This is a genomic window from Tsukamurella soli (assembly GCF_039541155.1).
GTDB classification, from domain to species: Bacteria; Actinomycetota; Actinomycetes; order Mycobacteriales; family Mycobacteriaceae; genus Tsukamurella; species Tsukamurella soli.
Window position 1 is genome coordinate 1 of record NZ_BAABFR010000021.1, and the last position, 57671, is coordinate 57671.

At 68.8% G+C, this 57671-nt stretch carries 50 protein-coding genes (1 of these 50 running past the window's edge); 17 read left to right on the forward strand and 33 right to left on the reverse strand.

Annotated elements, in window-relative coordinates; genetic code table 11:
• Nucleotides 1–198 precede the first annotated feature (198 nt).
• The 5 genes from ABD908_RS08745 to ABD908_RS08765 all read right to left on the reverse strand — a co-directional run bounded on the left by ABD908_RS08745 (nt 199) and on the right by ABD908_RS08765 (nt 4847).
• Nucleotides 199–948, reverse strand: a complete 750-nt coding sequence (locus tag ABD908_RS08745) for an alpha/beta fold hydrolase (RefSeq protein WP_344993852.1) — start codon at nt 946–948, stop codon at nt 199–201.
• Nucleotides 949–1027: 79 nt separating this feature from the next.
• Nucleotides 1028–1738 carry a 2,3-bisphosphoglycerate-dependent phosphoglycerate mutase gene (locus tag ABD908_RS08750; protein ID WP_344993855.1) on the reverse strand — a complete coding sequence of 237 codons (711 nt, stop codon included), beginning with the start codon at nt 1736–1738 and terminating at the stop codon, nt 1028–1030.
• A 104-nt stretch (nt 1739–1842) separates the two neighbouring features.
• Nucleotides 1843–3180: an MFS transporter gene (locus ABD908_RS08755; RefSeq protein WP_344993858.1), complete on the reverse strand. Its 1338-nt coding sequence runs from the start codon at nt 3178–3180 to the stop codon at nt 1843–1845.
• Nucleotides 3181–3497: 317 nt separating this feature from the next.
• Nucleotides 3498–3875: a carboxymuconolactone decarboxylase family protein gene (locus ABD908_RS08760; RefSeq protein ID WP_344993861.1), complete on the reverse strand. Its 378-nt coding sequence runs from the start codon at nt 3873–3875 to the stop codon at nt 3498–3500.
• 45 nt (nt 3876–3920) lie between these two features.
• Nucleotides 3921–4847, reverse strand: a complete 927-nt coding sequence (locus ABD908_RS08765) for an NAD(P)-dependent oxidoreductase (protein ID WP_344993864.1) — start codon at nt 4845–4847, stop codon at nt 3921–3923.
• A gap of 299 nt (nt 4848–5146) precedes the next feature.
• On the opposite strand from ABD908_RS08765, the gene ABD908_RS08770 reads away from it, so the two are divergent.
• Nucleotides 5147–6634 (forward strand): aldehyde dehydrogenase family protein, encoded by a 1488-nt coding sequence (locus tag ABD908_RS08770; protein ID WP_344993867.1) that lies wholly within the window; start codon nt 5147–5149, stop codon nt 6632–6634.
• A 98-nt stretch (nt 6635–6732) separates the two neighbouring features.
• On the opposite strand, the gene ABD908_RS08775 is transcribed toward ABD908_RS08770, so the two are convergent.
• Nucleotides 6733–8025 (reverse strand): MFS transporter, encoded by a 1293-nt coding sequence (locus tag ABD908_RS08775; protein WP_344993870.1) that lies wholly within the window; start codon nt 8023–8025, stop codon nt 6733–6735.
• A 423-nt stretch (nt 8026–8448) separates the two neighbouring features.
• On the opposite strand from ABD908_RS08775, the gene ABD908_RS08780 reads away from it, so the two are divergent.
• The 9 genes from ABD908_RS08780 (at nt 8449) to ABD908_RS08820 (ending at nt 17079) form a co-directional block, all read left to right on the forward strand.
• Entirely contained in the window at nt 8449–9465 is a 1017-nt protein-coding gene (locus ABD908_RS08780) for a zinc-binding dehydrogenase (protein ID WP_344993873.1), read from the forward strand.
• A 76-nt stretch (nt 9466–9541) separates the two neighbouring features.
• Complete coding sequence (locus tag ABD908_RS08785) at nt 9542–10903, forward strand: MmgE/PrpD family protein (protein WP_344993876.1); 1362 nt, start codon at nt 9542–9544, stop codon at nt 10901–10903.
• Nucleotides 10900–11982: an alpha/beta hydrolase gene (locus ABD908_RS08790; RefSeq protein ID WP_344993879.1), complete on the forward strand. Its 1083-nt coding sequence runs from the start codon at nt 10900–10902 to the stop codon at nt 11980–11982. Before ABD908_RS08785 ends, ABD908_RS08790 begins: the two co-directional genes overlap by 4 nt.
• Before the next feature lie 115 nt (nt 11983–12097).
• A complete protein-coding gene (locus ABD908_RS08795) occupies nt 12098–12973 on the forward strand; it encodes a helix-turn-helix domain-containing protein (RefSeq protein WP_344993882.1) in 876 nt (291 codons plus the stop codon).
• A gap of 66 nt (nt 12974–13039) precedes the next feature.
• On the forward strand, nt 13040–13897 hold the full coding sequence (locus tag ABD908_RS08800; protein WP_344993885.1) for a helix-turn-helix domain-containing protein: 858 nt from the start codon (nt 13040–13042) through the stop codon (nt 13895–13897).
• Nucleotides 13898–14004: 107 nt separating this feature from the next.
• Nucleotides 14005–14886: an aldo/keto reductase gene (locus tag ABD908_RS08805; RefSeq protein WP_344993888.1), complete on the forward strand. Its 882-nt coding sequence runs from the start codon at nt 14005–14007 to the stop codon at nt 14884–14886.
• A gap of 39 nt (nt 14887–14925) precedes the next feature.
• Nucleotides 14926–15825, forward strand: a complete 900-nt coding sequence (locus ABD908_RS08810; protein WP_344993891.1) for an FAD:protein FMN transferase — start codon at nt 14926–14928, stop codon at nt 15823–15825.
• Nucleotides 15826–15845: 20 nt separating this feature from the next.
• A complete protein-coding gene (locus tag ABD908_RS08815) occupies nt 15846–16319 on the forward strand; it encodes a hypothetical protein (RefSeq protein ID WP_344993895.1) in 474 nt (157 codons plus the stop codon).
• 4 nt (nt 16320–16323) lie between these two features.
• Nucleotides 16324–17079: an SDR family oxidoreductase gene (locus tag ABD908_RS08820; protein WP_344993898.1), complete on the forward strand. Its 756-nt coding sequence runs from the start codon at nt 16324–16326 to the stop codon at nt 17077–17079.
• A 116-nt stretch (nt 17080–17195) separates the two neighbouring features.
• Here the strand turns inward: ABD908_RS08820 and ABD908_RS08825 are convergent, their stop codons facing one another.
• The 10 genes from ABD908_RS08825 to ABD908_RS08870 all read right to left on the reverse strand — a co-directional run bounded on the left by ABD908_RS08825 (nt 17196) and on the right by ABD908_RS08870 (nt 27066).
• Nucleotides 17196–17957 carry an alpha/beta hydrolase gene (locus tag ABD908_RS08825; protein ID WP_344993901.1) on the reverse strand — a complete coding sequence of 254 codons (762 nt, stop codon included), beginning with the start codon at nt 17955–17957 and terminating at the stop codon, nt 17196–17198.
• 142 nt (nt 17958–18099) lie between these two features.
• Nucleotides 18100–18852 (reverse strand): N-acyl homoserine lactonase family protein, encoded by a 753-nt coding sequence (locus ABD908_RS08830; RefSeq protein ID WP_344993904.1) that lies wholly within the window; start codon nt 18850–18852, stop codon nt 18100–18102.
• Between the two features lie 95 nt (nt 18853–18947).
• Nucleotides 18948–19799 (reverse strand): alpha/beta fold hydrolase, encoded by an 852-nt coding sequence (locus ABD908_RS08835; protein ID WP_344993907.1) that lies wholly within the window; start codon nt 19797–19799, stop codon nt 18948–18950.
• Nucleotides 19796–20248: a MaoC family dehydratase gene (locus ABD908_RS08840; protein ID WP_344993910.1), complete on the reverse strand. Its 453-nt coding sequence runs from the start codon at nt 20246–20248 to the stop codon at nt 19796–19798. The genes ABD908_RS08835 and ABD908_RS08840 overlap by 4 nt, the downstream gene beginning before the upstream one ends.
• Nucleotides 20249–20258: 10 nt before the next feature.
• Complete coding sequence (locus tag ABD908_RS08845) at nt 20259–21953, reverse strand: PHA/PHB synthase family protein (protein WP_344993913.1); 1695 nt, start codon at nt 21951–21953, stop codon at nt 20259–20261.
• A 120-nt stretch (nt 21954–22073) separates the two neighbouring features.
• Nucleotides 22074–22820: an enoyl-CoA hydratase/isomerase family protein gene (locus ABD908_RS08850; RefSeq protein WP_344993915.1), complete on the reverse strand. Its 747-nt coding sequence runs from the start codon at nt 22818–22820 to the stop codon at nt 22074–22076.
• The gene (locus ABD908_RS08855) at nt 22817–24391 is read right to left on the reverse strand and encodes a class I adenylate-forming enzyme family protein (RefSeq protein ID WP_344993917.1); all 1575 of its coding nucleotides are present in this window, start codon (nt 24389–24391) and stop codon (nt 22817–22819) included. Before ABD908_RS08855 ends, ABD908_RS08850 begins: the two co-directional genes overlap by 4 nt.
• 1 nt (nt 24392) lies before the next feature.
• The gene (locus ABD908_RS08860) at nt 24393–25559 is read right to left on the reverse strand and encodes an FAS1-like dehydratase domain-containing protein (RefSeq protein WP_344993920.1); all 1167 of its coding nucleotides are present in this window, start codon (nt 25557–25559) and stop codon (nt 24393–24395) included.
• A gap of 46 nt (nt 25560–25605) precedes the next feature.
• Nucleotides 25606–26778, reverse strand: a complete 1173-nt coding sequence (locus ABD908_RS08865; protein ID WP_344993923.1) for an iron-containing alcohol dehydrogenase family protein — start codon at nt 26776–26778, stop codon at nt 25606–25608.
• Complete coding sequence (locus ABD908_RS08870) at nt 26779–27066, reverse strand: CoA transferase (RefSeq protein ID WP_344993926.1); 288 nt, start codon at nt 27064–27066, stop codon at nt 26779–26781.
• A 590-nt stretch (nt 27067–27656) separates the two neighbouring features.
• On the opposite strand from ABD908_RS08870, the gene ABD908_RS08875 reads away from it, so the two are divergent.
• On the forward strand, nt 27657–29303 hold the full coding sequence (locus ABD908_RS08875; RefSeq protein WP_344993929.1) for a fatty acid--CoA ligase: 1647 nt from the start codon (nt 27657–27659) through the stop codon (nt 29301–29303).
• 90 nt (nt 29304–29393) lie between these two features.
• Here ABD908_RS08875 and ABD908_RS08880 read toward each other — a convergent pair whose 3' ends face one another.
• From ABD908_RS08880 to ABD908_RS08895, 4 genes are all read right to left on the reverse strand, one after another.
• Nucleotides 29394–30422 (reverse strand): alpha/beta hydrolase, encoded by a 1029-nt coding sequence (locus ABD908_RS08880; protein WP_344993932.1) that lies wholly within the window; start codon nt 30420–30422, stop codon nt 29394–29396.
• Between the two features lie 63 nt (nt 30423–30485).
• A complete protein-coding gene (locus tag ABD908_RS08885; protein ID WP_344993935.1) occupies nt 30486–31508 on the reverse strand; it encodes an alpha/beta hydrolase in 1023 nt (340 codons plus the stop codon).
• Nucleotides 31505–31939 (reverse strand): (R)-mandelonitrile lyase, encoded by a 435-nt coding sequence (locus ABD908_RS08890; protein WP_344993938.1) that lies wholly within the window; start codon nt 31937–31939, stop codon nt 31505–31507. The genes ABD908_RS08885 and ABD908_RS08890 overlap by 4 nt, the downstream gene beginning before the upstream one ends.
• A gap of 4 nt (nt 31940–31943) precedes the next feature.
• Nucleotides 31944–32264, reverse strand: coding sequence for a carboxymuconolactone decarboxylase family protein (locus ABD908_RS08895; RefSeq protein WP_344993941.1), 321 nt, complete (start codon nt 32262–32264; stop codon nt 31944–31946).
• A 395-nt stretch (nt 32265–32659) separates the two neighbouring features.
• Here ABD908_RS08895 and ABD908_RS08900 point away from each other — a divergent pair, with 395 nt between their 5' ends.
• Nucleotides 32660–33643 carry an MBL fold metallo-hydrolase gene (locus tag ABD908_RS08900; protein ID WP_344993943.1) on the forward strand — a complete coding sequence of 328 codons (984 nt, stop codon included), beginning with the start codon at nt 32660–32662 and terminating at the stop codon, nt 33641–33643.
• 105 nt (nt 33644–33748) lie between these two features.
• On the opposite strand, the gene ABD908_RS08905 is transcribed toward ABD908_RS08900, so the two are convergent.
• From ABD908_RS08905 to ABD908_RS08925, 5 genes are all read right to left on the reverse strand, one after another.
• A complete protein-coding gene (locus ABD908_RS08905) occupies nt 33749–33847 on the reverse strand; it encodes a hypothetical protein (RefSeq protein WP_344993946.1) in 99 nt (32 codons plus the stop codon).
• Nucleotides 33848–34214: 367 nt separating this feature from the next.
• A complete protein-coding gene (locus tag ABD908_RS08910; RefSeq protein ID WP_344993949.1) occupies nt 34215–34844 on the reverse strand; it encodes an SDR family oxidoreductase in 630 nt (209 codons plus the stop codon).
• Nucleotides 34820–35161: an SDR family NAD(P)-dependent oxidoreductase gene (locus tag ABD908_RS08915; protein ID WP_344993952.1), complete on the reverse strand. Its 342-nt coding sequence runs from the start codon at nt 35159–35161 to the stop codon at nt 34820–34822. The genes ABD908_RS08910 and ABD908_RS08915 overlap by 25 nt, the downstream gene beginning before the upstream one ends.
• Entirely contained in the window at nt 35154–35924 is a 771-nt protein-coding gene (locus ABD908_RS08920) for a carboxymuconolactone decarboxylase family protein (RefSeq protein ID WP_344993955.1), read from the reverse strand. Before ABD908_RS08920 ends, ABD908_RS08915 begins: the two co-directional genes overlap by 8 nt.
• A 146-nt stretch (nt 35925–36070) precedes the next feature.
• Nucleotides 36071–37546: an acyltransferase gene (locus ABD908_RS08925; RefSeq protein ID WP_344993958.1), complete on the reverse strand. Its 1476-nt coding sequence runs from the start codon at nt 37544–37546 to the stop codon at nt 36071–36073.
• 178 nt (nt 37547–37724) lie between these two features.
• Here ABD908_RS08925 and ABD908_RS08930 point away from each other — a divergent pair, with 178 nt between their 5' ends.
• Nucleotides 37725–40970, forward strand: a complete 3246-nt coding sequence (locus ABD908_RS08930; RefSeq protein WP_344993961.1) for a DEAD/DEAH box helicase — start codon at nt 37725–37727, stop codon at nt 40968–40970.
• A 31-nt stretch (nt 40971–41001) separates the two neighbouring features.
• Here the strand turns inward: ABD908_RS08930 and ABD908_RS08935 are convergent, their stop codons facing one another.
• The 3 genes from ABD908_RS08935 to ABD908_RS08945 form a co-directional block, all read right to left on the reverse strand.
• A complete protein-coding gene (locus ABD908_RS08935) occupies nt 41002–41223 on the reverse strand; it encodes a DUF6752 domain-containing protein (RefSeq protein ID WP_344993964.1) in 222 nt (73 codons plus the stop codon).
• A 47-nt stretch (nt 41224–41270) separates the two neighbouring features.
• The gene (locus ABD908_RS08940; protein WP_344993967.1) at nt 41271–42827 is read right to left on the reverse strand and encodes a class I SAM-dependent methyltransferase; all 1557 of its coding nucleotides are present in this window, start codon (nt 42825–42827) and stop codon (nt 41271–41273) included.
• 163 nt (nt 42828–42990) lie between these two features.
• Complete coding sequence (locus ABD908_RS08945) at nt 42991–43797, reverse strand: SDR family oxidoreductase (protein ID WP_344993970.1); 807 nt, start codon at nt 43795–43797, stop codon at nt 42991–42993.
• Nucleotides 43798–43940: 143 nt separating this feature from the next.
• Here ABD908_RS08945 and ABD908_RS08950 point away from each other — a divergent pair, with 143 nt between their 5' ends.
• On the forward strand, nt 43941–47348 hold the full coding sequence (locus tag ABD908_RS08950; RefSeq protein WP_344993972.1) for a pyruvate carboxylase: 3408 nt from the start codon (nt 43941–43943) through the stop codon (nt 47346–47348).
• A 110-nt stretch (nt 47349–47458) separates the two neighbouring features.
• On the opposite strand, the gene ABD908_RS08955 is transcribed toward ABD908_RS08950, so the two are convergent.
• Nucleotides 47459–48070 (reverse strand): TIGR03086 family metal-binding protein, encoded by a 612-nt coding sequence (locus ABD908_RS08955; RefSeq protein WP_344993975.1) that lies wholly within the window; start codon nt 48068–48070, stop codon nt 47459–47461.
• A 107-nt stretch (nt 48071–48177) separates the two neighbouring features.
• On the opposite strand from ABD908_RS08955, the gene ABD908_RS08960 reads away from it, so the two are divergent.
• A complete protein-coding gene (locus ABD908_RS08960) occupies nt 48178–49116 on the forward strand; it encodes a helix-turn-helix transcriptional regulator (RefSeq protein WP_344993978.1) in 939 nt (312 codons plus the stop codon).
• Here the strand turns inward: ABD908_RS08960 and ABD908_RS08965 are convergent.
• Nucleotides 49101–49529, reverse strand: coding sequence for a MarR family winged helix-turn-helix transcriptional regulator (locus ABD908_RS08965; protein ID WP_344993980.1), 429 nt, complete (start codon nt 49527–49529; stop codon nt 49101–49103). The two genes, ABD908_RS08960 and ABD908_RS08965, sit on opposite strands and share 16 nt — an antisense overlap.
• 72 nt (nt 49530–49601) lie before the next feature.
• On the opposite strand from ABD908_RS08965, the gene ABD908_RS08970 reads away from it, so the two are divergent.
• Nucleotides 49602–50387 (forward strand): alpha/beta fold hydrolase, encoded by a 786-nt coding sequence (locus ABD908_RS08970; RefSeq protein WP_344993982.1) that lies wholly within the window; start codon nt 49602–49604, stop codon nt 50385–50387.
• 26 nt (nt 50388–50413) lie between these two features.
• Nucleotides 50414–50809: a YccF domain-containing protein gene (locus tag ABD908_RS08975; protein WP_344993985.1), complete on the forward strand. Its 396-nt coding sequence runs from the start codon at nt 50414–50416 to the stop codon at nt 50807–50809.
• 12 nt (nt 50810–50821) lie between these two features.
• Here the strand turns inward: ABD908_RS08975 and ABD908_RS08980 are convergent, their stop codons facing one another.
• The 3 genes from ABD908_RS08980 to rpoB form a co-directional block, all read right to left on the reverse strand.
• Nucleotides 50822–51160, reverse strand: coding sequence for a nitroreductase/quinone reductase family protein (locus ABD908_RS08980; RefSeq protein ID WP_344993988.1), 339 nt, complete (start codon nt 51158–51160; stop codon nt 50822–50824).
• Nucleotides 51161–51269: 109 nt separating this feature from the next.
• Nucleotides 51270–55226 carry a DNA-directed RNA polymerase subunit beta' gene (locus ABD908_RS08985; RefSeq protein ID WP_344993990.1) on the reverse strand — a complete coding sequence of 1319 codons (3957 nt, stop codon included), beginning with the start codon at nt 55224–55226 and terminating at the stop codon, nt 51270–51272.
• A gap of 30 nt (nt 55227–55256) precedes the next feature.
• Nucleotides 55257–57671 carry the 3' portion of a DNA-directed RNA polymerase subunit beta gene (rpoB, locus tag ABD908_RS08990; protein WP_344993993.1) on the reverse strand. It continues 1176 nt past the right edge of the window, so the window shows 2415 of its 3591 coding nt (coding positions 1177–3591); its start codon lies beyond the right edge, outside the window; its stop codon occupies nt 55257–55259.

A 57671-nucleotide genomic window follows, 5' to 3' on the forward strand; every position in this document is an offset into this window, starting at 1 on the left:
CACATCCTTCGCGTACGGCGCGATCTCCTTCTCGGACAGACCACGGATCGCCGCCCGCAACTCCTGATGCTCCGCAGGGAGCTGGAACAGGTCGAAATCGGGATTACCCGCCATTAACGATCTCCTTCGGGTTGATTTTGTCGTCCGGTCACGCGAATCAGCGCGTCGGCCGCGCCCAGGCCGCCAGCGCGCGATATCTCAACCGATTACTTCGGGGTCCAGGAGAAGCGCGGCGAGGACGTCGGGGTGGGTGACCATCGCATTGTGCGGAGCGCCGAGGATCCGGTATCCGAACGTCGGGTCGGTGGCGCTCCGCTCGCGGGCGCGGGTGAGGATGTTCTCCTCGATGCGGGAGGGTGTGCACTCGATGAACATCCCGGGGTGGCGCCACGCCTGCTCGGTGGGTCCGGCCGCGTCGCGATAGGTCTTCACCGGTTGCGCGGTGATCCGCCGGTTGGCCCACTCGATGTCGTCCGGGTCGGTCACCCCGTACATCCGGGCGTCCGACGGGGGCACGAACCAACCGTCGCCGTCTTTCTCGACCATCGCCTCCATCACCGCGGTGCGCTCGGGCCCGACCATCCCGAACACGGATTCGCCGGTGCGCGGGATCTGGGCGTCGAGGTAGACCAGACGGCGGACGCGGGGAGCGAGTTGCTCCATCGCCCCGGTCGCGACCACTCCTCCGTAGCTGTGCGCGACGAGCACCGCATCCTCTATGTCCTCGAACTCGAACGTGGCGACCAGGTCCTGGACGTGTGTGTCCAGGCCGATGTCGCGGCTGAGGAGATGGGCGCGGTCACCGAGGCCGGTCAGGGTCGGCGTGTACACCTCGTGCCCCGCGGCGCGCAACCGGAGGGCCACGCGGCGCCAGCACCACCCGCCGTGGCGGCCGCCGTGGAGCAGCACTAAGGGCGGAAGGGCTTTCGATGTGGTCTGGTGCGTCATGCGTGAATCGTTTCCTTTCGATGGCGGCGATCGGGTGCGCGGTCGCCTTGTCGCGGTTGGGGCGCCGGGGCGGTGTCGGTCACCCTGGCTGCACCGGCCGCCCGCCGGGCACACGGGGTCGCAGGTCGGGTGTGAGGTCGTAGCGGATCGGGACACCGGTACGGATGTGCAGCCCGGACATGTCGTCACCGGTCAGGTGGTCGAGGTGGCGGATCAACGCGCGCAGGGAGTTTCCGTGGGCGACCAGCACGACCACCCGTCCGGCCAGCAGGTCGGGGGCGACGTGCGCCCACCAGTACGGCAGCACGCGCATGAGAACATCGTGGATAGATTCCGCAGCAGGGACCTCGACGCCGAGCGTGCGGTAGCGGTCGTCCCCGGCCCGGCCGAACTCGGAGCCCGGCTCGGCCGGCGGCGGGCTGCAGCGATAGGACCGACGCCAGCGGGCGAATTGGTCGTCTCCGTAGTCACGCCGGACCTGTTCGCGGCTGAGCCCCTGGAGGGCTCCGTAGTGTCGCTCGTTCAATCGCCAGGTGCGGTGTACGTCCACCCAGTCGCGGCCGCTCGCCTCGAGCACGATGTTCGCGGTAGTGATCGCGCGCCGCAGCACCGAGGTGTGGACGACGTCGGGACGCAGGTCGGCGGCGGTGAGCAGTTCGCCGGACCTGCGGGCCTCGGCACGACCCTGCTCGGTCAGCCCCACGTCGACCCACCCGGCGAAGCGATCTCCGGTGTTCCATTCGCTCTCGCCGTGCCGGAGCAGAACCAGAGTGCGCGACTCGACTGTCAACCGAATGTCCTTTCGGCGGTTCCGGCGACCGGAGTGGCATCCGCGCCGTGGTCGGGCGCGGATACCAGTCGAGCTCGCCACCGGAGGTGCGGGTCGCCGAAGACTCAGGCCGACGTGAGGGCCGTGTCGTCTTCGAGGCTCTGCTGGCGGGTCTCGCCGATGGCCAGGACGCAGACCAGGCTCAGGATGCAGACCGCGGCCATCAGGACACCGAAGGCGAACCCGCCGTACGACTGGATGATCAACGGAGCGACGAGCGGTGGGATCGCTCCACCCAGCATCGCGGCGAGACTGTAACTGAATCCTGCTGCAGTGTAACGGAATCGAGTGTGGAACAGCTCGGAGAGGAAGGCGCCCAGAGGCCCTGTGGCCACGCCCGAGATGAACATGGTCACCGGGACGCCGACAGCGAACGCCCACAGCGAGCGGTGTTCGAGGATCGGGAACAGCATCAGTGTCCAGACGATCGCGACGCAGGCGGTTCCGACGATGACCCACCGCCGGCCGATCCGGTCCGAGAGTAGGCCGCCGACCACCACACCGATCGAGATGGTGACACCTCCGAGCATGGTGCACGACAGGACACTGGTCGAGGACAGCTCGAGGGTGTGTGTGCCGTAACCGACGAGGTAGGTTCCGCCGACGTACGTCAGCACCATGCACATCATCGCGGTGCCGGTGGCGAGTAGGATCTGCCGCGGCTGACTCTTGAACGCCTCGATGAAGGGGAATCGGTAGGTACCGGCGCGCGAGACCGCGTGCTTGAAGACGGGGGTCTCCTCGGTCTTCAGCCGCACCCAGAGACCGACAGCGACCAGGATGATGCTGCCGATGAACGGTATCCGCCAGCCCCAGTCGACCAGGGCCTTGTCGCTCATCGACGCCGAAGTGAGGAAGAAGACGCCGTTCGCCAGGAGGATGGCGCCACCGCCGCCGAACGACGGGAACATCGCCCAGAATCCGCGCTTGGCCTTCGGCGCGTTCTCGGAGGCGAACAGGACGGCGCCCGCGAACTCTCCGCCGGCCGCAAGGCCCTGGAGGATCCGCAGCACCACGATCAGGAGCGGCGCCCATGCCCCGATCCGATCGGCGGTCGGCATCAGACCCACGAGTAGGGTCGCGACCCCCATCAGCAGCAGGGTGGCGATGAGCGTGCGCTTGCGACCGAGCCGGTCGCCGAAGTGGCCGAACAGCAGGCTACCGAACGGGCGTGCGCCGAACGCGACACCGAAGGTCGCGAACGACGCGACCGCACCCGCCGCGGGCCCGAGGGCGGGGAAGAACACGTGCGGGAACACCAGGGCCGCCGCGGTGCCGTAGATGCCGAAGTCGTAGAACTCGATCACCGTGCCGATGAAACTGGCGACGGCGACACGTTTCATACTCTGCGGGCTGTCGTCGGTGGCGTCGACGAGCGACGGTGCCCGTTCTGCGTTTGTCATGCTGTTTTCCAATCGAATGCTTCTGCGTAGAAGAGGGACTAGGCGATGTCGTCCCCAGGTCGGGCATGACCGGAAGACGAGATTGCGAGCCTGCGCGGGTGACGCGCTGGGAGAGGGTGGCGACCACCCGAGAGGCGGTCGGGCGACGGCGGGGCATCACCGTCCCCGCGGCGCAGCCGACGGAAGCGGCATCGGATGGTTGGAGGTCACGCGGGGAAACCTGCGTAAGAGGCCGCCGTGTGGTGCTCGACGGTCGCCGAGCACCACACGGCGGGGTCGCACCCGTCGATCCTGTGGGATCGCGGGAGCAGGTCGGTTCAGTCGAGCAGGCCCCGCTCGCGGAGCACCTCTTCGGCGATCCGGAAGGCCTCGCCAGCGGCGGGTAGTCCGCAGTAGACCGCGGTCTGGAGGAGGATCTCCTTGAGCTCGGCGACGGTGCAGCCGTTGGTCAGCGCACCCTCGATGTGGTGGCGCAGCTGGTTGGGGCGGTTGAGGGCGGTCAACATCGCGATGTTGATGATGCTGCGCTGTTTGCGGTCGATGCCGTCGCGCGCCCAGGTCCGGCCGAAGCACACCTCCTCCGAGTACTCCTGGATCGCCTCGTTGAACGAGTTCCGCTTCTTGTCCTTCGTGGCGACGTAGTCGGCGCCCATCAGTTCGGCGAGGATCCGCCGCCCGTCTTCCAAGGTCGTCACTGTCGTTTCTCCTTCGTGTGTTCGGGATCTGCGTGTCGGGCTGCGTCAGCCGCGGGCGAAGACATCCGCCACCTCTTGGGCGGTCAATTCGATCTCCACACCGGCGCGCTCGTTCTGCAGTTGCAGCGGCGACTGCGAGTCACGCCCGCCCCATCCGCGGTCGAGCGCCTCGAGGAAGTCCTCCTGGGCGACCCGGGCGCATCTCATCGGCACGTCGAACTGATCCGCCAGCTCGAGCGCCAGTCGCAGGTCCTTGTTGGCCAGGACCAGCGCGAACGACGGCGGCTCGTATGCAGACTGCAGATAGCGGTCGCCGACGCGATCGAAGGTGCGGGAGCGGCCGATCGCGCCCTGCCGGATGGCGTGATAAAGCGCGGCGGGCTCGACGCCGGCCTTCACACCCATGGTGAACACCTCTGCGATCGCGAGCCGAATGGTGATGCTGGCACAGTTGTGCACCAGCTTCGCGGTGTTGCCCGCCCCGATCTCGCCGACGTACAGCACCTGGTCGCCGATCGCGTCCAGCACCGCGCCGTGGCGGTCGAAGGCGGCGCGGTCACCGCCCACGTAGATCGCGAGCTTGCCGCTGCGCGCCCCCTTGGGACCGCCACTGACCGGGGCGTCGAAGAGGTCGATATTCCGCTCCTGCGCGGTCGCGTACACCTCGCGGACCACCGTCGGCGAGTTGGTCGTCAGATCGAACCAGGCCGTGCCCGGCCGCATCACGCTCAGCAACCCGCCGTCGTCCAGAGCTACCGCCTGCATCTCGACGGGCCCGGGCAGGGAGGTGAACACGACGTCCGCAGCGGCCCCGAGCTCGGCGATCGAGGCCGCCCACGTGGCGCCGGCCTCCTCCAGCGGAGCGGCACTCTCCCGGCGGAGGTCGTGGACGAGCAGGTCGTAGCCCGCCTTACGGAGATTGAGGGCCATACCCGAGCCCATGCCACCGAGTCCGATGAACCCGACCTTCATTAGCGTCTCTTCCTTTTCGTAGCAACGACCACCGTCGATGCGGAGTCGCGACTCTCATTTTATCCGTATATCCGAACTAGTGACCGTAGTCACGTACTCAAGGTAGCGTCGTCCACGCCACCGTGTCAACGCTCGCCGCCACATCCGGCAGTGGCCGCCTGCAGTGGAGGCTCGCACTTACTTCTCTTGGCCGGCCTACATCGAAAGCGCCGAAACCATTGGAATGTTCTTAATTGCGCGCTACAGTACGGAATTACGCACCGTTGGCGAAGGCCGACCCGATCGATCGAAGGACCCGCATGACCTCGCGATACGCCGCCTGGAACTTTCCCAGTAGCCTGCCCGACGCGCCGGCACCCGTCCTGATCGACGGGGACTGGTCGGCGGCGTCTACCGGGGAGAGCTTCCCGACTTACGACCCCGGGACCGGCGAGGTGATAGCCGAGGTGAGCCTTGCGGGTGCGGTCGACGCCGATCGCGCCGTCGCGGCTGCTCGTCGCGCGCACGACGAGCAGCGCTGGATGCGGCTGCCGTCCGCGCAGCGGGGCGCGATCCTGTGGCGGGTCGCAGACGCGATGAAGCAACAGGCGGACGATCTCGCCGTCTGGGAGAGCCGGAACATGGGCATCCCGGTTCCGCAGGCACGGACCATGGTGCTCGAGGCTGCGAACCAGTTCCAGTACTACGCCGGGTGGGCCGACAAGATCCACGGCCACACCATCGATCTCGGTCCGGCAGAGCGCCGGATCCAGGGCTACACCCTGCGCGAACCGGTCGGCGTGGTCGCCATGATCGTGCCGTGGAACGCCCCCGTCATATCGGCGTCGAAGAAGCTCGCTCCCGCCCTCGCTGCCGGATGCTCCTGTGTCCTCAAGCCGGCCGATGAGACGCCACTGACCGCGCTGTGGCTCGGTCAGATCCTCCGTGACGCCGGCGTCCCGCCCGGAGTCGTCAACATCATCACCGGTCCGGGCGAGACCGTCGGTGCGGCGCTCGCGGAGCACCCCGACGTGGACCTGGTGGCATTCACCGGGTCGACCGATGTGGGGCGGTCCATCATCCGTGCAGCGACCGGGAATCTCAAGAAGCTCCAGCTCGAACTCGGCGGGAAGTCTCCGGTGATCGTGTTGCCGGACGCCGATCTGTCGAGCGCGATCCCGGGCGTGGCCGGGGCGGTCTTCTGGAACACCGGACAGGTGTGCGCCGCCGGCACACGCCTGTTCGTCCACGAGTCCGTGCACGACGAGGTCGTCGCCGGCGTCGCCGCCGAGGGTCGTCGACTGCGGGTCGGCTACGGCGCTGACCCGGGAGTCGATCTCGGACCGCTGATCTCGCGCAAGCAGCTCGAACGCGTCACCGCCTACGTTGACGGGGGCCGCGCCGACGGCGCCCAGATCGTCTCCGGGGGAAGCCGGATCGGTGACAACGGATACTTCTTCGAACCCACCGTCATCACCGGCGTCGACCAGACGATGCCCGTGATGCGCGAGGAGATCTTCGGCCCCGTGCTCGGGGTCATGCCGTTCTCGGACGTCGACGAGGCGATCGCGCTCGCCAACGACACCTCGTACGGCCTCGCCTCGAGCGTCTGGACCGCCGACGGTGCCGTCGGTCATTCGATCGCGCGGCGCCTGCGCGCCGGCAGAGTCGGCATCAACGTGCACCGAGCAGGCGGCGCGTACATGCCAGCCGGTGGTTACCGACAGTCCGGGTGGGGCCGGGAGAACGGCGAGGAGGGCCTTGCGAGCTACCTCGAGGTCAAGTCCGTGGTCTCCACGTTGGCATGACGGCCGATCCCGCAGGCGCCCGCAGGGTGCGGTCGTCGTAACGACCGCACCCTGCGCTTCGCATCGGTGAGAGCGTGAGAGTAGTCGACCGGCCCTGGTCACACTCGCCATCGAACCGTCGCCACCGCGGTGATGACGAGCAGGGCGGCGGTGGCCAGGAGGTCGACCCGGAGGCCGTGTTGGAACACCGGGGCGGTCGCGAGGACGGCGCCGAATACCGCGACCCCGAGGGATCCACCCATCTGACGCGCGGTGTTCAACACACCGCTGGCGGTACCAGCGGCAGCCGACGGCACCGCGTCCAGAAGCAGGGACGTCACCGGGGGCACCGTGAACGATCCTCCGACGCCGACCGGCACCATGAACACCGCGACCAACCACACGGGGGCATGCGGCGGCAGTGACGCGAGTACCACCAGGCCGACCGCCATCACCACTTGGCCACCGATGATCGGGACCATCCGACCGTATCGCTCGGCGATCCGGGCTACCAGCGGATTGAGAGCGGCGACCAGCGCGGTCATCGGCAGGAACAGCAGCCCCGTTGCGAGCGACGAGGCGCCCCGCTGCTCCTGAAAGTACAGGCTCTGCAGGAACACCACTCCGTAGAAGGCCGCCATCGACACGAACGCGACCACCAGGGCCACGATCACGACGGGCGCCGCGAACAGCGACGGCGGAACCATCGGATGGGACCCGCGGCGCTGCGCCTGGACGAATCCGAGCACCGCCACGAGCGCGAGTGCGATCGCACCGAGGATGAGCGGGTCGCCGTATCCACGATCGGCTCCCTCGATCACGGCGAACGTCGTCGATCCCAGCGCGACGACGGCGGCGATCTGGCCGCCCCAGTCGAAGGCGTGGGGCCGGCGCGGAGACCTGGCGACCCGCGCCAGCAGCAGCAGCGCGACCGCGCCGACCGGCAGGTTGACGAAGAAGATGACGCGCCAGTCGATCTGCGTCAAAGCGCCACCGACCACCGGTCCGGCAGCTGCCGCGACGGAGCCGCCCATCGCCCACAGGGCGATGGCCCGGGCACGGCGGGTCGGATCGTGGTATGCCTCCCGGAGCAATGCCAGTGACGTCGGGGTGATCAGTGCGGCGCCGGCTCCCTGTATCAGGCGGGCGACGATCAACACGGGCAGCGTCGGCGCCAGCCCGCACGCCGCCGACGCGACGACGAAGAGCACCATCCCCGCGCCGTAGGCGCGGCGCGCGCCGAACCTGTCGGACAGAGTGCCGGCGAGCAACAGCAGCGCCGAGAACGTGAGCGTGTAGATCGTGACGATCCACTGCAGCCCGGTCAGTCCCCCGCCCAGGTCGGACCGGATGTCCGGCAACGCGACGTTGACGACCTGTGAGTCCAGGGCGACGACGAAGAACCCCAGCATCGCCACTCCCAGAGCGGCAGCAGAACGGTGTGGCGCGGCCGACAGTCGGTCGCGCGCCGGGCGCGAGAGCGGATCTGATCGCGTCGAATCGTTGAGTGACATGGATACATCAGAGCGCGCGCCGCATATACGGAGAAGGACCTGCTTAGAGGTGTACCAGCAGTTCGTCCTTGTCGCTTGCGATCCGCGCCATCGCGGTACCGGCTACCACGCCGACCCGATCGGCGGAAACGGCTGCGCGGTCATGGATTCCAACGCGCGACCGATCATGGAGCCGTCGACACTCGGCTGTTGACAGGGTGACCACCACCACATACCGTTCTTTATATCAGACTATAGTTCCCATTGACGAACCAGATGTCGTGGCCGCATCTGCAGACCGCACCCCGACGATGACAGCTCAGCAAAAAAGGATCACCGACGATGATGGGACTTGCCTTCGACGGCGCGAAGACCGTCTCCCTGCACGACTTCCCCGATCCCGCACCGGGGCCCGGCGAGGTCGTGCTGCGGATCACCGCCTCCGGCATGTGCGGCAGTGATCTGCACTACTACCGGGCCGCTCCGACGTCCGCACCAGCGCTGATCGGCGGCCACGAGCCGGCCGGGATGGTCGAAGTACTCGGCGACGGCCTCGAGCCGGGCCTCCTCAGCGTCGGCGACCGGGTGATGGTGCACCACTACGCGGGGTGCGGCGCCTGCTCCTCGTGTCGCACAGGCTGGAGCCAGATGTGCACGACGGCGGCGTCGCTGGTGTACGGGAAGAACGCGCACGGTGCGCACGCTCCGTACATGACGGTCTCGGCGCGATCGGTGCTGCCGCTCCCCGACGCGTTGTCCGACCTCGCCGGTGCCGCGATCGGCTGCGGAACCGGGACCGCGTGGGGCGCGCTCGAACGAGTCGGCGATGTCGGCGGTCGCGACGTGGTCGTGGTCGGACAGGGGCCCGTCGGCCTCTCCGTGACCATGCTGGCCGCGGCGCGGGGCGCGACCGTCATCGCCGTCGATCCCGTACCGAGCCGCCTCGAACAAGCCCGGCGGCTCGGAGCGTCAGAGGTGATCGACCCCGGCGCCACGGACGCCGCGGAGGCGGTGCGCGAACTGACGGAAGGCGGCGCCGCTATCGCGATCGACACATCGGGGGCGAGCGCCGCGACCGCGTCGGCGATCGACTCGCTGGCCCCGTGGGGCCGGCTGTGCGTGGTGGGCCTCGGCGGAAGAATCGAGCTGGACGTCCGGAAGTACCTGTCCCGGCAGATCACCGTCATGACCTCCTGGTCACTGTCGAGCGTGCAACAGATCGCGTGCGCCGACTTCGTCGCACGCCACGCCGTACCCGTCGACGAGTTGTTCACCGACAGATGGACGCTCGATGAGGCCGACCGCGCCTACGCCGAGTTCGACCGGCAGGCCGCAGGAAAGGCCGCGTTCGTGTTCTGACCGTCCGTCGGCTCACCAGCCACCGCCACCTCCGCCTCAGCGCCCGCGATCACCACACCAAGGAGCCCCACCCACCATGTCCCCCACCATCTCAGGCTCGCCGACCCACATGCTGGCCGAATACGCGGTAACGACATCGATCGACCGGATTCCGGCCGACGTCAAGGAACGTGCACGCCTGCTGATCATCGACGAGATGGCGAGCGCGTGTCTGGGCACCCGGAGTCTCGGGGGCGGGTTGGCGGCACGGTACGCGACCTCCATAGGTGGGACCCCGGAATCCCGTCTGCTGGGAACCGATGTCCGGGTGCCGGCCGCGCTGGCCGCCCTGGCCAACGGCACCGCCGGTCACGGCGAAGAGGTCGACGGGGCACACTCCGTCGGCGGACACCCGGGAGCGACGATCGTCAACGCCGCCGTGGCCGTCGCGGAGCGACAACGTGCCACCGGGGCGGATCTGCTCAATGCGGTCGTGCTCGGTTACGACGTAGGAATCCGCGTCGTGCGGGCGTGCGGCGGCGTATTCGGTATGCGGGACCGACTGCATCTGTTCTCGGACATGAACTATGCGCTCGGCGCGGCCGCCGCGTCGGCGCGGCTTCTCGGTCTGGATGCCACCAGGCATCGGTATGCGTTGGCCCTGACCACTTTTCAAGCCAACGGGCTGTTCGCGTTCTTCCAGGAGAAGCGGCACATCAGCAAGTCCTTCGCCAACGGGCAGTACGGATCCGCGGGAGTCACCGCCGCGTTGATGGCGGCGATGGGCTTCGAGGGCTGCGACGACGTGATCGGCGGCCCGAACGGCGTACTCGAAGCGTGGGGCGTTCCCGACGGCGGCGACCTCGTCACGGCCGCCCTGGGGACCGACTACGCGGTGACGACCGCCAACTTCAAGTTCATCAACGCCGGGTACCCGATCCACGCGGCCGCCGAGGCCGCGACCACACTGCTGCGGACCCACGGGCTGGCGGCCCAGGACGTCGAGGAGCTCAACATCGGCATGCCGCGCAACGCGCTGCGCGTCGTCGACAACCGCCACATGCACAACATCTGCGTCCAGGACATGGTGTGCGCGGCGGTCGTCGAGGATGGGATCAGTATTCGCGCCGTGCCCTTCCCCGCCATCCTGGGGGACCCCGAGTTCACCCGGCTGCGGGCAGCGGTCACCACCGGTGTCGACCCCGAGCTCGACGCCGAACAACCCGACGGCCGCGGCGCCCGCGTGAGCATCACCACCCGTTCCGGGCTGCGTGTGTCCGAGAAGGTCCAGGCTCCCAAGGGACACTGCACCCGCGGCCCGATCGACTGGGACGACCTGGACGCGAAGTGGCGCGACGGCCTGCCGGATCACGACATCGACACGATCCTGCGCCTCGGCCGCGATCTCGACGACATCGACGACGTATCCGTCCTCACCGCCGCGTTCCGCCCGCGGTGACCACACCGTACGGCACACCGGCGGCTACTCGTCCGCTCGAGGTCGCGGACCAGGGATGCTTCTTCGTGGGCGGTGACTACGACCCTGAGACCGACACCATGACCGGTCACGCCTACGTGCAGTACCAGCTCCCTGCCCACCCGACGTACCCGTATCCCCTCGTGCTGATCCACGGGGGCGGGCAGACCGGCGCGGGGTTCCTCTCGACCCCGGCCGGCCGGCCGGGGTGGGCGACCATCTTTCTCGCCGCCGGGTTCGCCGTCTACGCTCTGGACCTCCCCGGTCGCGGCCGGGCCCAGGGGCACCCCGACCCCCGCGAGCCCGGACATCCGCGCACCGCACGCGATGTCGCGGCACGGGTCCGCCCCCGGCACGCGGCACCGCTGTGGCCGCAGGCGGTGCACCACACCCGCTGGCCGGGCGACGGCGTCCCCGGTGACCGCGTGTACGACCAGTTCTACGCATCCCAGGTATCCGGATGTGGCGACCTCGCCCAGCTCGAGCTGGACGCCCGAGCAGCCGGCGCCGCGCTGTTGGACCGGATCGGCCCCGCGGTCCTGTTGGCCCACTCGCTCGGCGCCCCTGCCGGTTGGCAGATCGCCGATGCGCGCCCCGACCTCACCCACGCCGTGGTCGCCGTCGAACCGAGCGGGCCCCCGGTTCGAGACGTCCGCCTCGTCGGCGCCCCCACCTGGTTCGAGGACGGCGCGACCACCCGCCCCTGGGGCATCACCAGCGCGCCACTGACGTACGACCCGCCCGCCGGCTCCGCTACCGAGCTGCAGTTCGTCCGCCACCGCGCGCCGGGCCCCGGGCTCGCGGCGTGCTGGCGGCAGGCCGAACCCGCCCGAGCACTACCGAACCTGAAACGGATTCCGATCCTGATCGTGACGGCCGAGGCGTCCTACCACGCCCCGTACGACCACGGCACCTCCGACTATCTCGAGCAGGCGGGGGTCCACCACGACTTCGTTCGGCTCGCCGACCGCGGCATACACGGCAACGGGCACATGATGATGCTGGAGCAGAACAACGGTGAGGTGGCGGACCTTCTGCTGCGGTGGATCACCGACCACTGAGGGGGCCGCGCATCGAGGTGGTCACTCGATGAACGCGGCGGGCGTGGGAGCAGCAGGCGATCCGCGTACCGACAGTTCCTCCTACCGGACAGTCGGCGACATTATCGTCGAGCGTATGGATCATCGAGCGGAGGTTGCCGAGTTCCTGCGCACCCGCAGAGACCGGATCACACCGGAGCAGGTCGGCGTCATCGGCGGCGGGCGACGCCGCGTCCCCGGCCTACGCCGGGAGGAGGTGGCCATGCTCACCGGTGTCAGCGTCGAGTACTACGCACGGATGGAGCGTGGCGACCTCGCCGGCGTGTCCGCCGAGGTCTTGGCCTCGCTCGCCCGTGCGCTGCGACTCGACGAGGCCGAGATCGATCACCTCGACGCTCTCGCCCGAGCCGCCGGCCCCCCACCGCCACGACGCCGACGCTCCACCACCCGACCGACGGTGAGCCCTGCGCTGCAACGGTTTCTGGACGCGGTGATCGGCGCGCCGATGTGGGTGCGCGACCGCCGCCTGGACTTCATCGCCGCGAACCCCCTGGGGCGGGCGTTGTACGCCCCCGTCCTCGCAGAACCGGCGAACCGCGGTAACACCGCCCGGTTCACGTTCCTCGATCCCGCCTCCCGGCTGTTCTTCCCCGACTGGGAGCGCAACGCCGACGAGGTGGCAGCGACCCTGCGCACGTACGCCGGGCAGAGCCCGCGCGACAAGAGGCTCACCGGCCTGATCGGGGAACTGGTCACCCGCAGCGACGCGTTCGGGTCCCGCTGGGCCAGACACGACGTGCGCCACCACCGCGACGGCATCAAGCGCATCCACCATCCGGCCGTCGGAGACCTCGAACTGTCCTATACGGCGATGGACCTCCCTGCGACCCCGGAGTGGTTCGTGTTCGCGTTCACCGCCGAACCCGGCAGTCCCACAGAGGAACGCCTCCGGCTGCTCGGCAGCCTCGCCGTCAGCGACCGCTCCGCAGGCGGCGTGCCCGACCACCACTGAGTCCTCCGGGTGAGCACGTACTACCAGTGCCTCCCTTCGACATCCGACCGCCCCTAACGTGGGTACATGGATCTTCGAGCACAGATCGCGGAGTTCCTCCGCACCCGTAGGGACCGCATAACACCCGATCAGGCGGGCATCATCGGAGGCAGCCGTCGACGTGTGCCGGGGCTCCGCCGCGAAGAGGTCGCGCTGCTCGCCGGCGTCAGCACCGAGTACTACGCACGGATGGAGCGCGGCGACCTGTCCGGGGTCTCCCCGGAGGTTCTCGATCGGCTCGCGCACGCACTCCGATTGGACGAACCGGAGACCGAGCACCTCCATGACCTGGCCCTCGCGGCGGGTCCCCCGCTGCGGCGCCACCGACGTCCGGCGGAGCAGGCGGTCAGACCGAGCCTGCAGCGACTTCTCGACGCGAGCGGGACGCCGATGTGGATTCGTGACCGCCGGATGAACATCGTCACCGCCAACCCGCTCGGCCGCGCGTTGTACACACCGATCCTGGACGACCCCGTCAGTCAGGCGAATACTGCACGGTTCACTTTCCTCAGCCCCGCAGCCGAGACCTTCTTCCAGGACTGGGACCGCAGCGCCGACGAGATCGTCGGAACGCTGCGCGGCTACGCCGGTCAGCATCCCCACGACAGGAGATTGACCGACCTGATCGGCGAGCTCGTGACACGCAGCGACGAATTCCGGACTCGGTGGGCTCAGTACAACCTCCACTTCCACCGGCTCGGGATCAAACGGATACACCACCCCCTCGTCGGGGACCTCGAACTCGACTACGAGGCGCTGGACCTGCCCGCCGACCCGGACTGGTTCATGTTCGGGCATACCGCAGAACCGGGCAGCCCCACCGACGAGCGCCTGCGGCTGCTGGGCAGCCTCACCGCCACCGGCAGCGCGCCGTCGGACAGCTGACCCACCCGCGGCCGTGCGGCCCGCGATTCGGCACGGTCGCGCCGGAAACCGAAGGACGTACTGCCAGTTACTCCCTCACCCTCGCTCGACTCCCTACCGTGGAACCCATGACGATGAACGTGACTTTGAACAACGGCGTCGAGATGCCCGCGCTGGGCTTCGGCGTCTTCCAGACTCCGCCCGAGACGACAGCCGCCTCGGTCGCCGAGGCTCTCCGGGTCGGCTATCGACTGATCGACACCGCTGCCTCGTACTTCAACGAGCGCGAGGTGGGCGAGGGCATCCGCCGTGCTGATCTGGACCGCTCCGAGGTGTTCGTCGAGACGAAGATCTGGATCAGCGACTACGGCTACGACGAGACCCTCCACTCCTTCGACAAGAGCGCCGGCAAGCTGGGTGTCGACTACATCGACCTGCTGCTGCTGCACCAGCCGCTTCCCACCGGCTTCGAGCGGACCGTCGGTGCCTTCAAGGCACTGGAGACGCTGCTCGGCGACGGGCGGGTCCGTGCGATCGGGATCAGCAACTTCATGCCCGACCTGCTCGACCGCCTACTGCAGCAGACCACTGAGGTGCCTGCCGTCAACCAGGTCGAGGTACACCCCTTCTTCACACAGCCCGAGGTGCAGAAGGCTGACGCCGACCACGGCGTCCTGACGCAGGCCTGGTCTCCGATGGGTGGCATCACGAGCTACCGTGGCGATTCCGCCACGTCGACTTTCAACAATGCCGTGATCGGTGAGATCGCCAAGGCGCACGGGAAGACGCCCGCGCAGGTGATGTTGCGCTGGCACCTGCAGGAGGGGCGCTCCGCGATCCCGAAGTCGGTCAACCCCGACCGGATCGCCGCGAACTTCGACGTGTTCGACTTCGAACTGTCCACCGACCAGCTCGCCGCGATCGACGCACTGGACACCGGTGTGCGCGGCGGCCCCGACCCGGCGGTCATCACCGAGGAGTCGTTCCACCGCGACATCCCCGAGGCCTGACCCGTCTCGGACGCGACAAGGCCGGGGGAGGTCGCGGGGGTGGACGCCGACAGCGAGTGGACAATCGGGCACTCGATCCGGTTCACTGCGATCGGCACCTCGTGGCAGATCGACTCCGAGCAGCCGCTGCCCGCCGGACTGCGTGAGGATATCGACTCTCTCACGGAGGATTTCGACCGAGTGTGGTCCCGATTCCGCGCGGATTCGCTGGTCACCCAGCTCGCAGGCAGGCCGGGCGGGGGACGGTTCACGTTCCCCGCCCGCGACACCCCCCTGCTCGACCTCTACGACCGGCTCGTGGCCGCCACCGGAGGCGCGGTCGACCCGCTCGTCGGGCGAGACCTCGAGCTGCTCGGCTACGACGCCGGCTACACGCTCGTCCCCGACGAGGCCGCTCTCGCGGGCCGCCGACACCGCGACTCGTGGCTGGCCGACATCCACTGCGAGGCAGGCACGATCGCCACGGATCGTGCCGTCGTGATCGACGTCGGTGCCGCCGGGAAGGGGTACCTGATCGACCTCATCGCCGCCACGCTTCTCGACGCCGACATCGATCGGTTCGTCGTGGACGGCAGCGGCGACCTGCGCCATCGCGGCCCGCAGCCGGTGGTGGTGGGACTGGAGCATCCCGTCGTTCCGGGACACATCATCGGGACCGTCCGGCTGCGCGACCGGGCGCTGTGCGCATCGGCCACGACCCGCCGCGCCTGGGGCACCGGGCTCCACCACATCCTCGACGGCCGGTCTCGGCGGCCGGTCGAGGACGTGGTCGCCACGTGGACGCTCGCGGACGACGCCGCGACGGCGGACGGCCTCGCGACCGCATTGTTCGTAGCCGATCCCGAGCAGCTGGCCGCTTTCGAATTCTCTTGGGTACGGATGCTCACCGACGGCCGAGTCCAGTGGTCGAACGACTTCGACGGAGAGCTCTTCGTCTAGTACCCCACAGAAGGAGAGACATGACATATCGCATCGCTTCCCGCGCAGCCATCGCAGCCATCGCGCTCGTCGCACCGCTCGCCGGCTGCTCCGGCACCGACACGGCAGCGCGGGCTTCGAGCCCGGCAGATCCGCCGCCTACCGGCGCTCGATCGACCGGCGCGGCCTACAGGAACGGCACCTACACGGCGAGGGGCGTGTACGGCGGCGCGCCGTCGTACATGACCGTCACCGTCACCGTCCGGGCCGGAACGATCACCGCCGTCACCGTCACGCCGATGCCGATCAACAACGACACCTCCCGCGGCTACCAGGAGCGGTTCGCAGCGGCCGTGCCGGGCGTGGTGATCGGGAAACGTCTCGCCGACGTAGAAGTCGGCAAACTCGCCGGTGCGAGCGGGTGTCCCGATGGGTTCAACGACGCGCTCGCAAAGATCCGCCGCCAGGCCGGCATCGCGAATCGAATCAGGGAAACGGAGAACAGAAGTGGTTGAACGGATGTCAACGGTACTCGTCGTCGGAGCGACCGGCAGCATAGGACGACTCGCCGTCGCCGCCGCGCTCGACGCCGGCTACGACACGAAGGCGCTGGTACGAAACGAATCACAGGCCGACTCGTTTCCCCCTAGAGCGAGCGTCGTCGTCGGAGACCTGACCACGGCGGACACGCTCCACGCAGCAGTCGCCGGCGTCACCGGCATCGTCTTCACCCAGGGCAGCCACGGCGATGCGCGCCAGGCCGAGCTCGTGGACTACGGTGCCGTACGCAACATATTGAGCGTGCTCGCGGCCCCGGCCCGGATCGCTCTGATGACGGCGATAGGGGTGACCAAACACACCGCCGGCCACGACTGGAAACGCCGTGGTGAGCGGCTCGTCCGCGCGAGTGGGCTTCCCTATACGATCGTGCGCCCGGGCTGGTTCGACTACAACGCCCCCGACCAGAACCGCCCGGTGATGCTGCAGGGCGACACTCGCTGGGCGAGCGATCCCTCCGACGGTGTGGTGTCCCGCGTACAGATAGCCCAGATCTTGATCGCCTCGCTGACGTCGGACGCCGCGGACCGCAAGACGTTGGAGCTGGTCGCCGAAAAGGGGACGGCGCCAGCCGATCTGGACCCGCTGTTCGCCGCTTTGCGCGCCGACCCGGCCACAGCGCTCGACGCCGTTCTCGACCGAGACAACATGCCGCTCGCCGAAGAGCCCGGCGCGGTCGTCGCCGATCTGGGCGCTGTGCGCGGACGCTGGGCCTGACGAGCTGCCCGTCCGCCGACGGCATCCTGTCGGGGAAGTCCGCCACCCGACCGGCCTCGGGCCGACTAAGCGGCATCGGTGATCGGGCGGGCCGCGCCCGCACGGCGCTGAGGTCGCTACCGCTGTCCGCGCTGTGCCTCCCAGAAGTCCATGGCCGCGTCGACCCATCCCTGGGCGACGGTGCCAGTGCCCAGCCCGAAGCCGTGACCGAGCCCGGGATAGCGACGGAACTCGGTCTGCACACCGGCGCGTTCGAGGCGCCGGATCCGCGCCGCCATGATCGCCGGACTCGCGATACCGTCGTTACTCCCCACCACCGCGAACGTCGGTGGAACATCGCCGTCGGTGTCGGAGTGGCCGGTGTACGCCATGACGACGGTGCCGGCCGACGGCCGAGCGGCCCCGCCGAATGCGGCCGTGCCGTAGCCGGCGAGGTTCGCGGCCATGCGCGCGCCGGCGCTGCTCCCCCAGAGCGAGTAGCCGTCGGTGCACACCTCGAGCCCCGCAGCATGCTCGAAGACGTAGTCGATCGCTCGCGCGAGATACGAGAATCCGCCGCCGGGCGACACGATCGCGAATGGTGCCCCCGGCGCCCCCCGGAAGCGGAACAGACCGACGTCCGCCTTCGCGCGATCACGCACGATCTCGCTGTCTCCGTATATGCGCTGGAAGCTGAGCGCCCCGTCCCGCGCGCCGGTACGCATCGCGTTCAGCGTGTCCGCGACCTCGCCGGGATGGACGTTGCTGTGGTAGGGCAACAGCCGCGCCGTGTGGGTCACTGTCATCGCCGTGGTGATCAGCTCGCTGTTCGGGAAGATCAGCGCCCCGTAGCCCGCGAATTCTTCCGCGGCGATCACGTCGGTCAGGTGCGTCGCCACCACCACTTCACCGATGGGCTCATCCGGTCCGGACGAAGGCGGCACGCTGGGCGGCGCGTCGGATCGAGGCGACCCACCCTCGCCGACGAATCCGCTGGGGTGGCCGACGATCTCGAAGCGGCTCGAGACCGGTTCCGACCGATCAGACGAAGATCCGCCGCGCGATGACTTTCGGGTCATGACTGGGAATCACCTCGCAGTCGAAGGATTCGATACGCTCGAACGACTGCTCGTACGAGACGAGGTCGATGTAGAAGCCGGACGGAATGTGGTCAGCCTCGGTGTCGCCCTCCCAGTTCTCGTACAGATACACGCAGTCACCGGCGATCAGATATCGGGTCGACTCCGCCTCGACGAGCACTCCCTGCGAGCCCGGTGTATGACCGGGCAGGGAGACCAGGGTGACCCCGTCGGTGACTGCGGTGTCACCGTCGACCGCCCGTATCCGATCAGCCCCGCGAAGCCACGCCGGGTCGAGCCCGTCGAGGACCTCGAATTGCCGGTTCTGCCACGGCACCGGCCGCCGAGCGAAGTCCAGCTCGCGTTCCTGGATGAGCACCTCCGCGTTCGGGAACAGATGATTGTGCGAGCTGTGATCCCAGTGCAGGTGGGTATTGATCACTATCCGGACGTCGGCCGGATCTATGCCGATGCCGCGCACCGCCTCGTCCGGCCGCTCGCCCACCTCCTGCGTCAGTCGAAGCCGATGAAACTCCTCGGCGCGACCGACATCGGCACCGGTGTCGACGACGATCGGGCCCACGGCGGACCCCTCGATCACGAACATGATCAGGGGGATGTCGATCGTCAGGCCCCAGCCCCGCATGTACGTGATGGCGGGCCGCTGCAGGCCGAACGCGCGCCCGACCGACAGGGCGGTGATCTTCAGCGACATCGACTGATCCTCACCTCTAACGTTTCTTCACGTGGCAGCGCGATACTCATCGTGTAGCCGCCTGCGACGACTCCGGAACAGAAGCCACCGTCCAATCACCCGTTCGCCGTGCGCGTTCCGATCCGTCTACCGGGGGCTCCCAGGAAGTCCTCGATGTACGGAACCACCTCGCGGGCGTTGAGGATCAGGTCGATATGGCCTCCGCGATGCCAGTAGACCCGGCCGCGTGGCAGCAGACGGCTCATCACGCGGGCGTTCACGGGCGGGATGATCGGGTCGTCCAGACCTGCCACCACCAGGGTGTTCTGGCGGATGACAGGCAGGGCGAACAGTGAAGTCCATATCGTACCGGCCACGAGCTGGTGGGTGTATCCCCGCGCCGAACCGGTGTGCATCTGCCGCCCCATCAGCGCGGCGACGTCCGCACCGCGGCCTCGTACCGAACCGCCGTACAGTTCCTCGGAGACTCCAGCCGCGTGATCCGGATCCCGGAATCGACGCGGCGTCAGCATCTTCGCCAGCACGGCAGGCTTCCCCGGCACCATCAGTGCCCCGGTGCCGGTCGCCACCAGCACCACACGGCGGCACCGATGCGGATTCTGGAACGCGAACTGCTGCGCGACCGCGCCGCCCCACGACAGACCGAGAACGTCCACCACGCCGATGCCCAACCGGTCCAGCACTCTCCCAAGCACCCAGGCCAGGTACGGAAAGCTGTACGGCACAGGTGATCCGGGCGATCCACCAGCGCCGGGAGCGTCGAACCGCACCACCGGACGATTCGGATCGAGCTGCTCGACGACAGGGCTCAGCAACTCCAGGCCGGCACCGATCCCGTTACACATCAGCAACGGGACGCCGATGCCACGTCGATATCGGACGCGGAGACGCTGGCCGCCGGTGGCGATCAGCTCCTCACTCGTCTCGAGCTCGTTATTGCCGGTCATCGGTACAGCACCACCTGCTCCGCCACGCACACCGGGCGGTCGCCCTCGTCGGCCTCGGTAGTCACCTGGAAGGTCACCTCGACACCCGCCGGCTTCTGCGCGACCGCCGTGATCTCGATGTGGAGCCGAACTCTGGTCCCGACTGGGAGAGCGGCGGGGAACCTCACCTTGTTCAGCCCGTAGTTCACCGACGCTTCGAGGTGGTCGATCACCAGCAGTTCGTACAGTGCAACCGGGCTGAGTGCCAGGGTGAGGAATCCGTGGACGACGGTGCGACCGAACGGTCCGGCCGCCGCACGATCCGGATCGACGTGAATCCATTGGTGATCACCGGTGGCGTCGGCGAACTCGTCCACCCTGGCCTGTGTGATCTCGATCCAATCAGTGGTTCCGATGCTCTCGCCGACGTGGCTGAGCAGGTCTGTCGGGCGACCGACGTGAAGTGTCACGGTGGCTCCTTCAATTCTCGAGGACGTAGGTGCCGGGTGCGGGTGCGAGGGGCTCGAATCCCGCGGCGCCGAGAATCTGCGGCGCATCGACCTCGTCGCCGGACCGCGCTGTGAGCCACTCCAGATGGTCCGGCCACCACGAACCCGGGGTGTTCTCGACCCGCTCCATCCATTCGTCCGGCGTGATGGACGGGTCGACGTCGGCGATCCGGTTGGACGCCTTCTTGTTCGTCGGAGGGTTGACCAGCGATGCGATATGCCCGCTCGACGACAGGACGTACCGGTTATCCCGCCCTCCGAGCAGCGCCGCGCTGCGATAGGTGGCCTGCCACGGGCAGATGTGATCCGCGATGCCGCCCATCACGTAGGAGTCCGCCTCCACCTTCCCCAGGTCGACGGGGGTTCCGAGCATCGTCGCCGCACCGGGGGTGACGAGTTTGTTGTGCAGCGCGAGCAGCACCATGTCGCGATGCAGCGCGGCGGTCATCCGCGTGGTGTCGGCGTTCCAGAACAGCACGTCGAACGGCGCCGGCGAGCGGCCCTCCAGGTAGTTGTTGACCCAATACCGCCAGACCAGATCCGTCGGCCGCAGCCAGGCGAACACCTCCGCCATCGCGGCACCGTCGAGGTATCCCTTCGACTCGGACGAGCGGATGGCAGCCTCGGCGGCCTCTTCCCCGGAGACCGCGGACGCGAAGCCGGCGTAGCTCTGGTCGAGTACGGTCACCCCGAGGCTCAGTGAGGGGACGCGGCTGCCCTGACCGATCGCCGCCAGGTGCGAAAGCACCATCGATGCGAGGATGCCGCCCGAGCAGGTGGCGAAAACGTTCGCCCGGCTCCGGCCCGTGATCGACTCCAGCGCGTCGAGAGCCTCGACGATCGCCGCACCGTACTCGTCGAACCCCCAGTTCCGGTGCCGCTTGGCGGGATTCCGCCAGGACATCATGAAGACCTGTTGCCCGCCCGCTACGTAGTACTCGACGAGGCTCCGCCCCGGTGCCAAATCCATGATGTAGTACTTGTTGATCACCGGAGGCACCACGAGCAGCGGTATCTCGCGGACCTGCTCGGTCTGCGGGGCATACTGGATCAGTTCGAACAGGCGCGTCCGAAGTACGACCGATCCGCGGGTCACAGCGACCGTCTCCCCGACCGCGAACGAGTCGGGCTCCACCATCGACGGCACCCGAGGCTTGGACTTCATGTCCTTGGCGAATGCCTTCGCACCGCGGACCACGGACAGTCCGCCGGTATCGATCAACGCTTTCCATGCGAGCGGCGAGAGCACCGGATTGTTCGTCGGCGCCAAGCCCTCGACCAGATTATCGATGACGAACTTGACCTTCTCGTTGTCCGAGTAGTCGAGTTCAAGGCCGCCGTGGATCCGATAGACCGTGTCCGAGGTTGCGAGGTACGCCTGCTTGATCCGCTTGAGCAACGGATTCCCCGTCCAGGCCGGGTCTGCGAACCGTCGATCACCGCGCTTGGGCTCGCGATCGGACTTGCCGGCGACGATCTGCAGAAGCTCAGTGGCGAGGACCTTACCGTTCCCGATGAACGGTGCCGGCTGCTTCGCGACCTCGGCCGCGAGTCGGACCCAGGAGCCGTCGGGCATCATCCGGCGCGTGAAGGACTTGGTCGAGTTGACCAGCAGCAGGTCGAGCGGTGCGGCCATCTCCTGCTGGGCGGGTTCGGGTGAGCTCATGCAGAGCCTCCTCAAGATGGATCAAAAGAGTTCGTGGTTCGACATCCGGTGGCTACGACAGGCAGGCGACGGCCGTGATCCTCGCGCCGTCGCCCGCCTGCTCGCTCACCCGCCTGGTACTCAGGAGCCGGTGAAGACCGGCGACCTCTTGCCGATCGAGGCGGCGATTCCCTCCGCGAAGTCCGCGGTGTCGAGCAGCGCTGCCTGGGCCGTCGCCTCCAGATCCAGCGCCGCCACGGCGTCGGAGATCAGCGGCCGCCGCAGGGTGGCCCGGATCGCGGGCACCGCAAGCGGCCCGGAGGTCGCAATCCTCGCCGCGTAGGCGAGTGCAGCCGCCCGTGGATCGTCGGCGAGCTGATCGCACAGTCCGATCTCCACGGCCTCGGAGCCGCCCACCACTCGGCCGGTGTACAGCAGATCCTGTGCCAGTTGCCGCCCGACCGCGGCCGGCAACGTCACCGAGAGGGCGAAGCCCTGGTGGAAGCCCAGCTGCGCGAAGTTCGCGGTCAGTTGGGCGTCGGGTGCCGCGACCCTGAAGTCCGCGGCCATCGCGAGCCCGAGGCCCCCGCCGACGGCCCGTCCGTGGACCGCGGCGACGATGGGCTTGCGACCGGTGAACAGTCGCGCCGCCTGCCGATACACGCGCCGGATTCCGCCCGGTCCCATGCCGCGGAGATCGGCCCCGGCGCAGAAGTTGCGTCCCTCGGAACACAGAACGAGGGACCGCACCTCGTCGACGTCATCGAACGATGTCACCACGTCGGCGAGCTCGGTCAGGAGCTGTTCGTCGAAGAAGTTGTGCGGCGGCCGACGCAGCTCGACGGTTGCGACGTGATCGGCGATGGACACTCCGATGGATTCGGTCACCGCGCCGCCTCCACCAGCTTCGCGCGGGCCGCGGCCGCAATGGCCGGCTTGTCGATCTTGCCGGCGTGGTTGGTCGGCAGCGGCTCGGTCTCGATCTGCCATCGCGTGGGTACCGCGAACGACGAGATGTTCGCTCGCATGTGCTCGACGAGCTGCGCCTCGGTGATGCCGCCGGTGACCACCACCACGGCCATGACCTCTTCGCCCAGATCCGGATTCGGCACACCGAACACGACCGATTCCACCACGCTCGGCGACTTCGCCAACGCGGCCTCGACGGCGGCCGGGGCGATGTTCTCCCCGCCACGAATGATCATGTCCTTGGCGCGGCCGGTGATGTAGAGGTAGCCGTCGTCGTCGATCCGGCCGAGGTCGCCGGTGTGCAACCACCCGTCCGGTGTGATCGGCGAGCTCTCCTCGCCGTAGTAGTAGAGCATCTGAGTGGGGCTCCGCAGCAGGATCTCGCCGTCCACGTGATCGGTGGCACCCTCGATCCTGACCTCGACGCAGGGCAACGGGCGCCCGCACGAGCCGGGTCGCTCGACCGTGTCTCGGCCGGACGCCGCCGTCCCCTGGCCGCCGTTCTCGGTGAGGCCGTAGCCGGTCGCGACCCGCGGCTCGACCCCGGGCAGGCCGGTGCGGAGCAGTTCGACGAACTCGGCATGGACCGGTGCACCACCGACGGTGACCGACTTGAGAGTGGTGAGGTCACGAGTCTGCGCATCCGGGTGCTCGAGTACCCGGGCAACCATCGTGGGAACCGCACTCCAGCGGGCGATCTTCCACTCCTCGATGAGCCGCAACGCCTCCTCGGGCTTGAAGCTGCCCGCCGGCATCACCAGCGTGTCGCCGACCATGATGGCTCGGAGCAGGGTCTGCACGCCCCCGATGTGGAACATGGGTCCGGTGTGCAGGCCGGCGTCACCGGTCGACTCGTCCACCATCTGCGGGAACCGCCGCGTAATGTGCAGCAGCATCTGCAACCCGGCGAGCAGCGAGCGATGGGCCAGCACGACCGCCTTCGGCTTCCCGGAGGTGCCCGAGGTGAAGACGATCACCGCCGGCGCATCCTCCGGTGCCTTCTCCGGGGACTCGAAGGCGATGTCCTCAGTCGGGATATCGCACTCCCAGACGCCCGTGGGGAAGGACTCCGGCAGCTTGGTCGCGCCGCGCCGGTCGGCGAGCGCCAGGGTGACCTTGGCCGTGTCGATGGCATCCGCGACCTCGCCGGCACTCCACCAGCCGTTGCCTAGGACCGGTACAGCGCCGATCAGCGCACAGGCCCAGAAGTTGATAATCCACTCCGGGCTGTTCCAGCCGATCAGCAGCACCCGATCGCCGGCCTGCACGCCACCGTCGGCCAGGACGTCGGCCTTGGCGTCGGCCGCGCGCTGCAGGTCGGTGAACGTGACGACCCGGTCGCCCTGCACGATGTGGGCGCGGTCGCCCCACCTGCTCGCGTATGCGAGCAGGTCGCCGATGTGCCGCGGCCGATCGGTGTAGATCTTGAACGGGATACCGCGGACCTCCTCGACCGCGATGTCACCGCCCCAGACGATGTCCTGTGCCACGTCACTCCCCCTTGGTGGGCAGAACGATCACCGCGGAGCCGGGCATCACGTTCTGGTCGCGCTGGTTGATGGCCCGCGTCTCGATCTCGACGATGTGGTCACCGTCCTCATCGATCTCCTTGGCGACCACCGTGCCGCCCAGCACCACCACGTCGGACAGGTAGACGTGCGAGCGGTACTGGCCGTGGATGGACTTGACGAATCCGTCGTCGCTAGCCCAGTTGGTCAGGCAGTGCAGACCCCAGCAGGTCCTCTGGATGCCCACGTCGTACGCGATCTGCGCGCCCTGCAGGCTGGCCGCGTAGTCGTTGTAGTGCACCGAGTACACCGGCTCCAGCGCCTTGGTGTTGGGATCCCGGTAGGCCCACTTGGGGTGTTTGCGGTACTTGCGCAGCGCCACGCCGTGTGCGGTGAGGCGCGGCACCGGCGCGGCACCGGCGGCGATGTAGGCGATCTCGTCGGTCAGGCCGAGCGGTCCCTTGGTGACGGTGTCGAGCTCGTCGCCGACCTGCACGTCCTCCCAGTAACGAGGGGTGGCACCGCGCGGCTTCTCGGCGAGGATGTTCTCCTCGATCTGCTCGATCTGTTCGTCGGTCCACGGATGGGGCAGCTCGATCTTGCGGGACTCGCGACGGTTCTGCATCTCGCCGCGCTCGAACCGCATGCGGGAGCAGATGAACGTGGCCACCAACTCGCCGTCCTGGTTCCAGTACTCCTGGCGCAGGTAGTCCTTGATCCGCTTGCCGCCGAAGTTGCTCTCGGTGGGGCCGTCGAAGCCGTCGAACACGACCTTCGCAGTGATCTTGTCGCCCACCTTGATCGGCCGCTCGAACTTCATCCGGGTCTCGGCGTGGAAGCCGCCCAGGCCGGGCCAACCGACCTGGATCGAGCCGAGGCAGGCGAAGATGAAGCTGGGCGGGGCGATGATCTCACCGAACCGGGTGGACTTGCCGTACTCCTCGTCGGTCCAGAGCGGGTTGTCGTCGCCGATGCCCTCGCAGAACCGGAGGATCGCGAGGCGGGTTGCGTATTCGTTGTTCACGCACGAATCGGTACGCAGCTCGGTGCCGATCAGATCCCGCATCTTCTGCAGCATCTCGTCGGTGAACTTTCCTGCCGCGAGTTCGGTAGTGATGCCCTTGTCGCTCGATGTCTCTGCTGTAGTCATCCTTGTCTCTCCACTAGTCGTCGGGGTCTCGTGTTCGTGGGGCGGGTCACCATGCGGCCGTGAGGAGTTCGATGACCTCGTCACGGGTGGGAACTCGCGGTGATGCCGTGATCGCCCAGTCGTCCATCGCGTGATCCGCCGATTCGATCAGGGCATCTTCGGTGACTCCGACGTCGCGCAGCCGGGCCGGAACGCCGAAGGACGCGAGCAGTTCCTGGACGGCGGTGACGACGGTCTCGGGAGCCGGATTCGGTACTCGCAAGACGTCGCCGACGAGCGCGAAGCGATCCGCGACCACGTCCGCAACGAACCGGGCTGCGTGCGGGATCAGCAGAGCCTCCACCGTTCCGTTGGCTGCCGTCGAGCGGGGGCCGATCGCGTGCGAAAGAGCCTGCGCCAGGCCGCCGCCGGTGAAGTCGCTTCCCTGTCCACCGAGCAACGCGGCGAGCATCAGTTGTAGGCGCGGCTCGGAGGCTTCCGGGGCTTCGTGCAGCCGCGGCAACCACAGGGCGACGGACCGCAGCGCCTGGGCCAACAGAGCATCGGCGAGCGGATCGTCGGTGCGGGACAGCAGGCCCTCCACCGCCATCGATAAGACGTTGAGCGAAGCCGACTGCATCAGGCCCACCGGCGCGGTGCCGGCGATGACCGGGTCGAGGACGACACCCTGCGCGCGGATCTTCGGATCGAACAGCGCGAGCCGATCCCCGGTCTCCGGGTCCCGTACCGCCGCTCCCGCTTTGGCGTACGCCGAGGTAGGGGTACTCGGGATCACCCACTGGGGAAGCTTCGGTGCACTCAGGCGCGGACTGGTCAGGGCGCCGTCCGCGCCGCGCTGGGTGCACAGGTCGCGAATGTCCTTGCCCTCGGCCAGCAGGATCGACGCGGCGCGTGCCGTCACGACTGCGGAACCGCCCCCCACCGCGATCACCACGTCTGCCCGATGATCAGCGAGGAAGTCACGGGCCGCGACGACCGCCGGCAGCGGACTGTGCTCGACGACACCGTCGAAGACCCCTGCCAGTCTGTCGCCGAGAGCGCCGCGCAGGCGTTCTGCCGCTTCGCCGTTCGCGAACACGGGCGGCACGGTGACGATCACCGCACGCCCCAGCCCCGCGCGGTCGAGCTCCGTGGTGAACCGACGAAGCGCGTCCGCGCCGGCGTAGGTGCGGAATGCCGGCGTCACATGGCGCAGGCTGAAGTCCCCGGAAGTGGTCATTTACCTATCAGCTCCGTTTCTCAGATGACGTTGTTCTCCGCCGGTACAGCGCCGCCAGCAGGCGAGTGGCGGCCATGATCTGCACGAACAACGGGCCGTAGGAGCCGAATCCGGTGCCGCGCTGGGCGAGAGGTCACCGTCGACGGTGGGGAGTCGCCGGTTGGGATCCCCTTCCGGCGCTTCGATCTCGATCATCTCGGCGCCTGGCCGCGTAATCGCGATGGTGCAGTACGGACCGGAGTAGAACTGGCCGACATCGATGAGCTTGACGCCCTCTGGGGCACTCAATGCCGTCTCCCTTCATCCCCGAAGCGGTGATGAAACCATCGTTCGCAGTATCGCAATATTGTTCGTATTTCCGACCATAATAGAGGTGGCGGCCACACTGCGTCAAGCATTCGACAAGTCTCACTCAGACCGGGGGCGGAGACGGCCGGGCCGGTCGCTGGCCAACACATGGCGATGGTCGACGGCGGCAGCCAAGCCCCCCGGAGCCGGTGCGACAGGTCGCGAGACCGGGAGCAGCTTCGTCGTCCACGCGGCGGGAGAACCGAACGACCGTGCCCGCGAGCGGAGACCACCGCCCGGCGTCAGGCAGGCACCCCGCGCATGCCCCCGAAGCCGAAACGGATCGAATTCGGCGGCGGTACAGGTTCGGCGATTGACACCCCTCCGCCACAGTTCTCGCCGTTGTTCATAGATACGATCTTGACTACGGTATAATGAACGTAGTGGGGTCGGCGCGACGTGTCAAACATCAGGACGCCCGGTCACCTCTGCATGAGACCGGTGCGGAAGCCGTTCCACAACAGATGCCGCCACCCACTCGCCCCGGCCGCCCCACCGATCCTGCACGCCGACTCGCCGATGGAGACCGTATGCCTGAGAACCTGATCGCCAGCACCCCCAGCGCGTACTCCTACCCCCTGCTCGTCAGGCAGCTTCTCACCAACTCGCTGAGCCTGTACGGGGATCAGGAGATCACCTACCGCGGCGAGGTGCGCTACGCCTACCGCGACTTTCGGCGGCGGGTCGGCCAGCTCGCCTCCGCTCTGGACGCACTCGGCGTGCGGCACGGAGCGACGGTGGCGGTCATGGATTGGGACAGCCATCGATACCTCGAGAGCTACTTCGCGATCCCGATGATGGGCGCGACGCTGTTCACGGTCAACGTCCGGCTCGCGCCCAGCCAGATCGTCTACACACTCAACGACTCTCAGGCCGAGACCGTGCTCGTGCACATCGATTTCCTGCCGATGCTGGATGCGGTCAAGAACGAACTCACATGCGTTCGTGAGGTGATAGTGATCGCCGACGGTCAGACCGTGCCGACCACCGGGTGGATGATCGCCGGTGAGTACGAGGAGCTCGTCGGACGCGCGTCGCCCGACTACGCCTTCACCGACTTCGACGAGAGCACGACGGCCGCGACCTTCTACACCACGGGCACCACCGGCGATCCCAAGGGCGTCTACTACAGCCACCGCCAGATCGTCCTCCACACGATGGCCAGCGCGATGGCACTGTGCTCGCCGCGTGCGGGTCAACGCATCCATCGTGAAGACGTCTATATGCCCATCACCCCGATGTTCCACGTGCTGGCATGGGGCATGCCCTTCGTCGCACTCACGCTCGGGCTGAAGATCGTCCTGCCAGGTCGGTACGTACCCGGCGACCTCCTGGAGTTGAAGCTCTCCGAGGGCGTCACCTTCTCACACTGTGTGCCGACCATTCTGCAGATGCTGCTCAACGCCGCCGATGCGTCGGGGCACGACCTGTCCGACTGGACCATGATCATCGGTGGCGCGAAGCTCCCGCCTGCGTTGTGTAGAGCTGCAACATCCAAGGGCATGGACGTCTTCGCCGGCTACGGCATGTCCGAGACCGGCCCGATCGTGGCGCTCGCCCAGATCCCGCCCGGCGTGACACCGGCCGACGCGGACGACGACGTGCGGTGGCGCGCACATACCGGTCGGCCGGTGCCCTTCGTCGACTTCCGGGTCGTCGACTCCGAGATGCACGACGTGCCACGCGATAACGAGACGCAGGGAGAGATAGTCCTGCGTGCCCCGTACCTGACCCAGGGCTACACCCGGCGTCCGGATGCCTCGGAGGAACTGTGGGCGGGCGGCTATCTGCATACCCAGGATGTGGCAGTGGTGGCGCCGGACGGCTCGGTGCAGATCGTCGACCGGATCAAGGACGTCATCAAGACCGGTGGCGAATGGGTGTCCTCCATCGGGCTCGAGTCGCTGATCTGCGAGCTGCCGGGCGTGCAGGAGGCGGCGGTCATCGGCGTCAAGGACGAGAAGTGGGGCGAGCGACCGATGGCGTTCATCGTCCTCGGATCGGAGGAGAAGGTCGATGCGAACGAAGTCCGCCGGCACCTGCTCGCTCACGTGGATTCCGACGCGCTGAGCAAGTACGCGGTGCCGGAAGCCGACCGCATCGTCTTCGTCGACGTGATCCCGAAGACCAGCGTCGGGAAGTTCGACAAGAAAATGCTACGGGCGCAGCACGATTGACCTCCCGGTGCGACCCGTGGAGCCCGGCACGAATGCGCCCGGACTCCACGGTGCGTCAGGAGAACCGACGCGTCGATCACACCGAGACGATCAGACGGTTCTGGCGTAGAAGGCCGTCAGCTTGTCGAGTGCGGCGTCCACGTACTCGTCCACCCAGTAGGTCTCGATGTGCTGCGCGCCGTCGATCAGGAACAGGTCCTTGTCGTCGGTGCCGGTCGCCTTGGGCAGTGCCTCCTCGCTCATGTAGCGGGTGTCGGCATCGTCTCCCGCGATCATCAGCAGCGGCACGTCGATCAGCTCGAGTTGGTTGGTGGCATCCCAGGCCATCAGATCCACCAGGCTGCTCATCGTGTACTTGAACGTAGACCCCGGGCACGCGTGAGTTCTCCAGTAGTACTCATAGCCCTGCCGATACAGATCGAACGGCAGTGCCGCGATCTGCTCGTCGGTCATGTCGGCGTCGCCGGCATACAGGACCTCCCCACCCGCTGCCTCCTGTGCGCGGGCGGCGGACGCCTGTCGCAGCCGATCCTGGATGGTGTCCAGCTGCGAGTCCTGCAGGCCGTTGCGACGCACCCGGCCGGAGTTGAACATGCTCACGGTGGCGACCGACTTGAACCTCTTGTCGGACTTTGCTGCGTTCAGGGTGTACCCGCCGCCGCCACATATGCCCAACGCACCGATCCGATCGGTGTCCACTCCCGGGTAGCCGGCGATGAAGTCGGCCATGCCGTGGATGTCGTCGGTGCGGAAGAAGGGCTTGTCCACGCTGCGGGGCTCACCCTCGCTGTGCCCCTGGTAGGCGGCGTCCGCGGCGATCGTGATGTAGCCCTGCTCGGCCAGCCGCTGCGCATACCGGCCCGCGACCTGCTCCTTGGTCCCCCCGTTGGGGTGCGCCACGGTGATAGCAGGGACCTTGCCGTTCTCGTCGTAGTCGGCGGGCACGTAGACGTTCGCGACGATCTGCAGGCCGCGCAGCGTGTAGGTGACCGGATGGATGGCAACCTCGCCCGGCTCATTCGCGGTGATCGCGTCCTCGTAGACCAGACCGAACGGGTTCTGCCGGTAATCCAACACCGCAAGCCCGTTCGCTGTGGAGTCGGTGTGCGCCTCGGTCATTCGTGTCTCCTCTCGATACCGCGCCGAGACCGGCGCGGTCAGTTGTGTCGTCGGACTGGTCCGTCAGTCGAGGCGCTGTTCGCTGAGGAACGCCGAGATCTGGTCGGCGATCTCGACGTTGTTGATGTCACTGAACGCGAAGTGGGAGTTCCCGGTGATGCCTCGTTCGGGTAGCGACACGAACGTCGCGTCGCCGCCGTGCTCGTTGATGGTGTCGACCCAGATGCGGGCCATGTCCTGGCGGACGCGCCAGTTGTCCCGGCCGGCGACGTCGGTCGGCGCGGTCGGAATGTTGTCGCCGTAGTAGACGATGATCGGGATCTGGGTCAGCGCTTCGAACTCCTCGTCCGGCACGGGTTCCGGTGCCAGTACACCGTTCGAGCTGGACATGGCGTCGGGCAGCTCACTCTCGGGAAAGACGAACCCGCTGCCGGGTTCGATGCTGACCACCGCGCGGATCGCCTGGTTGCGCAGAACGGTCAGCCATCCGAACCCGCCTGCGTGCGAGTGGGTCACCAGCACGAGATCGCCGATGCGGTCGATCGCCGCGGATGCGGCGGACACGATCACGTCGGTGTCGAGCGGTCCGGTGTCGGGCACCATGGCCCGGAAGAACTGCTCGAGCGCAGCCGGTCCGGGCGCGAACCGACCGCCGTCGTAGGGCTCGGGCCACAGCCCGAGCCGGAACTGATTGAAGAACCACTGCTCGTTCGGATCCGTCGGCACCGAGGCGCCGGCTGTGGTCTTCCCGGCTGAGCCGCGCCGGGGCTGATCGAGCAGGTACACCGGGAATCCACGCCGCAGAAACAGGGTGCGGAACCCCTCCCGGCCGTCGGGGGTGGTGTCCCAGCAGCCGCTGTCGGACCACCAGCCGTGCCAGAACAACAGTGGTAGCGGCCGGGCATCCGTAGGGATCTGGAACGTGACCCGGGCATGATCACCGTGCAGTGTCTGCCCGGCGGGGTCCATGGGGTTGCGCGGATCGAAGTCCCCGCCGCGGTAGGCGACCGTGCCGCCGGCCGCGAAGCCGCCCTGCGCAGCGATCGTGATCGGACCTCCGGACGATGTGGCGCGGCCTCTGGTCATCGGCTACTCCTACCGGCCTCACCGTGACGCGCGGCGGTGGTGTACTCGTCGGCGCCGACGTGCTCGCCCCAGTCGACATCGCCCCCGGCGACCGAGAGCGCGAGGTGCGCCATGAAGCAATCCGGCGTTGCACCATGCCAATGCCAGACGCCCGGCGGTGTGTACACCGTGTCCCCCGGCCGCATCACAATGGTGTTCCCGTCCCGAGACTGGACGATCCCCTGCCCGGCGGTCACGTGCAGGGTCTGGCCGTTGGCATGGCGATGCCAGGCGGTCCTCGCGCCCGGCGAGAACCGCACAGTCGCGAGAGTCGCCGTGCCGGGGCCGGCTCCGCCGGTGATGCCGTCCACCCACACGTCGCCGGTGAATCGATCCGCCGCCGCCTTCGCGGTCGCGGGCGCGGGCAGGGCGACCATCACTTGGTCGTTCATATGGTCACCGGGCATCGACGACCTGCTTCAGGGTCGTGGCCGCCGTCATCCCGGCCGGCCAGCCCGCGTAGAACGCCAGATGCGTGGCCGTCTCGGCCAACTCGTCTGTCGTCACACCGTTGTCCAAGGCGAGACCGAGGTGCGAGCGCAGTTGGTCGGTACGTCCCAACGCTGTCAACGCCGCCACCGTGATCAGACTGCGGTCCCGAGGCGAGAGCCCGGGGCGCGCCCAGACATCGCCGAACAAAACGTCGTCGGTCAACTCCGCCAACTTCGGGGCGATGTCCCCGACCAGCTGCTGCGCGCGACTTCGTTCCTGTGCCATGCGATTCCTCCTCCGAAGAACGAGAGCCCGGCGGCTCCCGGACTCGACGCTAAGCCCGCACGCAGGAACAAGGGAGGAACTACCAGTACACCTAAATCACCCCCGAGCTGCGGTCGGATAACGCACACGAAGCCGCAGCGGTCGTGCCCGTATTGATCCCCCGCCGCCTGTGCAACGTTGCGCTCGACGTCCTGAGCGACGCGTTGACACAACCTGAGTGCCATCCGTACGTTGTACCGATATAAGAACCAAACATCGGATACGCGACCGGAGTGATGATGTTCAACCAACCCCACCCACGGGCCGGGGCGACCGGGTCGCCGCCCGATGCTGCGCGCATCCGCCCTAAGACCCCGCCCGGCTGGTGTGTGACACCCGGCGTGTGGGCGACGGCGATGCCGTTCCCCAGTGTCATGGGCTACTCGTACTCGTATTCGGTCGAGGTCCCCAAGGGCCTGATAGTGGTGGATCTGGGCTGGGACACCGACGAGGGCTGGGCCGCATTCCAAGCCGGCCTCGCACGCGCGGGCCGTCGGGTGGGAGACGTCGTCGGGGTCGTCGCCACTCACGTGCACCCGGACCACTACGGTCTCGCGGGCCGCATCCAGGCGGCCAGCGACGCATGGATCGCCGTCCACGAGGCGGAGCGCCCCCAGATCGTCTCCTCCGGCGAGAAGACAGAATGGATCGGCCGACTCAGCGCCTGGCTGCTGCGGTGCGGCGTGCCAGGCCACGAGGGACTGCGCGGCGAGGTGTCCCGTCTGGTCGACGCGATGGTCGACGTGCAACCGGACCTGACCCTGCTCGACGGTGCGCGCGTCCCGGACACCGGGGACTGCCTCGAGGTGGTCCACACTCCCGGACACACCGCCGGGCACCTGTGCTTCCTCGACCGGGAACGGGGACTGCTGTTCACCGGCGACCACCTCCTGCCCCGGATCACACCGAACGTCTCGAAACGTCCCGGTTCGTGCCCCGACCCGCTCGCGGAGTACGAGACGTCGCTGCGCCGCGTCGCTGCAGCATCCGACTCCACCCTGGTCCTCCCAGGGCATGAATGGCCCTTCGCACAGCCGTCCCGGCGCGTCGCCGCAGTCCTCGACCACCATCAGCTGCGGCTCGCCGAGGTGAGCGACGCGGTGCAGCAGGGCGCCGACACCACCTGGCAGGTCGCCGCCGCTCTGCACTGGTCGCGGCCGTTCACATCTTTCGACGCGCGAGCGCAGCGGCAGGCCCTGGGCGAGACCTACGCCCACCTGCATCACTTGGCTGTGACGGGCCGCATCCGGATGGACGGCGACGATACGGCCGCGCCGATCCGATGGACCCCCGCCAGGCGATATCAGCCCGACACCGCCGCGGAGAACACGAGCATCTGATCTTCCCGACGAACTACGGGCGCGACCGTCTTTAGATCCGCGGCGCGGAGTGCGGTCAGGCGTTACGCCACGTGACGCAATGGAAGTACGCCGGTCAGCACGCGATCAAGGGAACGTGAGCACGATCTTGCCGACCGCGTCACCGGAGCGGAGCCGGTCGGCGGCCTGCCGGAACTCGCGGATGTCGACAGTCTGGTCGATCACCGGTCGGCTCTCTCCCCCGGGCGACGGCCGGGCGGACATCGGGCAGGAGGCCGGCTATGACTCCGGCCATCTCCCCATCGCGGGTGAAGCCGAAGGGCACCCCGTGCACGGTCAGGTGCCGGTACGACAGGGCGTCGAGGTCGATGCGCGAGATCGGGACGGCGAGGCGGCCGATATTCACGACGTGCCCATCCTCGGCCGTAGCCGGTAGGCACTCGACGAACGTCTGACCGGCGACGACGTCCTCGGCGAACGAATTCGGGATCGACCCCATCACCGGGTCACCGACCCGCCACCCGTCGACCCCGCCGCCGGTCGGGTCGGCTGGGGCCGAAATCGGCAGGTCGGCGTTGTTGGTGGCCGCGGGTCACGGCAGTGCCTCGCCTTCCGCATCCTGCGCGTCATCCCCTTGCGCGTCGGCCCTGTGCACGTCGTCCCCGCGCGACTCGGCCGTGTGCGACTCGGCCGTGTGCGACTCGGGCATGGGAGTCCGCCCCGCGAGGGGACCGTAGAAGTGCGAGGCGGTGCCGCCGCCGTCGATGAGGATGTCACTGCCGGTGATGAACGCGCCCTGCGCGCCCAGGAGCAGTTCGGCGACCGTGCCCACCTCGTCGGGGGTGCCGGCGCGCCCGGCGGGGCTGAGCTCGATCATCCGCCGATAGCCTGCCCCGTTGGCGCCGTCGAGCTCGTCGCGGGCGAGTGGGGTGATGATGATGCCGGGGCTGATCGCGTTGACCCGCGCCCCGCGCTCGCCCCACCGCACAGCCTCCGCCATGACGCGGAGCACGTTGGCGCGCTTGGACATCTGGTAAGCGTGGAGGCGGTCGCTGAGCCGATCCGGCTGGAGCATCGGCAGGTCCGGCAACTCGTCGACCGGCGTGGTCGCGAGCTGCAAGTCCTGCTCCGCGGTGAGCGCAGGCAGGCGGTGTCCCGACTGCGACGCGATCACCACCCCGGCTCCGCCCGCGGCGATCACCCGCCCGAACTCCTCAAGCACCAGCGCCTCCCGTACAGATCGACGCGCAGGATCTGCTCGACGGTGGCCTGGCTCGCCGAGACGCCGGCGGCGTGGATCACACCGGTGACCGCTCCAAGCGCGGTCGCGGCGTCCGCGAGGGCGTGCACCGACGCCCGGGAGGAGACGTCGACGACGGCGGCACTCACCTCGAACCCCGCATCGGCAAGCACCCGGGCCGCCGCGTCCGCGTTCTCCTGTCGGAGGTCGGCGAGCAGCACGTGCTTGCCCGCGCTGACGCGCCGGGCGATCGCCTGCCCTATCGAGCCGGCTCCGATGACGACGATCACATCACTCATTCGGAGTTCCTGCGGGCGCGACCGCGTCGATCGCCGCGATCGCGTTCAGGGTGCGCGGATAGCCGATGTACGGCAGTAGCGCGGTGACCACCGCCAGCAGCGTGGCGCGGTCGTTGCCGACGTTGACGTTGCAGGCGACGTGACCGCGCACCTGGGCGTCGCAGCCGCCCTGGGCCGCGAGCATCGACAGCGTGAGCAGCTCGCGCGTCGGGACGTCGATGCCGTCGCGGGTGACGTAGTCGCCGAAGCAGTCGGCCGAGAGGAACCGCTGGATGTGCGCCTCGTCGGCGGGCGCGTTCGCATACATCGCGTCGACCCGCTCGGCGCCGACGATCCGCTTCTGCACCGCTAGCCCGGCCGCGGCGCGGGTGTCCGGCGCGGTGGTGGACCGGCTGGGCAGCGGAAGCTCGACGCCCCGCTCGGTGAGCACCTCGTTGGTGGCGTGCACGAATTCACGGACGCGCCCCATCCCGACGTACGGCACCGCCTGGTAGACGATCTCCTTCGCCTCGACGGGCGTGACGCCCGCCGTGAGCGCCGCCCCGAGCATCGCGCGGTACTCGCCGTGCGCCTGGCACGCGATCAGCGCCGCGAGCTGCACCATCAGCCTGGTCCGGGGCTCCAGCGGGCTGTCGCGGAGCACCTCGTCGAACGCGAAGTTGCGGAACACCTCGGTCAGGTCCGGATCGGTCGCCGCGAGCGTGCCTTCGCTCTCCGGGAAGAGCTGCTCGTAGTTCTCCTGCGCCGTCTGCGAGATCCTCATATCGCTGGGTACTCCATCTCTGCCCGTAGGCCGACTCGTGCTGTACCCGTCGAGTCAACCGACTTCGGCGGCGCGGAGCCAGACCCTGCTCAGCCAGGCACCGTCGGTACCCCCCACGCAGGCGCCGTCCGGCAGCAGGACCCCCGTCAGGCGGCGACGGTGCGGCGGCGCGCAGCGACCAGGCAGCCGGCGGTGCTCAGCAGCTGGATGACGCCGACGACCCAGATCATCGTGCCGACGGGCATGTCGAGCACGCTCTGCAGCAGCGCGCCGACCGCGATCAACGCCACGCCGAACACCAGCACGTCGCGGACGTTCTGCTTGGCGAGCGGGATCATCTCGCGGCCGGTCGTCACCAGGCTCAGCGGGGAGCGCCGCAGGACCTCGACGGCGACGACCGTGACGGCGATACACGCGATGTAGGTGACGATGGTGACCCACGGCGCGTAGACGGTGAATCGGAAGCGCTGGATGGTGGGCGCAAGCTCCTGCAACGACAACCCGTGCACGAGGAAGATGCCGAAGGACCGGTCGGCCGCCTTGGACATCAGATTGTCGGCGATCGACCCGGGCGAGCGACGCTCCGACCACAGGGTGCCGATCCCGTACAGGCTGAGCGCGATGCCCATGAAGAGGAACACGCTGTACGGCTTGAAGACGCTGGCTGCGTCGGAAGCCATCATGTGGTGCGTCCGATGCAGGTAGTACAGGACGGTGACGAACCCCACGACGAAGGTGGCCGCCAACACCGCGTACCACCACCTGCGTACGAACGCACGGAACGCGTCGAAGTGCATCGCGGCGATCATGCCCGCCACTGTGAAGAACTGGTACGGGATCATGGTCAGCGGCAGGTGGACCCACAGCTTGTTCGTGAGCCAGGTGTCGAAGAACGCGGGCTTGGGACCGCTCATCATGTGCAGCACGTAGACGTGGAACAGGAAGCTCGCGGCGAGGATGTACTTGTGGTAGCCGAACGACCACCGCAGGAACTTGAGCACCCACGGGAACACGACGTACACCTGCATGGTGCAGAACACGAAGTACAGGTGATACCAGGCGTTACCGCTGAAGATGTCGTAGCCCAGCGTCTTGAACGACTGCCACGTCGCAGAGCCCGAGTCGAACCCCTTCGCGAAGCTGCCGAAGTAGGGCGGCCACAGCAGCGTGTAGTGATACAGCCAGTAGAAGACGGTCCAGAGCAGGTACGGCAGGCCGATCAGCTTGAATCGCCGCCGCCAGAACGTGGTGGCCTTGAGCTCCTTGAACCGGTACTGGTAGACCAGCACGAACCCGGTGAGCGCGAAGAACGAGTTGCGGGTGTAGTGCAGCGCCATCTGGATCGCGTTGGACGCGACGTTGGTGGGGACCGTCGTCCCCGACACGCAATGATCGAGGATCACGCCGGCGAACGTGATGAGCCGGACGAAGTCGATCTCGTAGAGGTGACCGCTCTTCTTGCGGGGCTTGCTCCCGCCCGACGTCGCCCCCGGGGCGCCACTACCGGTCGCTGGGTCGGCCACCGCGCCACCGTCGGCTACCGCCGCCACGGCCCCGTCGACAGACGGGTCCTCCAACGCCTTACCCTCTTGGTCGCCGCCCGCTCGTTGATCCACGCTCACTATTCACAATCCCTGAATGCATTCGGCACACCACCTCGGCGGTCTCCCCGGTACGGTAGCGGCACGTCCCATGTGCGATCAATTCAACGCACGGGCCGACAGCACATTGACAGGACCGACGCGGGCCGCATCGAACGCTCGGAGGCCCACCGAATCCGGCTATACTGGCCGCTTGGCTATGAGCGGACCCTCCTTCGTCGACAGCGACCTGGTTCCCTTCTTCGGCGCACCTACGGTGCGTCGGGCTCGGGAGTACGTCTCGACGGGTCTGATCGCCGATCTGGAGTGGGAGCCGGAGAAGAAGGTCGTGACGGGCATCGTCGCCGGCACCCGCGAGTACGAGACCCGCGTGTGGGTCAGCCGCTCCGGTCAGCGCTGGGTCCCCGTCCGCTCCCTGTGCACGTGCCCCGTGGGCCTGAGCTGCAAGCACGGCGCGGCGCTGCTGCTCGAGCTCACCACCGAGGACGTCGACGGTGCCGGGCCCGCCGCGGTCCCGTGGGAGAAACAGCTCGAGGCGCTGCTCCCGGGGCCGACGCCGACCGCCACCGTCGTCCCCGTGGCGGTGCAGTTCGACATGGACGCGCGCGGCACGTACTCCGGCGCCCGGCTGTCCGCGCGACTGGTGATGCCGGGCATGCGCGAGGGCTCGTGGGTGGCCGGCGACCTGCGCTGGCGCACCGTCGCCGGCTCCACCCGCATCCCCGCGCCGCACCGCGAGCCGCTGACGGCGCTCGCCCAGCTGGCCACGTGGTCGGTGTACGGGGCCGACGCGTGGGTGGACCTGGGATCGATCGACACCCCGATGCTGTGGGAGCAGCTGCGGGCCGTGCGCGACGCGGGGGTGCCGCTGCTCGCGAAGGCCCCGCGCACCGAGGTGATCCTCGGGCCGCCCACCCGCCTCGGCCTGGTCGCCGGGCCGGTCGAGGCTGCCGCCGCCGGTGTCGAGACGACCGGCGGGGGTGTCGAGACCGCCGGCGCGGGTGTAGAGCTGGTCCTCGAGGCCGACCTCGGAGGCGGGCCCAAGCCGTTCACCGGGGGGCTGCTCGGGATGCAGCGTGCCACCGGGCTGTTCCAGCTGGACCCGGGCGTGCTGCGCCTGGCACCGCTCGCGGCGCCCCTGACGCCGCAGCACACCGCGGCGCTGCGCCGATTCACGCCCGTCCACGTGCCCGCGGCCGACCTGCCCCGCCTCCGCGACAAGTACCTGCCGTTCCTGGCCGCGACCACGCCCGTGCGCGACCCGGGCTCCGCCGTGGGCGACATCGCCGTCAGCCGTCCCGTACTGGTCTGCGCCGCCTGCTATTTCGCCGGCGCCGGCGAGCTCGAGGTGGCGTGGAGGTGGCGATACTCGGTGGGCGCCGACACCCGCGACTTCGCGCTCGGCACCGAACCTCCCGGACTCGCCGACGCCGTCGGCCAGCAGCGCATCACCCGCGCGATGCTGCACGCCCTGCGCGACGCGGGCGTCACCGTCGACCACTCGCAGGGCTTCTATACCGGCACCGAGGCGGCGCTGTGGCTCGCCGACGTGGCCCCCGTGCTGCGCACGGTGCCCGACCTGGCCGTCGAGGTGCGGGGCGACCCGGGCTTCCGCTGGGCCGAGCGGGCGGCGACGATGTCGGTGTCGGTGGGGTCGTCGGACCGGCCCGGGAACACCGACTGGTTCGACCTCGAGGTCACCGTGGAGGTCGACGGCGAGCCGGTGCCGTTCCGGGACGTCTTCACCGCGGTCGCGGCGGGCCAGGACACCATCGTCACGCCCGGCGGCCTGTTGGCCCGGATCGACGGCGAGCGCTTCGACCGCCTGCGCGAGCTGATCGGCGAGGCGCGCGAGCTCCCGGTGCGGGGGCGCCGGCGCCGGTCCTCCGGTGAGGACGGTGGCGGGTCGTTCACCATCAGCCGGTTCCAGGCCGGGCTCGTCGACGACCTCGCCGAGCTGGCCGACGATGCGCAGCTCGACGCCGACTGGCGCCGCCGGGTAGGTGCGCTCACCGCGGGCGAGCTGCCCCGGCAGGAGACGCCGCCGTCTCTGGCGGCCGAGTTGCGGCCGTACCAGCGCGACGGCCTGGACTGGCTGTCGTTCCTGTGGGACAACGGTTTCGGTGGAATCCTCGCCGACGACATGGGTCTCGGCAAGACCGTGCAGACCCTCGCGCTGATCTGCCGTGCGCACGCGGAGCAGCCCGGGCCGTTCCTCGTGGTCGCGCCCACATCCGTGGTCGCCAACTGGGCCGCCGAGTGCGCCCGGTTCGCCCCCCATCTGACGGTGGCGACGGTGACGGAGACCTCCGCCAAGTCGCGCATCCCGCTGGCGGACGTGGTGGCGGGCGCCGACGTGGTGCTGACCTCGTACACGCTGCTGCGGCTGGACGACGAGCAGTACTCGGGTCTGGCGTGGGCCGGCGTGATCCTGGACGAGGCCCAGTTCGTGAAGAACCCGCGCTCCAAGGCGTTCGGCGCCGTGACCGCGCTGGACCGCCGGTTCACGCTGGCCGTGACGGGCACCCCGATGGAGAACCACCTCGAGGAACTATGGGCCCTGCTGGCGCTCACCGTGCCCGGCCTGTTCCCCGGCCGCTCGTACTTCGCCGACGAGTACCGCCGCCCCATCGAGCGCGGCGGCGACGACGACCGGCTCGCCCGACTGCGCCGCCGGGTGCGGCCGTTCATGCTGCGCCGCACCAAGGATCTGGTCGCCAAGGACCTGCCGGAGAAGATCGAGGCGGTGGTCACCGTGGACCTGTCCGAGGAGCACCGACACACCTACGACCGGATCCTGGCCGACCAGCGCGCCAAGCTGCTGGGGCTGCTGAACGACCTCGACGGCAACCGGTTCGAGATCCTGCGCTCGCTCACGTTGCTGCGCCGCCTGGCGCTCGACCCGAGCCTGATCGACGAGGAGCTCGCGGTGGAGAACGTCGCGAAGCTCGACTACCTCAGCGACAAGCTCGACGAGTTGCTCGAGGAGGACCACAGCGTGCTGGTGTTCAGCCAGTTCACCGGCTTCCTGCGTAAGGCGGCCGAACGACTCGACGAGCAGGGCATCTCGTACGCGTACCTCGACGGTTCGACCACCGATCGACCGGCGGTGATCGAGCAGTTCACCTCCGGCCGCGCGTCCGTGTTCCTGATCAGCCTCAAGGCCGGCGGCTTCGGCCTGAACCTGGTACAGGCCGACTACTGCTTCCTATTGGACCCGTGGTGGAACCCCGCCGCCGAGGCGCAGGCCATCGACCGCGCCCACCGCATCGGCCAGACGCGCAGCGTGATGGTGTACCGGCTGGTGTCCGCCGACACCATCGAGGACAAGGTGATGGCGCTCAAGGCCCGCAAGGCAGCCCTGTTCGAGTCCGTGGTCGACGGCGGCGGCGGTTTCGACGCGCGCCTGGCCGCCGCCGACATCCGGGCGCTGCTCGAGGGCTGATTCGACCGGCTGAGCGGCGCGGAGGGACCGCTTAGAACGAGGTCTCGCCGTACTTCGCGAGGACCTCGCGGATCCGGGCGTCGTCGCGGTCGGCGGCGGGCACCAGCACCTCGGCGACCACGTCGGTGAGCTCCGCGACCCGCTGGTGCAGCCTCCGGTTCTCCTGCACGTCCCGCTCGAGCTGCTTCAGCCGCTCCGGCAGCTGCCGGGCGGTCCTGGCGGCCCAGGTGAGTCGGTCGATCCGACCCCTCACCGTCCGGCCTCGAGCCCGTGCGCCCGCCTTCAGTGCTTCCAGCGACGTCAGCGCTTCCATACCGCTACCAACCTGCATACGTGGGGATCCTCCTGCTTGTAGACGGCGAGTCCGTGACCGGCCTCGCAGTGCTCGATGCTGCCGCCGGACGCCTCGATCTCGGCGATCACGGCCGCAGGTTCCAGATAACGCCGGAAGTGCTCGCCGAACTCGTGCTCCGCGACGGCGTCGAGACCGGTGCGGAACTCCAGGTAGAACCTGCCGCCGCGGCGCAGGGCCATGCCCGCGATCCGCCACAGGTTGTGCCGGCCCCCGTCCTCGAGGGCGTGGATCAGGAAGCGCCCGTACAGGGCGGGCGGGGCGTCCCGGTGCGCCAGCTCGCCACCGAGCGCCAGCACCTGGCGGATGTCGTAGAGGTTCAGCGTGCGGAACCGTGCCGGCAGGCCCTCGTCCCGCGCGTGGTGGCCCGCCCGCTCCGTGGCGGCGGGGATGTAGTCCAGGCCGAGCACGTCCCGCCCCTGCCGCGCGAACCACAGGGCGTCGCGTCCAGTGCCGGTGCCGATGTCCACTATCGCCGATCCGGGTGGCTCCTGATCCTGTACCCACCGCGCGAACGGCGACGGCTCGGTGGGCACCGTCTCCTGCGAGCGTCCGAAGTAGAACGGCCACCAGTGGTCGTGGTTGCCGTTGTTGCCGCGCAGCCACCCGTCGAGGCGACGGTGCACCCAGTGCGGCGCCTCGAACTTGAACGACGGGTCCGGGATCCGCCAGCCGGGGCCGTACGTGATCTCCAGCACGGCCTCGGGGTCCGCCGGCGCCGTGATCTTGCGACCGTGCAACTCGACCTCGCCGAGCGGCAGGACCATGTCTGTGCGGAACGCATCCGAGGCCACCTCGGGCAACAGGTAGAACACGTCCCCGACCACGAAGCCGGCGAACACGTCGATGGCCCGGCCACCTTCGGGGTCGGGCACGATCACCTTGAAGTCGCCCGCGCAGAACCGCCACGTCCAATACCCGGCCTCGATCATGACCCGCTCGAGCGCGAACGACTCGCGGGCGATGTCCACGGGGCTCGTGTGCCGGCTCAGGTAGGCGACGTCGGCGTCCGAGTCGTGCGGGATGAACGCCCCGTCGCGCACCGCGCCGAGCAGGGCGCCGTACGCCAGGAACGCGTCGACGCCGGCACCGGCGAGCCTGGCCAGCACATCCTCGACCGCGTCCAGCAGCACGTCGATGGTGGCCTGCCCGCGCGCAGCGAACCCACACTGCAGATCGCCCGCCTTGTCGACGATGAGCGGGCGGCCGGCCCTGTCGACGACGCGCACCCGGCCGGCACCGTCGTCGAACGCGTAGTCACCGTCGAACAGGGTCCGCTCGGAGAAGCGCTCGCGCACGGTCACGTGACCGGTTCCACGGAGGAAGGGCCGCAGGCTCGCCGGCCACGGAGCCAGCTGCTGCGCGGCGCGCCCGACCTTGCGGGTGTCACGCTCGGACTGGAACGACCACACCCACTGCCCGTCGAAGAGCACGTCGATCACCGCGGGTTCCGAGGCGTCGACCGCCACACCCGCGTGGTCGACGATCGCGTACGCCTCAGCCATGCGCACGCCGCGACGCGGGAGACGAGCGACGGACCGGGTCCCCGGTGGCGGGGCTCGGCATCGAGACTCCCGGCAGTGCGGTGCTATCCGGACGTATCTCGATGACGGTTTCGCTCATCGATGGGAATATAGGGGCGCCGACCGGCCCCGGCAACGGTTGCGCTCACCGTGAGCGCAGCGCGCCGCGCGCTTGCCGGCGGTCGCCGATCCTCCGCACGACGCCGAGCACCGTCAGCCCCGCGGCCGGGGCGATGTCGAGCCCCCGTACCAGCGCGCCCCGCCACCGCGGGACCACGCGGAAGATCTGTCGGCCGGCCATCAGCTCCAGGCCGGCCCGCGCGACGTCGTCCGCGTCCAGCGGCTTCGGCCCGGAGAACAGCAGCGCCGCGCCCGGATCCTCGGCGCGAGTGCTCACCATCTGCGTGCCGACGACGTCCGGGCACAGCGCGTGCGCGCGGATCGGCAGCCCGGCGTGGGCGAGGTCGCCCTGCAGCGACGAGGTGTACGACAGCACGGCCGCCTTGGTCGCGGCATACAGCGCGAGGCCGGGCACCGGGCCGAGTGCCGAGATGGACGCGACGTTGAGGATCGCTCCGCCCGCCTGTCCCATCTGCGCCACCGCGGCGGCCGAACCCGCCATGACGCCGCGTACGTTGACGTCGAGGATGGTGGCGATCTCCACGTCCGGGTGGCTCCAGGCATCGCCGGCGAAGAGCACGCCCGCGTTGTTCACCCAGACGGCCAGCCGACCCAGCTCCGCGGCCTCGTCCGCGATTCGACGGTGCGCGGCGATGTCCCGCACGTCGTGTGGCAGTCCGACGGCACCGCGGCCGATCTCGGCGGCGGACCGCTGTGCGGCGTCACCGTCGACATCGGTGAGTACCACGCGATGCCCGGCATCGGCGAGGCGCCGCGCGAACGCGAGCCCGATTCCCCGGCCGGCGCCGGTCACAACTGCAGTCGTCGTCATGCACACACGGTAGGCGCCGAAAACCCGCGGGCGGCCGCACGGTACGCGCCGGAACGACGGCGCCGCCGAACCGCCGCCCGCGGTGTGCCTACACCTATAGGGTCGAACCGTAAAAGATCCGCCTCCCACGAAGGGGTCATCTCTTGTTCTCCAAGGTTCTGGTCGCCAATCGCGGCGAGATCGCTATCCGTGCTCTGCGTGCCGCGTACGAGTTGGGGGCGGCGACGGTGGCGGTGTACCCCTACGAGGACCGCAACGCCGGACACCGGACGAAGGCGGACGAGAGCTATCAGATCGGCGAGCCGGGGCATCCGGTCCGCGCGTATCTGTCGGTCGAGGAGATCATCGGTGCGGCACAGCGTTCCGGTGCCGACGCGGTGTATCCGGGGTACGGGTTCCTGTCGGAGAACCCGGATCTGGCGGCGGCGTGCGCGGCGGCAGGGATCACGTTCGTGGGGCCGCCGGCGGACATCCTGGAGTTGACCGGCAACAAGGCCCATGCGGTGGCGGCGGCGAAGGCCGCGGGCCTGCCGGTGCTGGCATCGTCGGAGCCGTCGGCGGATGTCGACGAACTGCTGATCGCGGCGCAGTCGATGACGTTCCCGGTGTTCGTCAAAGCCGTCGCGGGTGGCGGCGGCCGGGGCATGCGCCGGGTCGCGGAGCCCGGCGATCTGCGGGAGGCGATCGAGGCCGCCGCGCGGGAGGCGGAGTCGGCGTTCGGCGACGCGACGGTGTTCCTCGAGCAGGCCGTCGTCGACCCCCGGCACATCGAGGTGCAGATCCTCGCCGACACCCACGGCGACGTCATCCACCTGTACGAACGGGACTGCTCGCTGCAACGCCGGCATCAGAAGGTGATCGAGCTCGCGCCTGCCCCGAACCTCGATCCCGCACTGCGCGACCGCATCTGCGCCGACGCGGTGGCGTTCGCCGAGCACATCGGCTACTCGTGCGCCGGCACCGTCGAATTCCTCCTCGATACCCGCGGGCAGCACTTCTTCATCGAGATGAACCCCCGCATCCAGGTCGAGCACACGGTGACGGAGGAGATCACCGACGTCGACCTGGTGCAAGCCCAGCTGCGGATCGCCGCCGGGGAGTCACTCGCGGATCTCGGGCTGTCGCAGGATCGGATCACCGTCCGCGGCGCCGCGCTGCAGTGCCGCATCACCACCGAGGACCCGTCGGCCGGCTTCCGCCCGGACACCGGCCGGCTCACCGCCTACCGGTCGCCGGGCGGCGCCGGGGTGCGGCTCGACGGCGCCGCGTCGCTGGGCACCGAGGTCGGTGGGCACTTCGACTCGATGCTGGTGAAGCTGACCTGCCGCGGCCGGGACTTCGCCACGGCGATCTCCCGCGCGCGGCGGGCGGTGGCGGAGTTCCGCATCCGCGGGGTCGCCACCAACATCCCGTTCCTGCAGGCGGTACTCGACGACCCCGACTTCCGCGCCGGCCGGATCACCACCTCGTTCATCGCCGAGCACCCGCAGCTGCTGACGCAACGCAACTCCGCCGACCGCGGCACCCGCATCCTGACCTACCTCGCCGACGTCACCGTCAACCACCCGCACGGCGAGCGACCCACCGCGGCCTACGCGATCGACAAGCTGCCCGCCATCGACCTGACCGCGGCGGCGCCGGACGGATCGCGGCAGCGGCTACTCGCGTTGGGCCCGGAGGGCTTCGCGGCCGACCTGCGCCGGCAGAAGGCGCTCGGCGTCACGGACACCACGTTCCGCGACGCACACCAGTCGCTGCTGGCGACCCGGGTACGCACCCGCAGCCTGCTGTCGGTGGCGCCGTACGTGGCCAGGATGACCCCGCAGTTGCTGTCCATCGAGGCGTGGGGCGGCGCGACCTACGATGTGGCGCTGCGGTTCCTGTTCGAGGATCCGTGGGAGCGGCTGGCGAAGCTGCGGGAGGCGGTCCCCAACATCTGTCTGCAGATGCTGCTGCGCGGCCGCAACACCGTCGGCTACACGCCGTACCCCGACACCGTCACCCGCGCATTCGTCACCGAGGCCGCCGCCACCGGCGTCGACATCTTCCGTATCTTCGACGCCCTCAACGACGTCGAACAGATGCGCCCGGCGATCGACGCGGTCCGCGACACCGGCACCGGCGTCGCGGAGGTCGCCCTGTCCTACACCGGCGATCTCACCGATCCGGGTGAGGACCTGTACACCCTCGACTACTACCTGCGCCTCGCAGAACGGATCATCGATGCCGGCGCCCACATCCTGGCCATCAAGGACATGGCCGGGCTGCTCCGCGCCCCCGCCGCCGCCACACTGGTCACCGCCCTGCGTCGGGAGTTCGACCTGCCGGTGCACGTGCACACACACGACACCCCCGGCGGGCAGCTGGCCACCTACCTCGCCGCCTGGCAGGCCGGCGCCGACGCCGTCGACGGCGCCTCCGCGGCGATGGCCGGCACCACCAGCCAACCCGCACTCTCCGCGATCGTCGCCGCCACGGCCCACACCGACCGCGACACCGGCCTCTCGCTGGCGGCGGTCTGCGACCTCGAACCGTACTGGGAGGCCCTCCGCCGGGAATACGCCCCGTTCGAATCCGGACTGCCCGCCCCCACCGGACGCGTCTACACCCACGAGATCCCCGGCGGCCAGCTGTCCAACCTGCGGCAGCAGGCCATCGCCCTCGGCCTCGGCGACCGGTTCGAAGACGTCGAAGCCGCCTACGCCGGCGCCGACCGGCTGCTCGGCCGCCTGATCAAGGTCACCCCCTCCTCCAAGGTGGTCGGCGACCTCGCCCTGGCATTGGTCGGAAACCAGGTCAGCACAGAACAATTCGCCGCCGACCCCGGCGCCTACGATATCCCCGACTCCGTCATCGGATTCCTCCGCGGCGAACTCGGCACCCCCGTCGCCGGCTGGCCCGAACCCCTACGCACCCGCGCCCTGCACGGCCGAGCCGGCGCCCGACCCGTCACTCCCGTGTCGGCGGAGGACGCCGCTCTCCTGGACGGCTCGTCGGCGGAGCGCCGGGCGACCCTCAACCGGCTGCTGTTCCCTACCCCCACAAAGGAATTCGAAACGCACCGGGAGAAGTACGGCGACACCAGCCTGCTCTCGACCAACCAGTTCTTCTACGGACTGCGCCAGGGCGAGGAGCACCGTGTGCCGCTCGAGAAGGGCGTCGAACTGCTCATCGTCCTCGAGGCCGTCTCCGAACCCGACGAGCGCGGGCTGCGGACCGTGATGTGCAACCTCAACGGGCAGCTGCGCCCCGTCACCGTCCGCGACCGCTCCGTCCAAGCCGAGATCCCGCCGGCCGAACGCGCCGACCGCTCCGACCCCCGCCAGGTCCCCGCCCCGTTCGCCGGCGTCGTCACCCTGGGTGTCGAGGTCGGACAGACCGTCACCGCGGGCGACACCGTCGCCACCATCGAAGCGATGAAGATGGAGGCCGCGATCACGGCACCCCGCGGCGGCACCGTCAGCCGCCTCGCCATCGGCGGTATACAGCAGGTCGAGGGCGGTGACCTACTACTCGTCATCGAACCCAACGCCGAGACCGCCGACGTCTGACCAACATGTGCACCGTTCCGTCGGCCCGTCGGGCCGACGGAACGGTGCACATGTTGCGGCGACGGAAGCGACGGTCACAGAGTCCGACCCGGCCGGTCAGACCGGGCTGATCAGACCCAGCCGGTCGAGCTGCGTCCGGCCCAGTTGGCGAGGCGCTCGGTGGGCCCGGCACCGTCACGCGGCTCGACGACGGCGGCGAACGGCACCCCCTCTGCGCCGCGGATCTCCGCCGGGATGAACGTTCGAACGACGGGAGCGACCGCCTCCACGACCGCCGCGTCGGCCTCCGCCGGCTGCCCGGTCGCGACGGCGAGATCCCAACCGTGCACCAGGAATTCGTTCGTGTAGGCCCACAGGGCGCCACGGCCGGGCACGGTGCCCCATGGCACCGTCACCGGGCGGTCGAGCAGGGCGTCGTCGGCCCATGCCGCCTCCGCCCGAGCGACCCGCGCCGCGAACTCCTCGGCGGCGACCGCACCGTCGGTCACCGTCACCTCGGCGATCGAGGGCACGCCCTCGACGGTGCCCCTCTCGGCGAGCGCGATGTAGCGGTCGGCGATACCGAGGAGATGATTCACCAGGGTGCGCACGTCGAACTCCGTGCACGGGGTGGGCAGTCCGAACTGCTCGGCGGTCACGCCGGCGAGCAGGTGCGTTGCGCGCTGGGCGGCGACACCGATGGCGGGGCGGGGGTCCGCGAGGCGGGTATCGGATGCGGTCATGACGTGCTCCCTCGATCGTTGGCCGCGGGGCTGTCCTGCGACCGATGCCCTGAGTCAACACCAAGAACATGACACCGATTGTCATGTTTTCCCGAGAGAATCGAGGCATGCGCGCCGACCGGCTCCTCGCCATCCTCATGCTGCTGCGGCACCGCGGCCGACTCACCGCGGGCGAACTCGCGGCGGAGTTGGAGGTCTCGGTACGCACGGTGCTGCGCGACGTCGAGGCCCTGTCGGCGGCGGGGGTACCCGTCTACACCGACCGCGGCCGCGGCGGCGGGATCAGCCTGCTCCCCGGGTACCGCACCGACCTCACGGGGCTCACGCTCGACGAGGCCAAGGCGCTCCTGGCCTCCGCCTCGGGGCGGGTCCACTCCCCCGCGTTCGCGAGCGCGATGCGCAAGGTCGCGGCCGCGCTGCCCGAGCCGCACCGCGCCGCGGCCACGCAGGCGGCGGAGCGGATCCTGGTGCTGCCGGAGGGATTCGCGCGCCCCCGCGCGCCCGAGCCGCTCCTCGGCGCGCTGCAGCAGGCGGTGTTCGACGGTGTCCGCATCCGCGTCCGGTACCGGGCGCGAGGCTCCGATGTCGCCGAGCGGGTGCTCGACCCCGTGGGCCTGGTGCACGCCGGCGAGGTCTGGTACCTGCTGGCCCGGCGCGACGGTGCCGACCGCACTTACCGGGTCTCGCGGTTCGAATCCGTCGAACCCACAGGCGAACCCACGGATCGCCCTGCCACCGTCGACCTCGCCGCCGCGTTCGAGGCGAGCCGGGCGTCGTTCCGGGAGACGTTGCACGACACCGTCGTCACGGTGCTGATCGACCCGAAGGTTCGGGATATGGTGGCCCGCACCATCATCGAGATCATAGACGAGGCGGCGGATGCCGACGGCCGCATCCGGATCCGCGCCCGGTTCGGCGGCGAGCAGCACCTGCTGCGCACGCTCTGGTCGCTCGGCCCCACGGTCGAGTTGCTGGACCCGCCGGCGATGCGGCAGGCGATCGCCGCGCGTGCAGCCGCCACCCTCGAGCACTATGGCGACGTCTGACCCGGCTCATTGCCCGTCGCCTTGGTCAGGAGACCGTACAGCTGCTCACGCTCGGCAGGCGTGAGCCGCCCGAGCGTCTCGGACAGCACGTCCTCGACGATGCCGGCACCGTCGGCGTAGGCGCGCTCGCCTGCGGGGGTGAGACGGTGTCGGACCGCGCGCCCGGGACCGTCGACCCGTTCCAGCAGATCGCGGTCGACCATCCGTCGCGCGAGCTCGCCCATCGACTGGTCGGTCTGAAAGGTGAGCTCGGCAAGGCTGTGCAGGGTCGCGTCGGGCTGTCGCCGCGCGTGCCGGAGCACGTCCCACTGCACGAGCGACAGCCCCACCGACCCGAGCCGGCGGTTGCTGTCTCGATGGTGGCGCCACTGCAGCCGCTTGACGGCGAGGCCCACGTCCTGGATCGACTGCACAGGCCACAGCGTACCAACCTCCTTATATAAGGTTCCTTGCCTAGTGCCCGACCTTCACCTAAGGTTCCTTACATGACTCAGATCGCCGTAGGACCGGCCACCATCGACTTCACCGACCAGGGCACAGGCCACCCCGTATTGCTGTTGCACGGCGGCGGTGGACCCGCCACCGTCGCCGCGTGGGCCGACCGTCTGGCCGCGGACCGACCCGCGCGGGTGATCGCGCCCGTTCACCCCGGGTTCGCCGGCACCGTCCGGCCCGACGCCGTCGCCACCGTCCGCGACCTGGCAGCCCTCTACACCGAGTTGCTCGACGCGCTCGACCTGCACGACGTCACCGTGGTCGGGAACTCGATCGGCGGCTGGATCGCCGCAGAGATGGCCGTCATCGGCTCCCGGCGAGTCAGCGGGTACGTGCTGGTCGATGCCGTCGGTCTGCAGGTGGCCGAGCACCCCGTGGTCGACTTCTTCTCACTCAGCCCGGCCGAGATCGCCGACCGCAGCTACGCGGACCCCGCGACGTACGGGATCGACCCCACGACACTGCCGCCGGAGGCGCTGGCCGCGATGGCGGGCAACCGCCGCATGCTGGGGGTGTACGCGGGAGAGTCGATGAGCGACGCCGCACTCGGCGATCGCCTCCGGTCGGTCTGCACTCCCACCCTCGTCGTGTGGGGCGAGGCGGATCGGATCTCTGACGTCGGCCTGGGACGGGCGTTCGCCGACGCGATCCCCGCGGCGCGCTTCGAGCTGATCACCGGCGCCGGACACCTGCCGCAGATCGAGGCGCCGGCGGCCCTCACGAACGTCGTCTGGGCCTTCGTCGAGGAGTCGGCCCACTCGCCTCGACGCGGCTGAGCCCCCGGCGCGGGCACACTGGAGCCATGAAGCTCCTGCTGAACATCATCTGGCTCGTCCTGTGCGGCTTCTGGATGGCGCTGGGTTATGCGATCGCCGGCATCGTCTGCTGCATCCTGATCATCACCATCCCGTTCGGGATCGCGGCGTTCCGGATCGCCGCGTACGCGCTGTGGCCGTTCGGACGGACGGTGGTGCGCCGCCCGGACGCCAGCGCGGCCTCGCTGGTCGGCAACATCATCTGGCTGGTGGTGGCCGGCGTCTGGCTCGCGATCGGTCACCTCACCACGGGGATCGCGCTGTGCTGCACCATCATCGGCATCCCGCTCGGGATCGCCAATTTCAAGCTGATCCCCGTGTCGCTGCTACCGCTGGGCGCCGAGATCGTGCCGACCGACGCACCCTATCCGGCCCGGTACTGAGCCCGCCCACGATCAGGCGAAGGTGATCGTCACCGTCACAGCGCCCTTGTCGTCGCGGCGCGCGACCGCCGTACCCGTGCGGGCATCGCTGTTGATGGTGACGGTGACCGGGGCGCCGGTGCCGGTGAAGTTGCGCCACCACGACTTCTGATCGGGCATCGCCACCCCGACGACCACGTCGTCGCCGCGCCGCCGGTAGCTGACGGGCAGGCTGACGGCCTTCCCGGAGCGACGGCCGGTGTAAGAGAGGACCGCCATCGAGCCGCCGAGCTTCTCACCGACGACGGGTAGCGACAGCAGAGGGGTGACGGCCTTGTTGAAGACGGCGGCGGACCGCTGGAAGAGGTTCATGCGCCCGACGGTACTGCAGCCGGCGCGCCTCCGACCGGTGGCGGAGCTGGAAACGGGGGAAGCCCCCGACCCGAAGGTCGGGAGCTTCCCCGGTCTGCACTGCGAACGACTACCGATAGTCGTTCGAGAACCCGTAGTCGTCGAGCGGCACCGCCGCGCCGGACGGGGCACCGAAGGCGCCCTCCGGGCTGTAGTACTGCTCGTCGAAGCTCGGCACCGAGTAGGCGGCGGCGCGGGCCTCCTCGGTCGGCTGCACCTGGATGTTCCGGTACCGGGCGATGCCGGTGCCAGCCGGGATCAGCTTGCCGATGATCACGTTCTCCTTCAAGCCGACCAGCTTGTCGGAGCGGGTATTGATCGCGGCGTCCGTGAGCACGCGGGTGGTCTCCTGGAAGGAGGCCGCCGACAGCCACGAGTCCGTCGCGAGCGACGCCTTGGTGATACCCATCAGCACGGGACGGCCGGCCGCGGGCTCGCCGCCCTCGGCCACGACGCGACGGTTCGCCGCCTCGAACTCGGCACGCTCGGTGAGCGAGCCGGGCAGGAACTCCGTCGAGCCCGAGTCGATGATCGTCACGCGGCGCAGCATCTGACGCACGATGGTCTCGATGTGCTTGTCGTGGATCGACACACCCTGGCTCCGATACACCTCCTGGACCTCGTTGACCAGGTGCACCTGCACCTGCCGCGGTCCCATGACGCGGAGCACCTCGTGCGGGTCGGCCGCGCCCTCGAGCAGCTGCTGACCCACGTCGACGTGGTCACCGTCGGCCAGCAGACGCTCGCTGCCGTCGTCGTGCTTGAACACGCGCAGGCGCTGGCGCTTGCTGATCTTGTCGTACACGACCTCTTCGCCACCGTCGTCCGGCGTGATGGTGATCGTGTAGAACCGATCGTCGTCCTCGAGCCGCACGCGGCCGGCGACCTCGGCGATCGGCGCCTTGCCCTTGGGCACGCGGGCCTCGAACAGCTCCTGGACACGCGGCAGACCACCGGTGATGTCGTCGCCGACGCCACCCTGGTGGAACGTACGCATGGTCAGCTGCGTGCCGGGCTCACCGATCGACTGCGCGGCGACGATGCCGACCGCCTCGCCGATGTCCACCAGCTTGCCGGTGGCCATCGAGCGGCCGTAGCAGGTCGCGCAGACGCCGGTGCCGGTGGTGCAGGTGAGCACGGAACGCACCTTCACCTCGGTGATGCCCGCGGCCAGCAGGGCCTCGATCGCCGGATCGCCCAGGTCGTGGCCACGCTCGATGACGACCTGACCGGACGCGTCCACCGCGTCCTCGGCGAGAGTCCGCGCGTAGGCGGAGGTCTCGACGTGGGCGTCGCGGATGAGCGTGCCGTCCGCCTGCTTCTCCGCCAGCGGCACCATGATGCCGCGGGTGGTGTTGCAGTCGGTCTCGCGGACGATGACGTCCTGCGACACGTCCACCAGACGACGGGTCAGGTAACCCGAGTCGGCGGTGCGGAGCGCGGTGTCGGCCAGGCCCTTACGTGCACCGTGGGTGTTGATGAAGTACTCCAGCACCGTCAGGCCCTCACGGAACGAGGACTTGATCGGCCGCGGGATGAACTCACCCTTCGGGTTGGTCACCAGACCCTTCATGCCGGCCAGGTTGCGCACCTGCGTCATGTTGCCCGTGGCACCCGACTTCGGGATCATCGTGATCGGGTTGTCTTCGGGGTAGTAGTCCTCGATGGCCTTACCGACCTCTTCGGTCGCCTGCTTCCAGATCTCCACCAGCGCGTCACGGCGCTCGGTCGAGGTCAGGGCGCCACGCGCGTACTTGCGCTCCAGCCCGTCGGCACGCTCCTCGTAGTGATCGAGGATCTCCGTCTTCCGCGGCGGCACGAGCACGTCCGCCATGGAGACGGTCACGCCCGAGCGGGTCGCCCAGTAGAAACCGGCGTCCTTGAGCTTGTCCACGGTCTGCGCGACCACGATCATCGGGTAGCGCTCGGCCAGATCGTTGATGATCGTCGCCTGCCGCTTCTTCGGCATCTGCTCGTTGATGAACGGGTAGTCCGCCGGGAGCAGCTCGTTGAACATCACGCGACCCAGCGTCGTCTCCGCGATCCACGCCTGGCCGCGCTTCCAGCCGTCGGGGAACTGCTCCGCCTCGACCTCGACAGTCGGGCGCTGCGTGGTCAGGCGCACCCGAATGGGGGCCTGGATCGACAGCTCACCCAGGTCGGTGGCCATGATGGCCTCGGCCGGGCTGGAGTAGACGCCGTGCTCGGCGGAGTCCGTGGTGGCGGCCTGGTGGGCGCCCGCCGCGTTCTCCTTGAGCGTGGTCAGGTGGTACAGACCGGTCACCATGTCCAGACGGGGCATGGCGAGCGGGCGACCCGACGCCGGCGACAGGATGTTGTTGCTGGACAGCATCAGGATGCGGGCCTCGGCCTGCGCCTCCGCCGACAGCGGCAGGTGCACGGCCATCTGGTCACCGTCGAAGTCGGCGTTGAACGCCTCACACACGAGCGGGTGCAGCTGGATGGCCTTGCCCTCCACCAGCTGCGGCTCGAACGCCTGGATACCCAGGCGGTGCAGCGTCGGCGCGCGGTTCAGCAGCACGGGGTGCTCGGCGATGACCTCTTCGAGGACGTCCCACACCTGCGGCCGCTGCCGCTCCACCATCCGCTTGGCCGACTTGATGTTCTGCGCGTGGTTGAGGTCCACGAGGCGCTTCATCACGAAGGGCTTGAACAGCTCCAGCGCCATCAGCTTGGGCAGACCGCACTGGTGCAGCTTCAGCTGCGGGCCGACGACGATGACGGAACGGCCGGAGTAGTCGACGCGCTTGCCGAGCAGGTTCTGGCGGAACCGGCCCTGCTTGCCCTTGAGCAGATCCGACAGCGACTTCAGCGGGCGGTTGCCCGGTCCGGTGACCGGCCGGCCGCGACGGCCGTTGTCGAACAGCGCGTCCACGGACTCCTGCAGCATCCGCTTCTCGTTGTTGACGATGATCTCGGGCGCACCGAGGTCGATCAGTCGCTTGAGGCGGTTGTTGCGGTTGATCACGCGGCGGTACAGGTCGTTCAGGTCGGAGGTCGCGAAGCGGCCACCGTCCAGCTGCACCATCGGGCGCAGCTCCGGCGGGATCACCGGGACCGCGTCGAGGACCATGCCCAGCGGCGAGTTGCCCGACTGCTGGAACGCGGCCACGACCTTGAGCCGCTTGAGGGCGCGGAGCTTCTTCTGCCCCTTGCCCGAGCGGATGATCTCGCGCAGTTCCTCGGCCTCGGCGTCGATGTCGAAGTTCTCGATGAGCTTCTTGATCGCCTCGGCACCCATGGCGCCCGTGAAGTACTCGCCGTAGCGGTCCTGCAGCTCGCGGTACAGCCGCTCGTCGACGATCATGTCTTTCGGCGAGAGCTTGACGAAGGTCGTCCAGATCTCGTCGAGCTCGTCGATGGCACGCTGCGCACGGTCGCGGATCTGCCGCATCTCCCGCTCGCCGCCGTCCTTCACCTTGCGGCGCGCATCGGCCTTGGCGCCTTCGGCCTCGAGCACGGCCAGGTCGTCCTCGAGCTTCTTGGCCCGGTTCTCCAGGTCCACGTCGCGCTGGTCGGCGAGGACCTTCTTCTCGGAGGTGATCTCGGCCTCGAGCGTCGACTGCTCGTTGTGCCGCTGCTCGTCGTCGACGGCGACGATCACGTAGGCCGCGAAGTAGATGATCTTCTCGAGGTCCTTGGGCGCCAGGTCCAGCAGGTACCCGAGGCGCGAGGGCACGCCCTTGAAGTACCAGATGTGCGTGACCGGCGCGGCCAGCTCGATGTGGCCCATCCGCTCACGCCGCACCTTGGCGCGAGTGACCTCGACGCCGCAGCGCTCACAGATGATGCCCTTGAAGCGGACACGCTTGTACTTACCGCAGTAGCACTCCCAGTCGCGAGTCGGTCCGAAGATCTTCTCGCAGAACAGGCCGTCCTTCTCGGGCTTGAGCGTGCGGTAGTTGATGGTCTCGGGCTTCTTGACCTCGCCGTAGCTCCAGTTGTGGATGTCGTCGACGGTCGCCAGACCGATCTTGAGTTCGTCGAAGAAGTTGACGTCGAGCACTTGTCTCCTCTTGGTGGTCGGTTGGCGGATTTAGTTGGCGAGGTCTTCGGCGGACGCGTTCTCGTTGCGCGACAGGTTGATGCCGAGGTTGGCCGCTGCGCGCTCCAAGTCCTCGTCGTCACCGTCGGCCATCTCGATCGCGGCGCCGTCGCTGGAGAGCACCTCGACGTTGAGGCACAGCGACTGCAGCTCCTTGAGGAGCACCTTGAACGACTCGGGGATACCGGGCTCGGGGATGTTCTCGCCCTTGACGATCGCCTCGTAGACCTTCACGCGGCCCACGACGTCGTCCGACTTGATCGTGAGCAGTTCCTGCAGCGTGTAGGCCGCGCCGTAGGCCTGCATCGCCCAGCACTCCATCTCGCCGAACCGCTGGCCACCGAACTGCGCCTTACCACCGAGCGGCTGCTGCGTGATCATCGAGTACGGACCCGTCGACCGCGCGTGGATCTTGTCGTCGACGAGGTGGTGCAGCTTGATGATGTACATGTAGCCGACGGCGACCGGGTAGGGGAACGGCTCGCCGGAGCGCCCGTCGAACAGGGTCGCCTTGCCGTCGCCGCCCACCATGACGTCGCCGTCGCGGTTCGGCAGCGTCGAGCCCAGCAGGCCCTGCAGCTCCTCGTCGCGGGCACCGTCGAACACCGGCGTCGCCGTGTTCGTGTCGGACGGCTGCGAGTACATCTCCTCAGGCAGCGCCGAGGCCCAGTCGGGCAGGCTGCCGTCGGCCAGGTGCACGTCCCAGCCGGCCTTCGCGACCCAGCCGAGGTGGGTCTCGAGGATCTGGCCGATGTTCATACGCCGCGGCACGCCGTGCGTGTTCAGGATGATGTCGACCGGGGTGCCGTCGGGCAGGAACGGCATGTCCTCCTGCGGGAGGATCTTGCCGATGACGCCCTTGTTGCCGTGCCGGCCGGCCAGCTTGTCGCCGTCCTGGATCTTGCGCTTCTGGGCCACGTACACGCGGACCAGCTCGTTGACGCCGGGCGCGAGCTCGTCGTCGTCCTCGCGGCTGAACACGCGCACGCCGATCACCTTGCCGGTCTCGCCGTGCGGCACCTTGAGCGACGTGTCACGGACCTCGCGCGCCTTCTCACCGAAGATCGCGCGGAGCAGCCGCTCCTCCGGGGTCAGCTCGGTCTCGCCCTTCGGGGTGACCTTGCCGACCAGGATGTCGCCGTCGCGGACCTCGGCACCGATGCGGATGATGCCGCGCTCATCCAGGTCGGCCAGGACCTCGTCAGAGACGTTCGGGATGTCCCGGGTGATCTCCTCAGCGCCCAGCTTGGTGTCGCGGGCATCGATCTCGTGCTCCTCGATGTGGATGGACGTCAGGACGTCCTCCTCCACCAGGCGCTGGCTCAGGATGATCGCGTCCTCGTAGTTGTGACCCTCCCACGGCATGATCGCGACGAGCAGGTTCTTGCCCAGCGCCATCTCACCGTTCTCGGTGCACGGGCCGTCGGCCAGGACCTGGCCCGACTCGACGCGCTGGCCGGCGCTCACGATCGGCCGCTGGTTGGCGCACGTGCCCTGGTTGGAGCGCGCGAACTTCCGCAGCTTGTACGTCTTGCGGGAGCCGTCGTCGGCCATCACCGTGATGAAGTCCGCCGACACCTCCTCGACGACGCCGGTCTTCTCGGTGAGCACCACGTCGCCCGCGTCGACCGCGGCGCGTAGCTCCATACCTGTGCCGACCAGCGGCGACTCGCTACGGACCAGCGGTACGGCCTGGCGCTGCATGTTGGCACCCATGAGGGCGCGGTTGGCATCGTCGTGCTCGAGGAACGGGATCATCGCGGTCGCGACCGACACCATCTGGCGCGGCGAGACGTCCATGTAGTCGACCTGCGCGGCCGAGACGTACTCGACCTCGCCGCCCTTCTTCCGGACCAGGACGCGCGCGTCCGTGAGGTGCCCGGCACCGTCGGTCCCCGAGTTGGCCTGCGCCACGACGTGGCGGTCCTCCTCGTCGGCCGTCAGGTAGTGGATCTCGTCCGTGACCTGGCCGTCGACCACCTTGCGGTACGGCGTCTCGATGAAGCCGAACGGGTTGACCCGCGCGAACACCGACAGCGCACCGATCAGGCCGATGTTCGGGCCCTCAGGGGTCTCGATGGGGCACATGCGGCCGTAGTGCGACGGGTGCACGTCGCGGACCTCGAGGCCCGCGCGCTCGCGGGACAGACCACCGGGGCCCAGCGCCGACAGGCGGCGCTTGTGGGTCAGGCCCGACAGCGGGTTGTTCTGGTCCATGAACTGCGACAGCTGGGAGGTCCCGAAGAACTCCTTGATCGCCGCCGACACGGGCCGGATGTTGATCAGGGTCTGCGGGGTGATCGCCTCGACGTCCTGCGTGGTCATGCGCTCCCGCACGACCCGCTCCATGCGGGACAGGCCCACGCGGAGCTGGTTCTGGATCAGCTCGCCCACCGTGCGGAGACG

Coding starts and splice junctions, on each gene's coding strand:
- ABD908_RS08895 (WP_344993941.1), bottom strand. CDS start 32,264: ATGGCACAGGAACGAAGTCGCGCGCAGCAGCTGGTCGGGGACATCGCC.
- ABD908_RS08880 (WP_344993932.1), bottom strand. CDS start 30,422: ATGACCGAGGCGCACACCGACTCCACAGCGAACGGGCTTGCGGTGTTG.
- ABD908_RS08970 (WP_344993982.1), top strand. CDS start 49,602: ATGACTCAGATCGCCGTAGGACCGGCCACCATCGACTTCACCGACCAG.
- ABD908_RS08795 (WP_344993882.1), top strand. CDS start 12,098: ATGGATCATCGAGCGGAGGTTGCCGAGTTCCTGCGCACCCGCAGAGAC.
- ABD908_RS08785 (WP_344993876.1), top strand. CDS start 9,542: ATGTCCCCCACCATCTCAGGCTCGCCGACCCACATGCTGGCCGAATAC.
- ABD908_RS08875 (WP_344993929.1), top strand. CDS start 27,657: ATGCCTGAGAACCTGATCGCCAGCACCCCCAGCGCGTACTCCTACCCC.
- ABD908_RS08960 (WP_344993978.1), top strand. CDS start 48,178: ATGCGCGCCGACCGGCTCCTCGCCATCCTCATGCTGCTGCGGCACCGC.
- ABD908_RS08980 (WP_344993988.1), bottom strand. CDS start 51,160: ATGAACCTCTTCCAGCGGTCCGCCGCCGTCTTCAACAAGGCCGTCACC.
- ABD908_RS08915 (WP_344993952.1), bottom strand. CDS start 35,161: ATGAGTGATGTGATCGTCGTCATCGGAGCCGGCTCGATAGGGCAGGCG.
- ABD908_RS08805 (WP_344993888.1), top strand. CDS start 14,005: ATGACGATGAACGTGACTTTGAACAACGGCGTCGAGATGCCCGCGCTG.
- ABD908_RS08830 (WP_344993904.1), bottom strand. CDS start 18,852: ATGTCGCTGAAGATCACCGCCCTGTCGGTCGGGCGCGCGTTCGGCCTG.
- ABD908_RS08770 (WP_344993867.1), top strand. CDS start 5,147: ATGACCTCGCGATACGCCGCCTGGAACTTTCCCAGTAGCCTGCCCGAC.
- ABD908_RS08780 (WP_344993873.1), top strand. CDS start 8,449: ATGATGGGACTTGCCTTCGACGGCGCGAAGACCGTCTCCCTGCACGAC.
- ABD908_RS08930 (WP_344993961.1), top strand. CDS start 37,725: ATGAGCGGACCCTCCTTCGTCGACAGCGACCTGGTTCCCTTCTTCGGC.
- ABD908_RS08800 (WP_344993885.1), top strand. CDS start 13,040: ATGGATCTTCGAGCACAGATCGCGGAGTTCCTCCGCACCCGTAGGGAC.
- ABD908_RS08845 (WP_344993913.1), bottom strand. CDS start 21,953: ATGAGCTCACCCGAACCCGCCCAGCAGGAGATGGCCGCACCGCTCGAC.
- ABD908_RS08865 (WP_344993923.1), bottom strand. CDS start 26,778: ATGACCACTTCCGGGGACTTCAGCCTGCGCCATGTGACGCCGGCATTC.
- ABD908_RS08820 (WP_344993898.1), top strand. CDS start 16,324: ATGTCAACGGTACTCGTCGTCGGAGCGACCGGCAGCATAGGACGACTC.
- ABD908_RS08885 (WP_344993935.1), bottom strand. CDS start 31,508: ATGACCAGAGGCCGCGCCACATCGTCCGGAGGTCCGATCACGATCGCT.
- ABD908_RS08955 (WP_344993975.1), bottom strand. CDS start 48,070: ATGACCGCATCCGATACCCGCCTCGCGGACCCCCGCCCCGCCATCGGT.
- ABD908_RS08765 (WP_344993864.1), bottom strand. CDS start 4,847: ATGAAGGTCGGGTTCATCGGACTCGGTGGCATGGGCTCGGGTATGGCC.
- ABD908_RS08945 (WP_344993970.1), bottom strand. CDS start 43,797: ATGACGACGACTGCAGTTGTGACCGGCGCCGGCCGGGGAATCGGGCTC.
- ABD908_RS08900 (WP_344993943.1), top strand. CDS start 32,660: ATGCCGTTCCCCAGTGTCATGGGCTACTCGTACTCGTATTCGGTCGAG.
- ABD908_RS08975 (WP_344993985.1), top strand. CDS start 50,414: ATGAAGCTCCTGCTGAACATCATCTGGCTCGTCCTGTGCGGCTTCTGG.
- ABD908_RS08835 (WP_344993907.1), bottom strand. CDS start 19,799: ATGACCGGCAATAACGAGCTCGAGACGAGTGAGGAGCTGATCGCCACC.
- ABD908_RS08940 (WP_344993967.1), bottom strand. CDS start 42,827: ATGGCTGAGGCGTACGCGATCGTCGACCACGCGGGTGTGGCGGTCGAC.
- ABD908_RS08745 (WP_344993852.1), bottom strand. CDS start 948: ATGACGCACCAGACCACATCGAAAGCCCTTCCGCCCTTAGTGCTGCTC.
- ABD908_RS08890 (WP_344993938.1), bottom strand. CDS start 31,939: ATGAACGACCAAGTGATGGTCGCCCTGCCCGCGCCCGCGACCGCGAAG.
- ABD908_RS08815 (WP_344993895.1), top strand. CDS start 15,846: ATGACATATCGCATCGCTTCCCGCGCAGCCATCGCAGCCATCGCGCTC.
- ABD908_RS08775 (WP_344993870.1), bottom strand. CDS start 8,025: ATGCTGGGGTTCTTCGTCGTCGCCCTGGACTCACAGGTCGTCAACGTC.
- ABD908_RS08920 (WP_344993955.1), bottom strand. CDS start 35,924: ATGAGGATCTCGCAGACGGCGCAGGAGAACTACGAGCAGCTCTTCCCG.
- ABD908_RS08755 (WP_344993858.1), bottom strand. CDS start 3,180: ATGACAAACGCAGAACGGGCACCGTCGCTCGTCGACGCCACCGACGAC.
- ABD908_RS08860 (WP_344993920.1), bottom strand. CDS start 25,559: ATGACTACAGCAGAGACATCGAGCGACAAGGGCATCACTACCGAACTC.